At 63.5% G+C, this 44221-nt stretch carries 46 protein-coding genes and 2 pseudogenes (1 of these 48 running past the window's edge); 30 read left to right on the forward strand and 18 right to left on the reverse strand.

Annotated features, from left to right (window positions below; all coding sequences use genetic code 11):
• On the forward strand, positions 1–1297 hold the 3' portion of the coding sequence (locus NKH29_RS25575; RefSeq protein WP_352484032.1) for an aspartate aminotransferase family protein. The gene continues 80 nt to the left of window position 1, outside the view; only the last 1297 of its 1377 coding nucleotides appear in the window; the start codon falls outside the window, past its left edge; its stop codon occupies positions 1295–1297.
• Positions 1298–1302: 5 nt separating this feature from the next.
• Here NKH29_RS25575 and NKH29_RS25580 read toward each other — a convergent pair whose 3' ends face one another.
• From NKH29_RS25580 to NKH29_RS25595, 4 genes are all read right to left on the reverse strand, one after another.
• Positions 1303–2403, reverse strand: a complete 1101-nt coding sequence (locus NKH29_RS25580) for an alcohol dehydrogenase family protein (protein WP_352484031.1) — start codon at positions 2401–2403, stop codon at positions 1303–1305.
• 32 nt (positions 2404–2435) lie between these two features.
• Complete coding sequence (locus NKH29_RS25585) at positions 2436–3815, reverse strand: aspartate aminotransferase family protein (RefSeq protein WP_352484030.1); 1380 nt, start codon at positions 3813–3815, stop codon at positions 2436–2438.
• Between the two features lie 35 nt (positions 3816–3850).
• Positions 3851–5344, reverse strand: a complete 1494-nt coding sequence (locus NKH29_RS25590; RefSeq protein WP_352484029.1) for an NAD-dependent succinate-semialdehyde dehydrogenase — start codon at positions 5342–5344, stop codon at positions 3851–3853.
• Positions 5345–5471: 127 nt separating this feature from the next.
• Entirely contained in the window at positions 5472–5963 is a 492-nt protein-coding gene (locus NKH29_RS25595; RefSeq protein WP_352484028.1) for an Lrp/AsnC family transcriptional regulator, read from the reverse strand.
• Positions 5964–6045: 82 nt separating this feature from the next.
• Between NKH29_RS25595 and ehuR the strand changes: the two genes are divergently transcribed.
• The 10 genes from ehuR to doeB all read left to right on the forward strand — a co-directional run bounded on the left by ehuR (position 6046) and on the right by doeB (position 15768).
• Positions 6046–7431, forward strand: coding sequence for a MocR-like ectoine utilization transcription factor EhuR (gene ehuR, locus NKH29_RS25600; protein WP_352484027.1), 1386 nt, complete (start codon positions 6046–6048; stop codon positions 7429–7431).
• A 122-nt stretch (positions 7432–7553) separates the two neighbouring features.
• Positions 7554–8339, forward strand: a complete 786-nt coding sequence (gene ehuA, locus NKH29_RS25605) for an ectoine/hydroxyectoine ABC transporter ATP-binding protein EhuA (RefSeq protein ID WP_352524912.1) — start codon at positions 7554–7556, stop codon at positions 8337–8339.
• Positions 8340–8404: 65 nt separating this feature from the next.
• Entirely contained in the window at positions 8405–9256 is an 852-nt protein-coding gene (ehuB, locus tag NKH29_RS25610) for an ectoine/hydroxyectoine ABC transporter substrate-binding protein EhuB (protein ID WP_352484026.1), read from the forward strand.
• A 190-nt stretch (positions 9257–9446) separates the two neighbouring features.
• Entirely contained in the window at positions 9447–10106 is a 660-nt protein-coding gene (gene ehuC, locus NKH29_RS25615; protein ID WP_023720654.1) for an ectoine/hydroxyectoine ABC transporter permease subunit EhuC, read from the forward strand.
• A gap of 16 nt (positions 10107–10122) precedes the next feature.
• Positions 10123–10782 carry an ectoine/hydroxyectoine ABC transporter permease subunit EhuD gene (gene ehuD, locus NKH29_RS25620; protein WP_353000826.1) on the forward strand — a complete coding sequence of 220 codons (660 nt, stop codon included), beginning with the start codon at positions 10123–10125 and terminating at the stop codon, positions 10780–10782.
• Entirely contained in the window at positions 10779–11552 is a 774-nt protein-coding gene (gene eutA / locus NKH29_RS25625; protein WP_352484025.1) for an ectoine utilization protein EutA, read from the forward strand. The genes ehuD and eutA overlap by 4 nt, the downstream gene beginning before the upstream one ends.
• A gap of 10 nt (positions 11553–11562) precedes the next feature.
• Positions 11563–12555 carry a hydroxyectoine utilization dehydratase EutB gene (eutB, locus tag NKH29_RS25630; RefSeq protein WP_352484024.1) on the forward strand — a complete coding sequence of 331 codons (993 nt, stop codon included), beginning with the start codon at positions 11563–11565 and terminating at the stop codon, positions 12553–12555.
• On the forward strand, positions 12552–13544 hold the full coding sequence (locus NKH29_RS25635; RefSeq protein WP_031194480.1) for a cyclodeaminase: 993 nt from the start codon (positions 12552–12554) through the stop codon (positions 13542–13544). Before eutB ends, NKH29_RS25635 begins: the two co-directional genes overlap by 4 nt.
• 38 nt (positions 13545–13582) lie before the next feature.
• Positions 13583–14761: an ectoine hydrolase DoeA gene (doeA, locus tag NKH29_RS25640; RefSeq protein ID WP_031194479.1), complete on the forward strand. Its 1179-nt coding sequence runs from the start codon at positions 13583–13585 to the stop codon at positions 14759–14761.
• Between the two features lie 5 nt (positions 14762–14766).
• A complete protein-coding gene (gene doeB / locus NKH29_RS25645) occupies positions 14767–15768 on the forward strand; it encodes a N(2)-acetyl-L-2,4-diaminobutanoate deacetylase DoeB (protein WP_023720648.1) in 1002 nt (333 codons plus the stop codon).
• A 2-nt stretch (positions 15769–15770) separates the two neighbouring features.
• Here doeB and NKH29_RS25650 read toward each other — a convergent pair whose 3' ends face one another.
• Positions 15771–16430 (reverse strand): GntR family transcriptional regulator, encoded by a 660-nt coding sequence (locus tag NKH29_RS25650; protein WP_198030523.1) that lies wholly within the window; start codon positions 16428–16430, stop codon positions 15771–15773.
• A 322-nt stretch (positions 16431–16752) separates the two neighbouring features.
• Between NKH29_RS25650 and NKH29_RS25655 the strand changes: the two genes are divergently transcribed.
• From NKH29_RS25655 to atzF, 8 genes are read left to right on the forward strand one after another with little or no spacing between them, the layout of a single operon-like run.
• Positions 16753–17880: a BMP family ABC transporter substrate-binding protein gene (locus NKH29_RS25655; RefSeq protein ID WP_353000829.1), complete on the forward strand. Its 1128-nt coding sequence runs from the start codon at positions 16753–16755 to the stop codon at positions 17878–17880.
• A 20-nt stretch (positions 17881–17900) separates the two neighbouring features.
• The gene (locus tag NKH29_RS25660) at positions 17901–19025 is read left to right on the forward strand and encodes an ABC transporter permease (RefSeq protein ID WP_023720645.1); all 1125 of its coding nucleotides are present in this window, start codon (positions 17901–17903) and stop codon (positions 19023–19025) included.
• Positions 19025–19951, forward strand: coding sequence for an ABC transporter permease (locus NKH29_RS25665; RefSeq protein ID WP_023720644.1), 927 nt, complete (start codon positions 19025–19027; stop codon positions 19949–19951). Before NKH29_RS25660 ends, NKH29_RS25665 begins: the two co-directional genes overlap by 1 nt.
• 14 nt (positions 19952–19965) lie before the next feature.
• Positions 19966–20667 (forward strand): biuret amidohydrolase, encoded by a 702-nt coding sequence (gene biuH, locus NKH29_RS25670; RefSeq protein ID WP_352639441.1) that lies wholly within the window; start codon positions 19966–19968, stop codon positions 20665–20667.
• 10 nt (positions 20668–20677) lie between these two features.
• Positions 20678–22210, forward strand: a complete 1533-nt coding sequence (locus NKH29_RS25675) for an ABC transporter ATP-binding protein (RefSeq protein WP_023720642.1) — start codon at positions 20678–20680, stop codon at positions 22208–22210.
• Positions 22210–22878, forward strand: coding sequence for a cysteine hydrolase family protein (locus tag NKH29_RS25680; RefSeq protein WP_023720641.1), 669 nt, complete (start codon positions 22210–22212; stop codon positions 22876–22878). Before NKH29_RS25675 ends, NKH29_RS25680 begins: the two co-directional genes overlap by 1 nt.
• Positions 22871–23221 (forward strand): cupin domain-containing protein, encoded by a 351-nt coding sequence (locus NKH29_RS25685; RefSeq protein WP_023720640.1) that lies wholly within the window; start codon positions 22871–22873, stop codon positions 23219–23221. Before NKH29_RS25680 ends, NKH29_RS25685 begins: the two co-directional genes overlap by 8 nt.
• Positions 23218–25026 (forward strand): allophanate hydrolase, encoded by a 1809-nt coding sequence (gene atzF / locus NKH29_RS25690; RefSeq protein WP_023720639.1) that lies wholly within the window; start codon positions 23218–23220, stop codon positions 25024–25026. Before NKH29_RS25685 ends, atzF begins: the two co-directional genes overlap by 4 nt.
• A gap of 5 nt (positions 25027–25031) precedes the next feature.
• Here the strand turns inward: atzF and NKH29_RS25695 are convergent, their stop codons facing one another.
• Entirely contained in the window at positions 25032–25589 is a 558-nt protein-coding gene (locus NKH29_RS25695; protein WP_352855734.1) for a cytochrome c, read from the reverse strand.
• Positions 25586–25984: a Cu(I)-responsive transcriptional regulator gene (gene cueR / locus NKH29_RS25700; RefSeq protein ID WP_031194477.1), complete on the reverse strand. Its 399-nt coding sequence runs from the start codon at positions 25982–25984 to the stop codon at positions 25586–25588. The genes NKH29_RS25695 and cueR overlap by 4 nt, the downstream gene beginning before the upstream one ends.
• 263 nt (positions 25985–26247) lie before the next feature.
• On the opposite strand from cueR, the gene NKH29_RS25705 reads away from it, so the two are divergent.
• From NKH29_RS25705 to NKH29_RS25715, 3 genes are read left to right on the forward strand one after another with little or no spacing between them, the layout of a single operon-like run.
• Positions 26248–27315 (forward strand): type III polyketide synthase, encoded by a 1068-nt coding sequence (locus NKH29_RS25705; RefSeq protein WP_023720636.1) that lies wholly within the window; start codon positions 26248–26250, stop codon positions 27313–27315.
• Positions 27312–28025 carry a methyltransferase domain-containing protein gene (locus NKH29_RS25710; protein ID WP_023720635.1) on the forward strand — a complete coding sequence of 238 codons (714 nt, stop codon included), beginning with the start codon at positions 27312–27314 and terminating at the stop codon, positions 28023–28025. The genes NKH29_RS25705 and NKH29_RS25710 overlap by 4 nt, the downstream gene beginning before the upstream one ends.
• Complete coding sequence (locus tag NKH29_RS25715) at positions 28022–29242, forward strand: NAD(P)/FAD-dependent oxidoreductase (RefSeq protein WP_353000831.1); 1221 nt, start codon at positions 28022–28024, stop codon at positions 29240–29242. Before NKH29_RS25710 ends, NKH29_RS25715 begins: the two co-directional genes overlap by 4 nt.
• Before the next feature lie 123 nt (positions 29243–29365).
• Here the strand turns inward: NKH29_RS25715 and NKH29_RS25720 are convergent, their stop codons facing one another.
• From NKH29_RS25720 to NKH29_RS25755, 8 genes are all read right to left on the reverse strand, one after another.
• Positions 29366–29530, reverse strand: coding sequence for a hypothetical protein (locus NKH29_RS25720; RefSeq protein WP_352589569.1), 165 nt, complete (start codon positions 29528–29530; stop codon positions 29366–29368).
• 113 nt (positions 29531–29643) lie between these two features.
• A complete protein-coding gene (locus NKH29_RS25725) occupies positions 29644–30210 on the reverse strand; it encodes a hypothetical protein (RefSeq protein WP_023720632.1) in 567 nt (188 codons plus the stop codon).
• Positions 30207–30986: a DsbA family protein gene (locus NKH29_RS25730; protein WP_352964363.1), complete on the reverse strand. Its 780-nt coding sequence runs from the start codon at positions 30984–30986 to the stop codon at positions 30207–30209. The genes NKH29_RS25725 and NKH29_RS25730 overlap by 4 nt, the downstream gene beginning before the upstream one ends.
• A gap of 51 nt (positions 30987–31037) precedes the next feature.
• On the reverse strand, positions 31038–31775 hold the full coding sequence (locus tag NKH29_RS25735) for an SCO family protein (protein ID WP_353000832.1): 738 nt from the start codon (positions 31773–31775) through the stop codon (positions 31038–31040).
• Positions 31776–31788: 13 nt separating this feature from the next.
• Positions 31789–32316 (reverse strand): TlpA family protein disulfide reductase, encoded by a 528-nt coding sequence (locus NKH29_RS25740; protein WP_352856420.1) that lies wholly within the window; start codon positions 32314–32316, stop codon positions 31789–31791.
• Between the two features lie 7 nt (positions 32317–32323).
• On the reverse strand, positions 32324–32764 hold the full coding sequence (locus tag NKH29_RS25745) for a DUF411 domain-containing protein (protein WP_353000834.1): 441 nt from the start codon (positions 32762–32764) through the stop codon (positions 32324–32326).
• A gap of 28 nt (positions 32765–32792) precedes the next feature.
• Positions 32793–34229 (reverse strand): multicopper oxidase family protein, encoded by a 1437-nt coding sequence (locus NKH29_RS25750; RefSeq protein WP_353000836.1) that lies wholly within the window; start codon positions 34227–34229, stop codon positions 32793–32795.
• Positions 34230–34359: 130 nt separating this feature from the next.
• Entirely contained in the window at positions 34360–34767 is a 408-nt protein-coding gene (locus tag NKH29_RS25755) for a hypothetical protein (protein WP_353000839.1), read from the reverse strand.
• Positions 34768–34880: 113 nt separating this feature from the next.
• Here NKH29_RS25755 and NKH29_RS25760 point away from each other — a divergent pair, with 113 nt between their 5' ends.
• On the forward strand, positions 34881–35477 hold the full coding sequence (locus NKH29_RS25760; RefSeq protein WP_023720625.1) for a cation efflux transmembrane domain-containing protein: 597 nt from the start codon (positions 34881–34883) through the stop codon (positions 35475–35477).
• 198 nt (positions 35478–35675) lie between these two features.
• On the opposite strand, the gene NKH29_RS25765 is transcribed toward NKH29_RS25760, so the two are convergent.
• Positions 35676–35957, reverse strand: a complete 282-nt coding sequence (locus NKH29_RS25765; RefSeq protein ID WP_353000840.1) for a hypothetical protein — start codon at positions 35955–35957, stop codon at positions 35676–35678.
• Positions 35958–36285: 328 nt separating this feature from the next.
• Here NKH29_RS25765 and NKH29_RS25770 point away from each other — a divergent pair, with 328 nt between their 5' ends.
• From NKH29_RS25770 to NKH29_RS25785, 4 genes are all read left to right on the forward strand, one after another.
• Positions 36286–37098, forward strand: a complete 813-nt coding sequence (locus NKH29_RS25770; protein ID WP_352484008.1) for a class I SAM-dependent methyltransferase — start codon at positions 36286–36288, stop codon at positions 37096–37098.
• A gap of 611 nt (positions 37099–37709) precedes the next feature.
• Positions 37710–39239, forward strand: a complete 1530-nt coding sequence (locus tag NKH29_RS25775) for a DUF2778 domain-containing protein (RefSeq protein WP_353000842.1) — start codon at positions 37710–37712, stop codon at positions 39237–39239.
• A gap of 196 nt (positions 39240–39435) precedes the next feature.
• Positions 39436–40221 carry a ThuA domain-containing protein gene (locus tag NKH29_RS25780; RefSeq protein ID WP_023720619.1) on the forward strand — a complete coding sequence of 262 codons (786 nt, stop codon included), beginning with the start codon at positions 39436–39438 and terminating at the stop codon, positions 40219–40221.
• Positions 40222–40276: 55 nt separating this feature from the next.
• Positions 40277–41335: a Gfo/Idh/MocA family protein gene (locus NKH29_RS25785; protein ID WP_352484006.1), complete on the forward strand. Its 1059-nt coding sequence runs from the start codon at positions 40277–40279 to the stop codon at positions 41333–41335.
• A 103-nt stretch (positions 41336–41438) separates the two neighbouring features.
• Here the strand turns inward: NKH29_RS25785 and NKH29_RS25790 are convergent, their stop codons facing one another.
• Positions 41439–42137, reverse strand: a complete 699-nt coding sequence (locus NKH29_RS25790; protein ID WP_352639466.1) for a TetR/AcrR family transcriptional regulator — start codon at positions 42135–42137, stop codon at positions 41439–41441.
• A 182-nt stretch (positions 42138–42319) separates the two neighbouring features.
• On the opposite strand from NKH29_RS25790, the gene NKH29_RS25795 reads away from it, so the two are divergent.
• Together NKH29_RS25795 and NKH29_RS25800 are read left to right on the forward strand one after the other, a co-directional pair.
• Positions 42320–42796, forward strand: coding sequence for a RidA family protein (locus tag NKH29_RS25795; RefSeq protein ID WP_352494445.1), 477 nt, complete (start codon positions 42320–42322; stop codon positions 42794–42796).
• 306 nt (positions 42797–43102) lie between these two features.
• A complete protein-coding gene (locus NKH29_RS25800) occupies positions 43103–43534 on the forward strand; it encodes a DUF6841 family protein (protein WP_353000847.1) in 432 nt (143 codons plus the stop codon).
• 24 nt (positions 43535–43558) lie between these two features.
• Here the strand turns inward: NKH29_RS25800 and NKH29_RS25805 are convergent.
• A pseudogene (locus NKH29_RS25805) lies at positions 43559–43756 on the reverse strand (polar amino acid ABC transporter ATP-binding protein); the annotation flags it as partial.
• Between NKH29_RS25805 and NKH29_RS25810 the strand changes: the two are divergent.
• A pseudogene (locus NKH29_RS25810) lies at positions 43736–43945 on the forward strand (Gfo/Idh/MocA family protein); the annotation flags it as partial. The pseudogenes NKH29_RS25805 and NKH29_RS25810 sit on opposite strands and share 21 nt — an antisense overlap.
• Positions 43946–44221: the final 276 nt, after the last annotated feature.

The following is a 44221-nucleotide window of genomic DNA, read 5'->3' on the forward strand; positions in this document are numbered from 1 at the left end:
GGAGGCAGGGCCGCTCGTCATCGAGAAGGGCGACGGCATCTATGTCGAGGACCTCGCCGGCAACCGCTATATCGAGGCGATGGCCGGGCTTTGGAGCGTCGCGGTCGGTTTTTCGGAGAGGCGGCTGGTCGATGCGGCGGTACGGCAAATGTCGAAGCTGCCTTACTATCACGACTTCGGCTCCAAATCGCATTCGCCGCTGATCGATCTCGCCGAGAGACTGGTGCAGATGGCGCCGGTGCCGATGAGCAAGGCGTATTTCACCAATTCCGGCTCCGAGGCCAACGATACGGCCATGAAGATGATCTGGTACCGGTCGAATGCGCTCGGCCAGCCGGCGCGCAAGAAGATCGTCAGCCGCAAGAAGGGCTATCACGGCGTCACCATTGCCTCGGCGAGCCTGACCGGACTGCCCAACAACCACATCTCGTTCGATCTGCCGATCGCCAATGTGCTGCATACCTCGACACCGCACCATTGGCGCGAGGCGCTGCCGGGTGAAAACGAAGAGCAGTTTTCGAGCCGGCTCGCCGACGAGCTGGAAAAGCTGATCCTGGCCGAAGGACCGGAAACCATCGCCGCCTTCTTCGGCGAACCGATCATGGGTGCTGGCGGCGTCATTGTTCCGCCTTCCGGCTACTGGGAAAAGATCCAGGCGGTGCTGTCGAGATACGACATCCTGCTGGTCGCCGACGAGGTGATCTGCGGCTTCGGCAGGACAGGTGAGATGTTCGGCTCGCAGACCTTCGGCATCAGGCCCGACATCATGGTGCTGTCGAAACAGATCTCTTCGTCCTATCTGCCGATCTCGGCCTTGCTGATCAACGACAAGGTGTTCCAGCCGATTGCCGACGAAAGCAATCGTATCGGCACCTTCGGCCACGGCTTCACCGGCGGCGGCCATCCTGTTGCGGCAGCGGTCGCGCTCGAGAACCTGAAGCTGATCGAGGAGCGCGACCTTGTCGGCAATGCGCGTGCGGTCGGCGCGCATATGCAGAAGCGGCTGCGCACGCTCGCTTCGCACCCGCTTGTCGGCGAGGTGCGCGGCATCGGCCTGATCGCGGCGGTCGAACTGGTCGGCGACAAGGCGAACAAGGCGCCGTGGGGGAAGACCGGTGAACTGGGCGGGCTCGTCAACGGCTTCATGCAGCAGAACGGCGTCATCTCGCGCAATATGGGCGATGCGCTGGCTTTCTGCCCGCCGCTGATCATCACCGAGCCGCAGGTCGACCAGGTGATCGACGCGTTTGAAAGATCGCTCGAGGCTGCCGTCAAGCAGGTCCGATCGCCAAGCTGATCGCGCTATTTAGCGATGCCGACCGCATCCGGCACGACGACCAGCTTGCCAACGAAATCCTTGGCGATGAAATCGGCTTGGGCGCGATGGAAATCGGACAGCTTGTAGACGCCGCCGACCAGCGGCCGGATCTTCTTCTCCTCGATGTAGCGCACGATGCGGCGGAAATCCGCCCGTGTGCCCTGGCTCGAGCCATGCAGTTGCAGCTGTTTCAGATACATGGTGCGCAGATCTAGCTGCACGACGGGGCCGGCAATTGCACCAGCCGTGGTGTAGCGGCCTTCCGGCCTCAAGATGCGCAGGAGGTCGTTGAAGATCGCGCCGCCGACCAGATCGGCGACGACGTCGATCGGCTGGCCCCCGGTCGCCGCGCGAACGGCGGCCGGCAGATCGGCAACGCCACGGGTGATCACCGCCTCGGCGCCGATATCACGCACCGCCTTTTCCTTGCCCTTGCCGGCAATGGCATAGGGAATGGCGCCGCGTGCCCGCGCCAGCTGCACGATGCCTGAGCCGACGCCGCCCGAGGCGCCGGTGACCAGCACCCGCTCGCCGGCTTTCAACGCGGCGCGTTCCAGCATCTGCTCGCCGGTGAGATAGGCGCAGCAGAAAGTGGCAAGCTCGACATCGGTCAGATCGGTATCGACGACATGGGCGTTTTCGGACGGTACTGCCTGGTATTCGGCATAGCCGCCGTCGCGGCCATGGCCCATATAGTCGATGTCGGCGAGTGAATCGTCGTCGCGATTGTAGATGGAGAAATCGACCATCACCCGCTCGCCGATGCGAGCCGGCGACACGCCGTCGCCGACGGCAACGATGTTGCCGACCGTGTCGGTGCCCTGGATGCGCGGGAAGGTCAGCGTATTGCCCTGTCGACGCCAGGTCGACACAGCGGCGGCATCCTCCTCAGTGCCATACGCGCCCTGTCGCACCCAGACATCGGTGTTGTTCATACCGCAAGCGGTGACCTTGACCAGCACCTCACCCGGGGCGGGCGAGGGTACTTTGACGTCGGTGCGGTAGACGAGCTTTTCCGGTCCGCCGTGCCCGATCAACTGCACGGCGGCCATGGTGGCGGGGATGGTCTTGGTCATGGCATTCATGTCGGTTCTTCAGATGTTGGCATGTCGGTTCTTCAGATGTTGGCAAACACGCTCTTCACCGCATCGGCCGTCTTGGAGACGACGATGTCTGCCTCTTCCCGCGTCAGGCAGAGCGGCGGCGCAAAACCGAGAATGTCGCCCTGCGGCATGGCGCGGCCGATGACGCCGCTTGCCGCAAGCGCGGTCGCGATCTGCGGACCGATCTTCTGCGAGGCATCGAAGAACACGCGATCGTTCTTGTCGGCGACGAACTCGATTGCCGCCAGCATGCCGTCGCCGCGCACCTCGCCGACGTTTTTGTGGCCACCGACGGCTTTCGTCAGCTCGGCGCGGAAATAGGCGCCGGTCTCGCCGGCGTTCCGTACCAGGTCCATCTCGTCGATCAGTTCCAGGTTGGCGACGCCGGCGGCGACGCAGATCGGATGCGCCGAATAGGTCCAGCCATGGCCGAGCGAGCCGAGCTTGTCGGAACCCTGCACCAGCACCTGCCAGACCTTGTCGGAGACGATGACTCCGGAGAGCGGCGCATAGGCCGAGGTCAGGCCTTTGGCGATGGTAATCAGGTCGGGCTTGATGCCGTAATGGTCGGAGCCGAACATGGTGCCCAGCCGGCCGAAGCCGGTGACGACCTCGTCGGCAACCAGCAGCACGTCGTACTTCTTCAGCACCGCCTGGATCTTCTCCCAGTAGCCGGCCGGCGGCGGCACGATGCCGCCGGTGCCGAGGATCGGCTCGCCGATGAAGGCGGCGACCGTTTCCGGCCCTTCGGCCAGGATCATCTCCTCGAGCTTGTCGGCGCAGTATTGCGAAAACTGCTCCTCGCTCAGCGAGCGGTCGGCGCGGCGGAAATAGTAGGGCGCCTCGGTGTGCAGGACCGGCGCACGCGGCAGGTCGAAGGCGTTGTGGAAAAGGTCGAGGCCGGTCAGCGATCCGGTCATGATGCCGGAGCCGTGATAACCGCGCCAGCGCGAGATGATCTTCTTCTTCTCGGGCCGGCCGAGCACGTTGTTGTAGTACCAGATCAGCTTGATGTTGGTTTCGTTGGCGTCGGAACCGGAGAGGCCGAAATAGACCCTCGACATGCCTTGCGGCGCGCGGTCGATGATCATCTTGGAAAGCGTGATCGATGCCTCGGTGCCGTGGCCGACATAGGCATGGTAATAGGCGAGGTTCTTGGCCTGTGCGGCGATGGCGTCGGCGATCTTCTGGCGGCCATAGCCGACATTGACGCAGTAGAGCCCGGCGAAGGCGTCGATGCTCTTCTTACCGGTATTGTCCCAGATGGTGACGCCTTCGCCACCGGCAATCACACGCGTCGGGCTCTCGCCACGCGCATGGGTGCCCATATTGGTCGAGGGATGGAAGAAGTGATCGCGATCCCAGGCGGCGAGTTCGTTTGACTGGTCGAGCATTTTTTTACTCCTGAGAAAAATGTGTCGGGCGCGGCTCACGCAACGTCGAGGCAGAGATATTTGAGATCGGTAAAGGCTTCGAGCCCGTGACGCGAGCCCTCGCGGCCGATGCCGGACTGCTTGACGCCGCCGAAGGGGATCGGCGCGCCGGTGATCTTGACGCGGTTGATGGCGACCATGCCATAGTCGAGCGCGCGACCCATGCGCAATTGCCTGCCGCCATTCTCAGTCACGACATAGGCAACCAGGCCGTATTCGGTGGCGTTGGCGCGGGCGATGACCTCGTCCTCGCTGTCGAAAGGCGTCACTGCCGCAACCGGACCGAAGGTCTCCTCGCGCATGATCAAAGCGTCGTCTCCAACGTCGGCAAGCACGGTCGGCTGGTAAAACAGCGGCCCGGCCGGATGGCGCTTGCCGCCGGTCAGGCAGCGCGCGCCTTTGGCGAGCGCATCGGCCACCTGCTCCTCGACCTTCTTGGCGGCGCGTTCATGCATCAAGGGTCCGATTTCGGTGTCGTCAGCCAGGCCATTGCCGGCCCGCAATGCCTGGACGCGTTTGGCGAAAGCAGCGCAGAACCGATCGTATAGCGGACGCTGGACATAGATGCGGTTGGCGGCGAGGCAGTCCTGGCCGGAGGTGGCGAATTTGGCGTCGACCGCGATGGCCACAGCCTTGTCGAAATCGGCGTCGGCGAAGACGATCAGCGGCGCATGACCGCCGAGCTCCATCACCAGACGCTTCATCGTCGGCGCACTCTGCGCGGCGATCAACCTGCCGACCTCGGTCGAGCCGGTGAAGCTCATGGCGCGAACGCGCGGGTCTTCGCACATCCGCCCAACGATGGTCGAAGCCTTGCCGGTGAGGACGTTGAACACGCCAGCCGGCAGGCCGGCACGTTCGCCAAGCTCGGCCAGCGCCAGTGCGGACAGCGGCGTTTCCGAGGAAGGGTGCGCGGCGATGGTACAGCCGGCGGCAAGAGCGGCAGCCGCCTTGCGGGTCAGCATGGCCGCTGGAAAATTCCACGGCGTGACCACGCCGACGACGCCGAGCGGCTCGCGCCGCACCATCATCTCCGCGCCCGGCAGATGACTGGTGACGCTTTCGGCGTTGAGGCGTTTGGTCTCCTCGGCATACCATTCGACAAAAGAGGCGGCGTAGTCTATCTCGCCGAGCGATTCCTTCAGCGGCTTGCCTTGTTCTAGCGTCATCAGCAGCGCCAGGTCATTTTTGGCGGCGATGATCAGATCGAACCATTTGCGCAAGATTTTCGAACGTTCCTGCGGCAGCAATGCGCGCCAGGCGGGAAAGGCGCGCGATGCCGCATCGATCGCCGACGTCGTCTGCCGGGCATCGAGCGCGGCAACGAAAGCGACGGTGGATCCGGTGGCCGGATCGGTCACCTCGAAACTCTCCGCGGTCTCGCTTGCCGTCCAGTGGCCATCGACATAGGCGAGTTCACGCAGCAGCCGTCGGTCGGCGAGGCGATCAAGCGCTTCATGGCGCTGCGAGCGGGCAAAATGTGCGGACATCATCGGGCTCCCGGTTCGGGTGACGCCGCAAGACTATCTCTGCCGCGCAAACAGAGAGGCTGTTTCGGTGCCTGCACGTAGAGAGATTGTCTCTATTGCATCGCCCGGGCAGACGATCTCTCCTGTATCAGGAAGATGCGGGCAGCAGATCGGCCACTGGCAGCACACTCTCCTCCTTCACCGTCTTGGTGACGATGTAGGTGAAATAGCGGTCTATGCCGATCTCGCGTTCGAGCAGAGTGTCAACCAGCCGCTGATAGGCGTCGATGTCGCGCGCCATCACCTTCAGCAGGTAATCGACGCCGCCACCGACAGACCAGCAGGCGACGATCTCGGGGATGTCGCGGATGACGCGCTCGAAACGGTCGAAATCGGCCTGGCGGTGGCTGGCCAGCGTCACCTCCATCAGCACGGTGGCGACCGGCGCGATGGCACGCATGGCGATCCTGGCGTGATAGCCGGAGACGATGCCGGCCTTTTCCAGCTTGCGCAGCCGCATCCAACACGGCGTCGGCGACAGGCCGACCTTCTCGGCCAGCGCCAGCTTGGTGATGCGCCCGTCGCGCTGGATGGCGTCGAGGATTTTCAGGTCGATCGGATCGAGTTTCGCTGCAGCCATGATCGTCCACTTCCAGTGCCGGACACCATGATGGCGCATTATTTCGATTGTCAATTGCACTGATTTCGATCTCTAATAAGTCATGACATTATGGCGACCAGATCCCGCTCTTATCCGGCGGCCGGCCTACCAATCGCTCGCCGACCAGTTCGCGCGGGCCATCCATGACGGGCGCCTGGCCAATGGCGCCCGGTTGCCGACGCACCGGCAGCTGGCCGACGATCTCAAACTTTCCGTGCAGACGGTCAGCCGCGCCTATGAGGAACTGATCCGCCGCGGGCTGGTGTCCGGCGAGGTCGGCCGCGGCAGCTTCGTGCAGACGCAGCGCCGCGAGCCGGAGCCGCCCTATTTGCCGGAGCGGCTGGGTGAGGTCATCGACCTCTCTATCCTGAAGCCGGTCTGCGAACCGATGCATCTGGAGCGGCTGAAGCAGGCGCTGGGCTGGCTCGCCGAAAACCTGCCGTCGAGCTCGGCGCTGTCGTTCAGGCCGAACATGGTGTTCCCGCGCCACCGCGCGGTGGGTGTCGAGTGGCTACGCTTCTGCGGCCTCGACGCGTCGCCGCAGAACATCAGCCTGACCAACGGCGCCACCGCAGGGATGACAGTGGCGCTGATGAGCGTGGCGCCGCCCGGTTCGACCGTCGCCACCGAGGCGATCGGCCATCACACACTGATCCCGCTGGCGCGTTATCTCGGTTTCAACCTCGAGGGTTTGCCGATCGACGACAATGGGCTGATCCCGGAAGCGCTGGACGAGGCCTGCCGGCTGTCGGACATCCGCGCGGTGTTCGTGCAGCCCTCGGTGATCAACCCTACGGCGACGCTGATGGACGCCGCCCGGCGCGAACAGATTGCCGCCGTTGCGCGCAGGCATGACATCGCCATTATCGAAAACGACGTCCTCGGCCCGCTGGTCGAGGACCGGCCGCCGCCGGTCGCGGCGTTTGCACCCGAGCGCACGCTCTACGTCACCTCCTTCACCAAGATCGTGGTGCCGGGCCTGCGCATCGGCTATCTCGCGGCACCCGATCGTTATGTCGCCGCGGTTGCCAACCGCCACCTCGTCTCGAACTGGATGGCGACGCCGCTGGTGGCCGAGATCGCCACCAAATGGGTGACCGACGGCACCGCGATGGAACTCGTTCGATGGCAGCGGATGGCTTTGCGGCGGCGTCTGGACATCGCCGCCGAGGCGCTCGCCGGAGTGGACTATCGGGCTCATCGCGACGGGCTGCATGTCTGGCTGCAACTGCCCGATGATCGCGGCGAGGAAGGCTTTGTTTCCCAGGCCCGCCTGCAGGGCGTGGCGATCGCGCCCGGCACGTCGTTTCGCATTTCGCAGATGCCTTGGCATCCAGCCGTGCGGATTTCGCTGGGCTCGACCACGGAGGGGGAACTGCGTGCCGGTCTCGGCGTTGTCACCAAGCTTCTGCTCGGCGATCCCGAGCATCTCCTGCTTGCGATCTAGGCAACAATTGGCGGGGAATTGTGCGGAGTCCGAAATATTGTCATGATATTATTTTCTTGATTGACATGATTTGCCGCGATCCGCATCGTTAAAGGTACAGCTTCTCCAGCACGGGAAATTCATTGTCGGCGCCCATCATCAAGATCGACGGCATTTCGAAAAGCTTCGGCACCTTCAAGGTGCTGGATGGCCTCTCGATGCAGGTCATGCCCGGCGAGAAGCTGGCGCTGATCGGCCCGTCGGGTTCGGGCAAGACGACGATCCTGCGCATCCTGATGACGCTAGAGCGTATCGACAGCGGCCATATTCAGGTCGACGGCGAGCAGCTGTACCACATGGAGCGTAACGGCCGGCTGCTGACGGCGGATGAACGGCATTTGGCAAAGATGCGCCAGAAGATCGGCATGGTCTTCCAACTGTTCAATCTGTTTCCGCACAAATGCGTCATCGACAATGTGACGCTGGCACCGATGCTGACCAAAGGCATGCCGCGGGCCGCCGCCGAAAAGCGGGCGATGGAGCTGCTCGACATGGTCGGCATGGTCGACAAGGCCAAAGCGATGCCGGCGCAGCTTTCCGGCGGACAGAAGCAGCGCGTCGCGATTGCCCGGGCGCTGGCGCTGTCGCCGAAGATCATGCTGTTCGACGAGGTCACCTCGGCGCTCGACCCGGAACTCGTCGACGAGGTGCTCAACGTCATGCGCAAGCTCGCCGCCGAGACCGACATGACCATGCTGCTGGTCACCCACGAGATGGGTTTCGCCCATGACTTCGCCGACCGGGTGCTGTTCTTCGATCGCGGCAGAATAGTCGAGGAAGGCAAGCCCGACGAGATTTTCCGCCATCCCAAACAGGAGCGTACGCAAGGTTTCCTGAAGAAGATCATTGCGGCCGGACATCGGGTCTGACTGCCATGCGAGGCGGCGACGCCTCAAGCAAGCCAAGAAGACAGACAAACAAGGAGTTGGGAACAATGAAGAAATTTGCCATTTTGGCCGGCGTCGCCGGTATTGCGCTGACGGCGGTGCTGGCCGCCTCGACGACCGGCTCGGCCGATGACAGCAAGCTCGAAGAGCTCAAGGCGCAAGGCTTTGCCCGCGTCGCCATCGCCAACGAGCCGCCCTATACGGCGGTCGCCGCCGACGGCAAGGTCTCGGGTGCGGCGCCTGACGTTGCCCGTGAAATCTTCAAACGCCTTGGCGTCAACGACATCGTCGCCTCTATCTCGGAATATGGTGCCATGATCCCCGGCTTGCAGGCCGGCCGTTTCGACGTCGTCACCGCCGGCCTGTTCATGAAGCCGGAACGTTGTGCTGCGGTCGCCTATTCGGAACCGGTGCTGTGCGACGCCGAGGCGATGCTGGTGAAGAAGGGCAACCCGAAGGGCTTCAAGAGCTACGAGGACGTCGCCAAGGACACCAGCGCGACGATCGGCGCACCCGGTGGCGGCACAGAGGAAAAGCTGGCGCTCACCGCAGGTGTGCCGCGCGAGCGCGTCATCGTCGTGCCGGACGGCCAGAGCGGCCTGAAGATGCTGCAGGACGGCCGCATCGATGCCTATTCACTGCCAGTGCTGTCGATCAACGACCTGGTCAAGAAAGCCAATGATCCGAACCTCGAAGTCATCGCGCCGGTGGTCGGTGCGCCGGTCTATTGCGATGGCGCGGCCTTCAAAAAGGGCGACGAAGCGCTACGTGATGCCTATGATGTCGAGCTGGCGAAACTGAAGAAGTCCGGCGAGTTCGCCAAGATCATCGAACCCTACGGCTTCTCGGCGGCGGCGGCGATGTCGACGAGCCGCGACAAGCTCTGCTCGGCGAAGTAGGCGCGTTCTTCCTTCTCCCCGTTGACGGGGAGAAGGTGGCCCGAAGGGCGCCGGATGAGGGGCGACGCCCAGCTTTTGACAGATTGGCTCTGCCCCTCATCTGCCTGCCGGCATCTTCTCCCCGTGAATGGGGAGAAGGACGCTGAAGTGATCGCCTCGCCAAATATTCAATGCGGAGCCCTTTCGACCAATGACCCAATGGTCCGGCTATTTCGGCCTGATTTTGCAAGGAGCGCTTGTCACCATCGAGCTGACGCTGATGGGGTCGGTGCTGGCCTTGATCATGGCCTTTCTTGCCGGGCTGGGGCGGCTGTCGCGGTTTTTTGTGCTACGCGCGCTGGCCACCGCCTATATCGAGTTCTTCCGCGGCACCTCGATCTTCGTGCAGCTGTTCTGGGCCTATTTCGTGCTGCCTTTCGCCGGCATCTCGCTGACGCCGCTGCAGGCCGGCGTGCTGGCGCTGGGCCTGAATGTCGGGGCCTATGCGGCGGAAGTGGTGCGCGGCGCCATCAAGTCGATCGGCCGCGAACAATACGAGGCCTGCACCGCGCTCAATCTCGGCCGCTGGCAAGCCATGCGCCATATCATCCTGCCACAGGCACTGCTGGTGATGCTGCCGACCTTCGGCAACAACGCCATTGAATTGCTCAAGGCCACCGCCGTCGTCTCGCTGATCTCGCTTGCCGACCTGACCTTCCAGGCGCAGGTGGTGCGCTCGCAGACCGGCAACACGCTGGTGCCGTTCAGCACCATTCTCGTCATCTATTTCGTGCTGGCGCTACTCATCTCATGGGGCGTGCGGTCGCTGGAACGCCGCATGGCGCGCGGCCTCGACGGGGTGCGCGTCTGATGGATCGGGCTCTGTAATGGAATGGGATTGGGATTTTGTCCGGCAGATCCTGCCGACGCTGATCCAGGGGGTGAAGATCACCATCCTGGCGACGCTGCTCGGCTCGGTGCTGGCGGCCATCGTTGGGCTGGGCATCGCGTTGGCGCGCCGTTCGCCGAACAGGGCTCTGTCGAGCACGATCGGCTTCCTTGCCGAGTTCATCCGCGGCACGCCGCTATTGGTGCAGCTCTATTTCATCTTCTACGTGCTGCCGGATTTCGGCGTCCTGTTGCCGCCGCTGGTGGCGGGCGTCATCGGTCTCGGGCTGCATTACGGCACCTACACAGCCGAGGTCTACCGCGCCGGCATCGATAATGTGCCGCGCGGCCAATGGGAAGCGGCCAAGGCCTGCAATCTGAACGCCACGCAGACCTGGACGCACATCATCATGCCGCAGGCGATCCCGCCGATGATCCCGGCGCTTGCCAATTATTTCATCGCCATGTTCAAAGAGACGCCGCTGCTGTCGGCGATCACCGTGCTGGAACTGATGAACCAGGCCAAGAGCGTCGCCAATACCTATTATCGGTATATCGAACCGATCACCTTGGTCGGCGCCTTCTTCCTCGCCATCAGCCTGTTCTCGGTGGTGCTGCTGCGCTGGCTGGAACACCGTTATGGGCGGATCGAACGATGAGCGCTGCACCCGATATCCGCCTGCGCTCGGCCCGTCCAGCGCTCGATGCACGTCCGCTGGAAAAGCGGGTCGGCCTGATTATCCTTGCCACCGACCATACGAGCGAACCGGATTTTCACCGCATGGTGGCAAGCGATCGTATCGGCGTCTATGTCGCGCGTATTCCCTACGCCAACCCGACGACGCCGGAGAATTTGCGCAAGATGCAGCCGTCACTGACGGCGGGCGCGGCCCTGATCCTTCCTGACGAACCGCTCGATGCGATCTGCTATTCCTGCACCTCGGCCTCCGTCGTGATCGGCGATGCCGAAATCGAGGCGGCGGTGAAGGCCGCGAAACCCGGCGCGCCGGTGGTGACGCCGCCGATGGCCGGAGTGCGCGGCCTGAAGGCGCTGGGCGCCAGGACAATCAGCATCCTCACCCCCTATACGGTCGAGACGAGCCGGCCAATGGCGGCCTATTTCGCGGCACACGGTTTCGAGATCGCCAGCTTCACTTGCCTCGGCTTCGAGGATGACCGCGAGATGGCGCGGATTGCGCCGAAATCCTTGGTCGATCTGGCCCGCGAGGCGACGGCCCCGCAGGCCGACGCGCTGTTCGTGTCCTGCACGGCGCTGCGGTCGGCGCTGGCAGTTGTCGGTATGGAAGAAGCCATCGGCCGTCCCGTCGTCACCAGCAACCAGGCGACAGCCTGGAATTGCCTGCGGCTTTGCGGCGACGACGAGCCACGCCCCGAATTCGGCCGCCTGATGACGCTGCCGTTGAACTGATTGCAGAGCCATGACCACGTCCAGGATAAGCCTCTCCGACATCCGCGCCGCACGCGAGCGCATCGCAGGCAAGGTCGAGCGCACGCCGACCGTCACTTCCCCGAGTCTTTCCCAACACTTGGACGCTCCTGTTTATCTCAAGCTCGAACATCGGCAGACCACCGGCGCCTTCAAGTTGCGCGGTGCCTCAAACGCTATCGCCTCGTTGACAGAAGAGGAGAGCGCGCGCGGCGTCGTCGCGGCCTCGACCGGCAACCATGGCCGGGCGCTTGCCTATGCCGCTCGACTGCAAGGCATCCACGCGACGATCTGCATGTCGCGGCTGGTGCCTGAGAACAAGCTCGAGGAAATCCGTCGGCTCGGCGCCGAGATCCGCATCGTCGGCAACAGCCAGGACGATGCGCAGCGGGAGGTCGAACGGCTGGTCGCGGAAGAGGGGCTGATCATGCTGCCGCCTTTCGATCATCCTGCGGTCGTTGCCGGGCAAGGAACACTTGGGCTGGAGATCATGGAACAAGTTGCGGACGCCGCGCTGGTGTTGGTGCCGCTTTCCGGCGGTGGGCTGGCGGCTGGCGTTGCCGCTGCCGTCAAGGGCGTCAGCCCGGCAACGAGGGTCATCGGCGTTTCGATGGCGCGCGGTGCGGCGATGAAGGCAAGCCTCGACGCCGGGCATCCGGTGTCGGTCGAGGAACTGCCGACGCTGGCCGACTCGCTCGGCGGCGGCATTGGGCTCGACAACCGGCTGACCTTCGCCATGTGCCGTGATCTGCTCGATGATGTGATCCTGCTCAGCGAGGACGAGATCGCCGCCGGCATCCGCCATGCTTATGAGCAGGAGCGCGAGATCGTCGAAGGCGCCGGCGCGGTCGGCATTGCGGCTGTGCTTGCCGGCAAGGTCGGGGCGAACGGCCCGACGGTGCTCGTGCTGTCCGGCCGCAACATCGACATGACACTGCACCGCAAGATCATTTGCGGCGAAGCAATTGCGGAGAGCGCAGCATGAGCCGAATGACGATCCTCACCGAAGCTGAATTGCGCAAGATCGTGAAGCTTGATCTCGATGCCGTTGCCTGTGTCGAGAACGCGTTTCGCGCGCTCGCTACCTTGCCGGTGGCGATGCCGCCGATCCTGCGGCTCGACATTCCCGAGCATCGCGGCGAGGTCGATGTCAAGACCGCCTATGTGCCGGGCATCGACGGTTTTGCGATCAAGATCAGCCCCGGCTTTTTCGATAATCCGAAGCTCGGCCTGCCTAGCGTCAACGGCATGATGGTGCTGCTGTCGGCGAAGACCGGGCTGGTCGAGGCGCTGCTGCTCGACAATGGCTATCTCACCGACATCCGCACGGCGGCGGCCGGCGCGGTCGCCGCCAAACATCTGTCGCGTCCGGACTCCTCCGTTGCCGCAATCTTCGGCGCCGGTGTTCAGGCCGGACTGCAGCTCGAGGCGCTGATGCTGGTGCGGTCGATCACCGAGGCTCGGATCTGGGCAAGGGATGCCGCCAAGGCCGAAGCCGCGGCGGACGCATTGTCCGAAAGACTGGGCATCGCCGTTCACGCCGAGCCGGACGCGGCAAAGGCTGCGGCCGATGCCGACATCATCGTCACCACGACGCCGTCGACCGAGCCGCTGATCAAGGCCGGCTTCGTCTCCGCCGGCCAGCACATCACCGCGATGGGCTCGGACGCGGAGCACAAGAACGAGATCGCGCCGGCGATCCTGCGCATGGCCGACCTCTACATCGCCGACAGTGCGAAACAGACGCGGCGCCTGGGCGAACTGCACCATGCCATCGTGGCGGGCGTGATGGCGGCCGATGCCGAGATCACCGAGCTTGGCCACATCATCGCCGGCGAAAGGCATGGCCGGCGTTCGGACAGCGACATCACCATTGCCGATCTGACCGGCACCGGCGTGCAGGACACGGCGATCGCCACGCTCGCCCGCGACCGTGCGCGTGCAGCCAAGACCGGTACGATTTTCGAAAGCTGATACCGGCCGCAAGGCCCAACAAACGAGGACCAAGAACAATGCAGCCTAATTTGAAATTCTCGCGCGGCGAATATGCGGAGCGCCTCGCCAAGACGCGGAAGGCGATGGAGGCCAAGGGCGTCGATCTGCTTGTTGTCAGCGATCCGTCCAACATGGCCTGGCTGACCGGCTATGACGGCTGGTCGTTCTACGTACACCAGGCGGTCGTCGTGCCACCGTCGGGCGAGCCGGTGTGGTACGGGCGCGGCCAGGACGCCAACGGCGCCAAGCGCACCGCCTATCTCGCGCACGACAACATCGTCGGCTATGCCGACAACTATGTGCAGTCGACCGAGCGCCATCCGATGGATTTTCTGTCCAGCGTGCTCGCCGATCGTGGCTGGGGCAAGCTCAGCATCGGTGTCGAGATGGACAATTACTGGTTCTCTGCCGCTGCCTTCGCATCGCTGCAGAAGCACTTGCCCAATGCCCGCTTCGTCGATGCCACGGCACTGGTCAACTGGCAGCGCGCGGTGAAGAGCCCGACCGAAATCGACTACATGCGCAAAGCCGCCCGCATCGTCGAAGCGATGCACCAGCGCATCGTCGACAAGATCGAAGTCGGCATGCGCAAATGCGACTTGGTCGCCGAGATCTATGATGCCGGCACGCGCGGCGTCGACGGCATTGGCGGCGACTATCCGGCGATCGTGCCGCTGCTGCCGTCAGGCGCCGACGCATCGGCACCGCATCTAACTTGGGACGACAGGCCGATGAAATCGGGCGAGGGCACTTTCTTCGAGATCGCCGGCTGCTACAACCGCTACCATTGTCCGCTGTCGCGCACCGTTTTCCTCGGCAAACCGACGCAGGAATTCCTCGATGCCGAAAAGGCGACGCTGGAAGGCATGGAGGCCGGGCTTGCCGCCGCCAAGCCCGGCAACACCTGCGAGGACATCGCCAACGCCTTCTTCGCGGTTCTGAAGAAATACGGCATCGTTAAGGACAACCGCACCGGCTATCCGATCGGGCTTTCCTATCCGCCGGACTGGGGCGAACGCACGATGAGCCTGCGCCCAGGCGACCGCACCGAGCTCAAGCCCGGCATGACCTTCCATTTCATGACCGGCCTGTGGCTGGAGACGATGGGCTTGGAAATCACCGAATCCATCCTGATTACCGAAACCGGGGTCGCGTGCCTGGCCAATGTGCCGCGCAAGCTGGTGGTGAAGAATTGAGCCCGATGTCCAGCCTTCGCCCATCACCGATCACGCCGAGCGTCGATTTCGAGCGCGACGGCGTGCAGCACGGTTTCTTGCGCCTGCCTTACAGCCGTGACGATTCCGCCTGGGGATCGGTGATGATCCCGATCTGCGTCATCCGCAACGGCAACGGGCCGAGTGCATTGCTCACCGGCGGTAATCATGGCGACGAATATGAGGGGCCGCTGGCGCTTTACGATCTCGCCCGCACGCTCGATCCGAGGCAGGTCAGCGGCACGGTCATCATCGTGCCGGCGATGAATTATCCGGCGTTCCGCGCCGGCACGCGCACCTCGCCGATCGACAAGGGCAATCTCAACCGCAGCTTTCCCGGCCGGCCCGACGGTACGGTGACCGAGAAGATCGCCGATTATTTCCAGCGCGAACTTCTGCCGCGCACCGACATCGCGCTCGATTTCCATTCCGGCGGCAAGACGCTCGACTTCGTGCCGTTCTGCGCCGCCCATATCCGGCCCGACAAGGTGCTGGAAGAGAAGGGGTTCGCTGCGGTTGAAGCTTTCTCGGCACCCTGGTCGATGAAGATGCTGGAGATCGACGCGGTCGGCATGTTCGACACTGCCGCCGAAGAGATGGGCAAGCTGTTCATCACCACCGAGCTCGGCGGCGGCGGAACTTCGCGCGCGGAAACGGTGCGGATCGCGCGTCGCGGCATGCTCAATGTGCTGCGCCATGCCGGCATCGTCGCCGGCGCGGTCGAGATGCAGCCGACCCGCTGGCTCGACATGCCATCGGGAGATTGCTTCTCGTTCGCCGAGGACGACGGGATGATCGAAACCATGATCGATCTCGGCGAGCCGGTGGCAGAAAACCAGGTGCTGGCGCGCATCCATTCGATCGGCCGCACCGGGGGCGCTCCGCAGGAGATCCGGGCCAAAATGTCCGGTCTGTTGGCGGCGCGTCATTTCCCCGGATTGGTCAAGGCTGGCGACTGTGCCGCCGTGGTGGCCGTGCTGGTCGATTGAGGCTAGGAAGCCGATGTCGGAAACGGCTCGGCCTTGCCTTTGGCGCGGTCGCCGATGGCAAAGACGGCGCTCGCCTCGCTGACGATCGAGACATGATCCTTGGCGGCTGTTCCGGCGGCCGTACTGTCGCCGCGCATGATTGCGGTAACGATGGCGTCATGCTCCTGCCACGACTGGGCCAGCCGGCCGGGCAGCATGAATTGCGCGCGCCGGAACGGCGCCAGACGGCTGCGGGTCATGACGGTCAGTTCATAAATGTGCTTGCTGTGGGCGCCGCGATAGAGCCGGGTGTGGAACCCGGTGTTGAAAAGCTCATACTCTTCTTCGGCCCCGAGCTGCACAAAGCGCGCGGAGGCTTGATGCTCAGCCTCCAGCGTGCGGCGCTCGCCGGCGGTCATGCGCTCGGCCGAGAACCGCGCGCAGATCGCTTCGAGCTCGGCCATGCTCTCGAACATCGAGGCGAGGTGCTCCTGCGTCATCACCGCGACGGTGGCGCCGCGGTTGGGCCGCCTTTCGACCAGTCCCATGGCACTGAGCCGGCTGAGCGCTTCCCGGATCGGCGTACGTGAGACGTCGAAGCGGGCGGCGAGCGAGGCTTCGTCGAGTTTTTCGCCGGGACGCAGGAAACCGGTGACGATCCGGTCGCTGATCGCCCTCACCATCTGATCGACGGTCGTGCCCGACCTGATCAAATTGCGCTTTGCCGACACGTCTCCTCCGTCCAGTCTCTTCGCGCAGCCATAAGCCACGCACCGGCTTCGATTCCTCCGCAGCTCTGTATGCCTATGTTTTAGCCTTCATGTCAAATTGGCCGTTTTAGAGGCAAAAAGTGTATGCAATTGCTCCGGCTTTGTGCAGGCCACATCGGCACACTCGTTGATATTGCTGAATAAATCCCATTTCTGAAACTGGCACGCTGATTGCATACACTTCTTTCATTGAGGTGTTAACCGGCCCCAAAGGCCCCATAGAGGGAGCATTCACATGACCGAGCGATTCATGCTTAGCCGCCGCGACCTGCTCAAGACTTCCGCCGCCGGAGCGGCGCTCGGTCTTGCGTCCGCATCGTTTCCGATCAGCAGGGCCTTCGCCGCGACCGCAACCGTCGGCTTCATCTATGTCGGGCCAAAGGACGATTACGGCTACAACCAGGCGCATGCCGAAGGCGCCGCCACGCTGAAGGGGATCGAAGGCATTTCCGTCGTCGAAGAGGAGAACGTGCCGGAGACGGTCGACGTGCAGAAGACGATGGAATCGATGATCAATCTCGACGGTGCGTCGCTGATCTTCCCGACCTCGTTCGGCTATTTCGATCCGCATATGCTGGCCATGTGCGCGAAATTCCCCGACGTGCAGTTCCGTCATTGCGGCGGCATGTGGAACAAGGACAAGCATCCGATGAATGCCGGTTCCTATTTCGGCTATATCGGCATGGGCCAGTATCTGAACGGCGTCGTCGCCGGCCACACCAGCAAAACCAAGAAGCTCGGCTTCGTCGCGGCAAAGCCGATCCCGCAGGTGCTGCTCAACATCAATTCCTTCCTGCTCGGCGCGCGCTCGGTCGACCCGACCATCACCTGCCAGGTGATCTTCACCGGCGAGTGGTCGCTGGCGGTCAAGGAGGCGGAGGCCACCAATGCGCTGGTCGACCAGGGCGCCGACGTCATCACCTGTCATGTCGACAGCCCCAAGGTGGTGGTCGAGACGGCGGCCGGACGTGGCGCCTTCGTCTGCGGCTATCATGCCAACCAGAGCCCGCTGGCGCCGGAGAAATACCTGACCGGCGCGGAATGGAACTGGGCCAAGGTCTACAAGATGTTCGTCGACGATCTGGTGGCCGGCACGCCGCTCCCCAATTTCACACGCGGTGGCCTGGCAGACGGCTTCGTCAAGATGAGCCCGCTCGGCCCCGCCGTCGGCGATGCCGCCCGCAAGCAGTTCGACGGCACGCTGGCCGAAATGATGAAAGGCGGATTTTCCGTCATCAAGGGTCCGCTGAAGAGCAACAAGGGCGTCGTCGTCGCGACCGAGAGCCAGGCCTTCGTCGAGACCGCGCTCGAGCTCGAAAGCATGGACTACCTCGTCGAGGGCGTGGTCGGTTCGACCGCCTGAACCGGATCGGAGACGGGGCCATGGCAGACACGGTCAGTACCGCGAGCGCACCAGCGCTGTTTGGCGCCAGGAATTATCCGGCGGCACTCGAATGGGTGGCACGGCGGGCGGAAGCCTTCGTCATACCGCTCGCGGCGCTGATCGTCGGCATGGCGCTGTTCAGCCTGTTCATCGCGCTGGTCGGCAAATCACCGGTGCAACTCTACGTGACGATGTGGCGCGGCGGCTTCGGCTCCTGGTTCTCGATCCAGAACTCGCTGTCGCGGGCCGCACCGCTTTTGCTGGCAGCGCTCTGCGTGGCGCTGCCGGCTCGGCTCGGCCTCGTCGTCATCGGCGGCGAAGGCGCGATTGTGCTGGGCGGCGTTGCCGCCGCCGCCATCGGCGTCGCGGCGAATGGCGCGCCGGCTTTCGTGGTCATCCTGTTGATGGGCGTGGCGGGCGTGGTCGCCGGCGGCATCTGGATAGGTGCCGTCGGCGCACTCCGCCACTACCGCGCCGTCAACGAAACCATATCCAGCCTGCTGATGGCCTATATCGCCATCGCGCTGATGAACCATCTGGTCGAAGGGCCGCTGCGCGATCCGGCCTCGCTCAACAAACCCTCGACCGAGCCGCTGGCGGATGCCTACCGCATCGGCAACATTCCAGGCATGGACGTGCACTGGGGCCTTGTCGTCGGCATCGTCGCCTGCGTCCTGTCCTGGCTGTTGATCGAAAAGACGCGCTGGGGGTTTGCCGCCCGCATTGCCGGCGGCAATGTCAGGGCGGCCCAGGTGCAAGGGCTTGCCGTCGGCCCGCTGATCGTCGGCTTTACCGGGCTCGCCGGCGGCTTTGCCGGACTGGCCGGCATGCTGGAAGTCGGCGCCGTGCAAGGCAGCGCCAACGCCTCGCTCGCCGCCGGCTACGGCTATACCGGCATCCTCGTCGCCTTCCTCGCCCGCCACAATCCGCTCGCCATCATCCCGGTCGCTTTCCTGCTCGGCGGCATCGGCGCTTCCGGCGGGCTGATCCAGCGCCGCATGGACCTGCCCGACGCCACCGTGCTGGTGCTGCAAGGCATGCTCTTCGTGGTCATCCTGTTCAGCGAAACCTTTTACGGCCGCTTCAAGGTTTTCAATCCCGATCTGTGGAAGAGGGGCTCCTGATGGACGCGACCGAGATCGGCCTGTGGGGCGTGCCGCTCGCCATTCTCGGCGGCGCCATCCGCGTCTCGACGCCGTTCATCTTCGTGTCGCTCGGCGAAGCCATCACCGAGCGCTCCGGCCGCATCAATCTCGGCCTCGAAGGCACGCTGGTCTTCGGCGCAATGACCGCCTATGCGGTAGCAGTGGTGACCGGCTCGCCATGGCTCGGCGTGCTGGCTGCCGCCGGTGCCGGTCTTTGCTTCGGGCTGTTCCATGGCTGGATCTGCAAATTCCGCGGGGTTAACGACATCGCCATCGGCATCGCGCTGATGCTGTTCGGCTCGGGTCTCGCCTTCTTCTTCGGCAAGCCGTTCATCCAGCCCTCGGCGCCAGACCTGCCGGCCATCGCCTTCGGTGGCTGGTCGAATATTCCGCAGGTGCAGGCGGCGCTCAACGTCAACGTGCTGTTCCTGATCGGGGCCGCACTTGCGCTGTTCCTGTGGTGGGCCTTCCGTAACACCCGCGCCGGCCTGATCGTACGCGTCGTCGGCGACAGCTCCGATGCGGCGCGCGCCATGGGCCTCAATCCCAACACCGTGCGCCTGCTTGCGACAGGCGTCGGCGGCGCGCTCGCCGGCATCGGCGGCGCCTATCTGTCGCTCTATTACCCCGGCAGCTGGACCGAACGCATCTCGTCGGGGCAGGGGCTGATGGCGGTGGCGCTGGTCATCTTCGCACGCTGGAACCCGCTCGGCTGCTTTGCCGCGGCACTGTTGTTCGGCGGCGCCGGGGCGCTAGGCCCGGCGTTGCAATCGGTCGGGGTAACGCAGGGCTACTATCTCTTCTACGCCGCACCTTACATCCTCACGCTCATCATCATGATCGCCACCTCGTCGCCGAGCCGCTCGCTTGCCGGCGCGCCGGGCGAGTTGTCGATCACCAAATGACTGGAGTTTTCCCGATGAACGCCAGAGCCGAGATCACCCAGCGCTACATCGACGCCGACCCTTATCCATGGCCCTACAATGGCGAGCTGCGGTCGGACAATACGGCTCTGATCATCATCGATATGCAGACCGATTTCTGCGGGCCGGGCGGCTATGTCGATCATATGGGCTACGATCTTTCGCTGGTGCGGGCGCCGATCGAGCCGATCAAGTCGGTGCTTGCAGCCATGCGGGCCAAGGGCTACACCATCATCCACACGCGCGAGGGCCACCGGCCCGATCTCGCCGACCTGCCGGCCAACAAGCGCTGGCGCTCACGCCGCATCAATGCCGGCATTGGCGACCCCGGACCTTGCGGGCGCATCCTGGTGCGCGGCGAACCAGGCTGGGATATCATCCCCGACCTCTATCCGGCGGCGGGCGAACCGATCATCGACAAGCCGGGCAAGGGCTCGTTCTGCGCCACCGATCTGGAGCTGATCCTGCACCAGCGCGGCATCGAAAACATCGTGCTGACCGGCATCACCACCGATGTCTGCGTCCACACGACCATGCGCGAGGCCAATGATCGCGGCTTCGAATGCGTGATGCTTGAGGACTGCTGCGGCGCGACCGACTACGGCAACCATCTCGCCGCGATCAAGATGATCAAGATGCAGGGCGGCGTGTTCGGCGCGGTGTCGAGCTCGGCGTCCTTCGTCGCGCAGCTGCCGTGAGGGGGCGATCTTGAGCGGAACCATCGTCAAGAAAGCCGTCGGCGTCGAGACTATCGGCATGACCATGCGCTTCGGCGCCTTCACCGCGCTGGACGATGTCTCGATCAAGGTGCCAGCGGGATCATTCCATGCGCTGCTCGGCGAAAACGGTGCCGGCAAGTCGACGCTGGTCAAATGCATGATGGGTTTTTACCGCCCGACCGCCGGCGACATGCTGGTCGATGCCCGCGAGGTCGCGATAGCCAGCCCGAAGGATGCCTCGGCGCTCGGGCTAGGCATGGTCTATCAGCATTTTACCCTCGTCCCGTCGCTGACCGGTGCGGAAAACCTGGTCATTTCCCGCGAGAAAGTGCCGGGCGTCATCGACTGGCGCAAGGAGCGCGCCGCACTTGCGCAATTCATGCAGCGGATGCCGTTCAAGCTGCCGCTCGACGTCAAGGTGGCGGAACTTGCGGCCGGCGAGAAGCAGAAGCTCGAAATCGTCAAGCAGCTCTATCTCGGCCGCAGTTTCCTGGTGCTCGACGAGCCGACTTCGGTGCTCACCCCTGGCGAGGCACAGGAAGTGCTTGGCCTGGTGCGCGACATGACCAGGACAGGCGACCTCACCGTGCTGATGATCTCGCACAAATTCCACGAGGTGACGGCCTTTGCCGACGACATCACCGTGTTGCGCAAGGGCAGGCTGACCGGAACCGGAAAGGTCTCCGAACTTTCGCACAAGCAGATGGCGGCGATGATGATCGGCGACCAACCGATTGCAGCACTCGACAGTCGCGCTCCGGTGCCGGCCGGCGCCAGGCAGGTGCTGACGGTAAAGTCGCTGAAGGCGCCTGACCGCACCGGCTTGAAAAGCATCGACATCGGCGAGCTCGACGTGAAGTCCGGCGAGATCGTCGGCATCGCCGGCATCTCCGGCAACGGCCAGAAGGAGTTTCTCGAAGTCCTTGCCGGACAGCGGGCACGCAATGCGGGCGACGTTCTGGTGAAAGGCTCGCCCTATGGTGCCAGCCGCAGCGAGGCGCGCACGCTCAATGTCCGCTTCATTCCGGAGGAGCCATTGCGCAATGCCTGCGCACCGCGGATGACGGTGGCCGAAAACATGGCCTTCCGGACCTTCGACCTCAACGAGGCCGGCAAGCCGGTCAACTGGATCAGGATGAGCGCGATCAGGGACTACGCGGCCCGTCTTGTCGAACAGTTCAAGGTCAAGACGGCCTCGCTCGCTTCGCCGATTTCATCATTGTCGGGCGGCAATGTGCAGCGCGCGGTGCTGGCGCGGGAACTGACCGGCGAGGTCGATTTGCTCATCGTGTCGAACCCCTGCTTCGGCCTCGACTTCTCCGCCGTCGCCGAAATACGCGCCCGCATCATGAAGGCGCGCAATGCCGGTGCTGCAGTGCTTTTGATGTCGGAGGACCTCGACGAGCTGCTTGAGCTCTCGGACCGCATCTTCGTCATGTCGGATGGCGCGCTGGTCTACGAGACGCCGATCGCGCAGGCGAGCGTGCAGACGATCGGCGAGCACATGGCGGGACATCATTGATGGCGGAGATCGAGGCGCTGCCGTTCCCGTTTGCCTTCAAGCCTGAGGCGATGGCGCTGGTCGTCATCGACATGCAGCGCGATTTCGCCGAGCCCGGCGGCTTCGGCGCCAGCCTCGGCAACGACGTCAGCCGGATCACGGCGATCGTGCCGACGGTGAAAAGGCTGCTCGAAGGGTTTCGCGCCGCTGGCCTGCCGGTGATCCACACGATGGAGTGCCACAAGGCAGATTTTTCGGATCTGCCGCCGGCCAAGCGCAATCGCGGCAATCCGTCGATCCGCATCGGCGATATCGGTCCCATGGGTCGCGTGCTGATCGTCGGCGAACCGGGAACGGCGATCCTCGATGAACTTGCACCATTGCCTGGCGAGATCGTCATCGAAAAACCCGGCAAGGGCGCGTTCTATGCCACCAGCTTCGGCGATGACCTCAAGCGGCTCGGCGCACAGCAACTGGTCTTTGCCGGGGTGACGACGGAGGTCTGCGTGCAGACGACGATGCGCGAGGCCAACGACCGCGGCTATGAATGCCTGCTGGCGGAGGATGCGACGGAGAGCTATTTTCCGGAGTTCAAGACGGCAGCCCTTGCCATGATCAGGGCGCAGGGCGCGATCGTCGGCTGGACGGCGACAACGGACCAGGTGCTCGAGGGAATTTCCAATGCCTAACATTGCATACCAGGCCCTCATCCAAGGGGGCTGGCGTGATCTGCCATTCGAGCCTTTTCGCGAAGGCATCACGGTGCATTGGCTGCTCAAGGGGGGATCGACGGAACCGTCGGTCGCGATTCTCAACTACCGGGCGGGCGCCGGCGTGCCGCGTCACCGCCACGCCGGGCTGGAAACGATCATCGTGCTGGAAGGCTCGCAGAGCGACGAGAACGGCGATTATGCAGCGGGCAGTGTGATCCTGAACCCGGTTGGAACCGAGCATTCGGTGTGGACAAAAGACGGCTGCGTCGTACTCATCCAGTGGAACCTGCCGGTCGTCATTCAGGGCGAGGCCGAATGAGCGACATCCGCTTCGACATAGCGAGCCTGCACGCCGCCTATCAGGCCGGCCTCAGTATTGGCGATATGATCGATACGGTCCATGCGCGGCTCGCGGCGGCCGATGACCCGGGCATCTTCATCCATCTGGCGAGCAGGGCGGAGATGCTTGCCGAGGCGGAAAAGCTCGGCCCGTTCGATCCGTTGGCAAAGCCACTGTGGGGCGTTCCGTTCGCGGTCAAGGACAACATCGATGTTGCCGGCATGCCGACCACGGCGGCCTGCGCGGAATATGCCTACTTGCCGGCGAACGACGCCACCGTCGTCGCGCGGCTCAAGGCCGCCGGCGCGCTGGTCGTCGGCAAGACCAATCTCGACCAGTTCGCTACCGGCCTGGTCGGCGTGCGCACGCCCTATCCAATCCCGAGGAATGCGATCGACCCGACACTGGTGCCGGGCGGCTCCTCATGCGGCTCGGCCGTGGCGACGGCGCGTGGCATCGTCTCGTTCGCGCTCGGCACCGACACCGCCGGTTCGGGCCGCATACCCGCCGGCCTCAACAACATCGTCGGGCTGAAGCCGAGCGTCGGCGCGCTGTCGGCCGCCGGCGTCGTGCCGGCCTGCCGCACGCTCGACTGCGTCTCCGTCTTCGCACTCAACGTCGACGACGCCTACAGCGTGTTCGAGGTCGCGGCGGCGAAGGACGACGCCGATCCCTATTCACGTGACCTCGGCATCCAACCGCTTGCCGCGCGCCCACCGGTGCTGACGGTTGGCGTGCCGGCCAAGGCCGATCGGACGTTCTTCGGCGACCAGGCGATGCAGGCGGGCTTCGAGGCCGCTCTTGCCTCGCTGGAGACGCTGGGCTGCAGGCTGGTCGAAATCCCGTTCGGCGATTTCTACGCCACCGCCAATCTGCTTTACGAGGGCGCCTGGGTGGCCGAGCGTTACACCGCGATCAGGGACTTCATGGATGCCAACGAGGCGGCCATGCATCCGGTGACGCGGCAGATCATCGGCGGTGCGCGAAAACTTTCCGCAGCGGACGCCTTCAACGGGCTCTATGCCTTGCAGGCCTACAAGGCCAAGCTTGCGCCGGTTATCGCCTCGGTCGATCTTTTCTGTGTGCCGACCGCGCCGACGCATTACACAGTCGAAGCGGTGTTGGCTGACCCTATCGTCACCAACAGCCGGCTCGGCACCTACACCAACTTCGTCAATCTGCTCGACATGTGCGGCATCGCCGTGCCGACCGGAACCCGCAGCGACGGTTTGCCGATGAGCGTCACCTTGCTTGCCGCGGCGGGCAAGGACCATCTGACGGCGTCGCTTGCGCGCGATGTCCATGCGGCAAGCGGCCTTGCGCTGGGCGCTACCGGCTGGCCGCTGCCGCCGCGTGGCGATATCCGCGTGGACGTGGATGAAGGCACGATCGAGCTGGCCGTGGTCGGCGCGCATCTATCGGGGATGGCGCTGAACGGCCAGTTGCAGCAGCTCGGCGCGATTTTCGCCCGGGCTGCGAGAACGGCGCCGCTCTACCGGCTTTACGCACTCGCCGGCCAGTCGGTGTCGAGACCGGGGCTCGAGCGCACCTGCAATGGCAAGGGCACAGCCATCGAGGTCGAAGTCTGGCGGCTGTCGCCGCAAGCCTTCGGTCGCTTCGTCGCGGCGATCCCGCCGCCGCTCGGCATCGGGACGCTTCTGCTCGACGACGGAACTTCGCCGAAAGGCTTCCTCGTTGAAAGTGCCGGCCTTACCGATGCAGAAGAGATTTCGCATTTCGGCGGCTGGCGCAATTTCATGGCGGATCAGCAGCTGCGGAGCTGACGCCATCACTCGACCTTTTGCCGGAACTTCGAGTGGCAGCTCGAGCAATCCTGCAAGATGAGATGCAGGAGGTGCTCCGCCGGCAATTTGGCGGGATCGGCTTCCGCCGTCCCCGGTCGCTTGCCAAGCAGGCTGCCACCGCCCATCGCCGGGCCGGAACCCATTCTCATGTCGTCGGTAATGCGCGGCGGCACCCGCTCGGCGTCGGAGGCCAGGGCGCTGGCCAGCGTCCCGATGTGGCGAGCCAGCCCTTCGAACTCCGCGCGGGCAGGGTCGATATCCAGCTTGGCGCCTGAAGGCGCACCCAATGTCGCGCTGGGGAATTCGGCAATGAGGGAAGGGCCGGTGCGGGCGCGGATGGCCTCGGCCGCCGCTTTGAAAGCCGCGGCGTCATACGCCCGCTTGCCGTCGAACATCCCGGCGATCGCCTTTGCCGCCGCAGCCATTTCCTTCATCGAGGCCTGGCGAGCCTCGATGACCGCATCACGGCTCGAATGGGCGGCAGCGAGCACGACAGAGACGCAGGCAAGCGACAGCACTGTTAGAGCGGCTGCGAGCCTCACTGGGCCACGCCTTGTCCCGCCAACTCGTCGATGATCGGGCACTCCGGCCGCTCGTCGCCGTGGCAGTGACTGACCAGATGGTGAAGCAAGCCGCGCAATCCGACCAGTTCGGCGATCTTCCTGTCGATCTCCACCAACTTGGCTTTCGCGATCGCCTTCACGTCAGCGCTGTCACGTTCCCTGTCTTGGTACAGCGAGAGCAACTGGCGGCATTCGTCGACCGAAAACCCCAGGCTTCGCGAGCGCTGCAGGAAGCGCAGCCGGTGAATATCGGCCGTCGAGTAATCGCGATAGCCATTGTCTGTCCGGGCCGGGTGCAAGAGCCCGATGTCCTCGTAGTAGCGGATCGTCTTGGCCGGTAGGCCGGATTTTTCGGATGCGACGCCGATGTTCATATCGGAAATCTCCTTTATCGGAGGAAATAGACCTTCCAGTAGATGGAAGGTCAACATGATGTGGCGATTTTGGATGCCCGACGCAACCGCCCGCCGGCTCCAACCGTTTGCCTGCCAACAGCGCATACTGAACCTTCGGGAAGAAATCAGTTTTCGGAAACGTTTATCGAACAGCGCTCAAACTCGGCGCCCGGCACCAGGTACCGATCAGCAAGGACCCTCCGGCGGCACGTTACGCCGTGCAGACGCCGAGGAGATAGAACATGCCCGTCAAGGCCTATATCAACCGGATCGCGACAGCGGTGCCGGAGCACGAGGTTCATCAATTCTACCTGCGTTTCGCGGCCTCGATGCTCGCGGCCGATCGCCGGAGGATCTTCGAACGCATGGCCGATCTTGCCGGCATCGAGCACCGCTATTCCTGCTTTGCGCCGGCGTCCGATCCCGAAGGACCATCCGCCGACCTGGCCGGGACCTTCATTCGGGGCGCGTTTCCCGGAACGGCCATGAGAATGGCGATGTTCGACGATGCCGCACCTGTTCTGGCGCAAAAGGGCATCGACGGATTGCAACTTGGCGGCGACGCTTCCCGCATCACCCATCTTATCGTCACTACCTGCACCGGTTTTTCGGCGCCGGGCATCGATCTCGAGCTGGTTGCGCGTTGCGGGCTGCCGAACGGGGTCGAACGCACGATGATCGGTTTCATGGGTTGCTACGCGGCGATCAACGGCCTCAAGCTGGCGCGTCACATCGTCCGCTCCGACCCGCAGGCCAAGGTCCTGCTGGTCAATATCGAGCTCTGCACGATGCACCTGCGTCAAACCACCGAACTGGAAAAACTGCTGTCGTTCTGCCTCTGGGGAGACGGCTGTGCGGCTGCGCTCATCACTTCCGAGCCGCTCGGCATCGAGCTCGATAGCTTTCACTGTCTGGTGGCGAGGGAGCGGCGGGATCTGATGCGCTGGAATATTCGCGACCACGGATTCGAAATGGTTCTTTCCGGCCAAGTGCCGGCAGCGATTCATGAAGCGTTGCGGAGCAACCAGGCCGCCATCCTCGGTGGCCGGCCGACCGAGGCGATCGACCTTTGGGCCGTGCACCCGGGTGGGCGTTCGGTGCTCGATGCCGTCGAAAGGGCTCTGGAACTGGAGCCCACCGCGCTGGAACCATCGCGCGCGGTGTTGCGCCAATACGGGAACATGTCGTCGGCGACCGTCATGTTCGTGATGAAAGAGATGCTGAAGGCGCCTGCCGGCCTGCTCGGCTGCGGCATGTCGTTCGGACCCGGGCTGACGGCCGAAACCATGCTCTTTCGAACGGTGTCATGAGCGGCCTGGAGCATCGGCAGCTTGCGCCGGAAATCCTTGACGGCCTTGCGGCCGACGATCCGCGAGCGCTGACCGCGCGCCGCGACCTTCGGCGCATCAATATGCTGATGTTTCAGGTGCCGATCATGACGTCGTTGCTCAGGAGGTTTGTGCCAAAGCCGCCACGCCGCATTCTGGAGATCGGCGCCGGCGATGGCTCCTTCATGCTGGCGGTGGCGCGGCGCATGGCCAGGCATTGGCCTGGGGTCGAACTGATGATGCTCGACCGCGTCAGCCTCGTCACCGCGCAATTGCGCGGCGATTTTGACAGGCTGGGATGGAAGGCTGAAGGGATCACCGCCGATGTCTTCGACTGGGCAGGAAAGATCGAGGGCGCACGGTTCGACGCCGTCACGGTCAATCTGTTCCTGCATCATCTCGACGATGCGCAGCTCGTGCGTCTGTTTTCGCTGATCAGGCCGAAAGCCCCGTTGCTGCTGGCGACTGAGCCGTTGCGGGCGAAACTGGCGCTGGCCGCGACCCGTCTTCTCCCGGCAATCGGCGCCAATGACGTCACACGAAACGATGCGGCGCAAAGCGTGCGTGCCGGCTTTCGCGGCAGCGAGCTTTCCGGTCTCTGGCTTGCGGCCAACGGCAAACCGGTCGAGGAGCGGCGCGCCGGCCTCTTCTCCCACATCTTCGTCGGCGCCAGTGCCGGCAGCGACTCATGACGCGATTGTCGACTCATGACGCGATCGTCATCGGTGCCGGCCCGGCGGGGACGTCCGTCGCGCTCACGCTGGCCCGGCGCGGATGGGCCGTGGCAATTGTGGAAAAGACCGCATTTCCGCGCCGCAAGGTCTGCGGCGAATACATCTCGGCAAGCAATCTTGCGCTTCTCGACCAGCTGGAGATCGGCGATGCCTGGCGTACCGATGCCGGCCCCGAAATCCGCCGCGTCGGTTTGTTTTCCGGCGAAACCTGCGTCGAGGCGGCAATGCCACGTGCAGGAGCTGGGCCTCCTGCAAAAGACGGCTTCGGCCGGGCACTCGGCCGGGACATTCTCGACTCTCTGCTTTTGCAGACGGCGCGATCGGCGGGTGTCGAAATCTTCCAGCCCTGCCGCGCCGTCGCCATCGACCGGGACGGCGAGATGCAAAGGGTACGAATTCAAGCCGGGGACGAAACGGCGATGTTGCGCGCCCCGGTGATTGTCGCCGCACACGGCTCGTGGGAACCCGGCCCATTGCCCAGCCAGCTCGCAAAGGCCAACCGGCCGTCGGACCTGCTCGGCTTCAAGGCGCATTTCACCGGGTCGTCGCTGGCGCCGGATTTGATGCCGCTGCTGGCCTTCCCCGGCGGCTATGGCGGCATGGTCTCGGCCGATCATGGCCGGTTGTCGATCTCGTGCTGCATTCGGCGCGATATGCTGGCGCGGTTGCGTAAACAACATGACCCGAAACACCGGAGCCATGTGCCGGCCGCCGATGCGGTCTCCCGCCACCTCATGGACTCATGCCGGGGCGTGAGGGACGCTCTGGAGCCGGCTCTCCTCGACGGTCCGTGGCTTGCCGCGGGTCCGATCCGGCCGGGAATTCGCTCGTGCTACGAAGGGGACATCTTCCGCGTCGGCAATGCAGCCGGAGAGTCTCATCCTGTTATCGCCGAGGGTATCTCGATGGCGCTGCAGTCCGGCTGGCTGCTGGCTTGCGAACTCGCATGCGCGCCAGGTGGCCGAGCAGGGCGCGAGGCTGCCGCCAAGCGCTATGAGGCGGCCTGGAAAAGACTGTTTTCGACACGGGTCTACGCTGCCGCGGCCCTTGCCGGAATTGCCCTTCGCCCCGGCAGCGCCACCTTGATGGCGGCGATCGTCCGGAATTTCCCGCAGACACTGACACTGGGCGCGCAACTGAGCGGCAAGACCAAGCGGGTTCCCGGCTTTGCCTGACGAGTGACGCGGCGTCGTGCTGCCCTGGTCGCCTTACATGCCACCGCCACAGTTGGCAGCAGCTGGCTCCTTCTCCCCGGAATTTGTCATCGCATAGTCGTATACCTGACTGCGTCCGCGGCTTCAGGTTCGCAGGTATTTGACCAAGGCTGCAATCGCGAGCAAGAGGGCGACGAACACCAGGACCCAGACGAGTGCCATGCCGCCCATCATCCACGTATCCATTGGACCATTCATCATTGCAATCACCTTTACGGTCAGTGAAGGCCCGCCTTCGTCGGTAAGCATCGGCGACTGCGAAGGCAATTAGCTCGCCGGGGACTTCGGTCAAGACGACCAGGAAACCGATCGGCCGCCTGTCGCCTTGTCCCGCCAACCGGAAGTGTCCTGTCCTTTCCGTCTCACATACCTCCGCCGCAGCCGTCCGAGAGATCCCAGACGTCGACGACCTGCTTGCCGGTGAAACCTTGCTCGCGGATCAGGAACTTCGCCAATCCGCCATACACTTTCCAGCGCCAGCATTGGCAGCAGCAAGGGCCTTTCTCGTTGGAATTGGCCATCGCATAGTCATAGGCCTGCTGCTCGTCGCCGGAGAGTTTCACATCGTAGTAGGGCATCATCTTCTGTGCGATGCCGGCCGGAATATCGTACGGATCGTTCGGGATCATCGCGATCTCGCGGTACCTGGCCAAACCGTTCACCTGCTCGGCATAGCGCTTTGTCTCCATTGGGCTGCAGCACGAGCCCGTGATCCGCGACATCGCCGGCATGGTCGCAATCGACTCCGTGAACTTGGCCGAACACGTGCTGTTGCCGTTCTGGCTGAGATATTTGAAGCGGCGCACCAGATCGGAATCCTCCGCGGCGATCGTCAAATCCGGCCCCTTGAGCAAGCCGACGACCGCAGCGACGCCAAAGGCGCTGCCCAGAACAACCGTCCGTCGGGTTGGATGGCATATCCGGCTCATTTGCTGTTCCTCGCTTGCTCGATCAGTTTCTTCATCGTTGCGAGGTCGGTCGCGCCGGGGAAAATCTGCTCGCCAACGACGAAGCTTGGCGTTCCACTGATCTTCAGCGCCTGTGCCAGTTGCGTATTCCGGTCGATCGACGCCTGGATATCGGGCCGCTGCATGTCGGTCTTCAGCTTAGCCACATCGAGACCGACGTCGGCAGCAACCTTCAGCACGACCGCTTCGGTCACCCGCGTCTTCACCGCATACAAGGCCTTGTGGAATGCCATGTACTTGCCCTGGCGCATTGCGGCGAGAGCCGCCTTGGAAGCAAATACGGAATCCGTGCTGAGGATCGGGAATTCCTTGTAGACGATTTTGAGCTGCGGATCGTCGGCCACGGCTTGCGCCAGGATCGGCGCAACCTGGCGGCAATAGGGGCAGTTGTAGTCAAAGAACTCGACCATGATGACGTCGCCTTCGGCGTTGCCGCCGACCGGGCTCGCCGGGTCCCGGAAGATATCGTCGGCCTTGGCCGCCAGGGCAGCCTTCGCCTCTTTTGCCGCGGCCTCGCGCTGGCGGGCATCGAGGCTCTGCAGCGCCTCCATGACGACCTCGGGATGCGCGAGGATATAATCGTGGATGCGCTGGTCGAACTGGTCCTGGGACATCTCGCCCGCGGCGATCGTCTGACCGTGGAGACCGAGCGCGAGCCAGGCCGTCGCACCGGCCAGGACGAAGGCACGGGCCATTTTGCCGATGGCTCCGCGCCATGAATTGGACTTGTGGATCACAGGGTTCTCCTTCCCTCTGTTTCGCCGGACCGCCGGCATGTGAATGGTGCCTCAGAACATGCCCTTGATCTTCGCCCACCATCCCGTTTCCGGCTCATGGTGCGGGCGCTCGACATTGTTGGTGAGCGCATTGACGAAGGTGACGAGATTGACCGCAGCGAAATTCGGGCCATGGAAATTCGCCCGCCAGCGGCCCTCCTTGTCGATCACATGGGTGACGGTGCCGTGCATCTGATAACCATCGTCCGTCAGTGTGAACTTGTGGCCGAAGGCCTCCGCCAGTCTGCGGGTCGCATCTTCCGGCTGATCCGCCGTCGTGGTCAGGAACAGCCAATTGACGGGGTCGAGCCCGTGCGTCTGCCCGTAGCTGCGCAGCACGTCCGGCGTGTCCCTGGCAGGGTCGGTGGTGATGGTCACAAAGCTGACCTGGCCTCTCATCGGCGTGCCGTTCACCATTTTCTGGACCTCGGCGATCTTCTCGGCATGCAGGGGGCATACATCCGGGCACGATGTGTAGATGAAGTGGAGGACGACCACCTTGCCGCGCAGATCTGCCGTTCGCACGACACGCCCATTGGCGGTGCGCAGCGTGAATTCAGGCGCCGGCTTGTCGATCGTTTGGAAATATTTCTCGTCGCCCTCAAGCATGGTGTCGATTTCGTCGAGCGAGTGGGCTTGCGCCCGATACGAAAAGCCCACGGTCAGCGCCGCAATGGCAATGGCGCCCAGCAGCAAACACCTCCACTCGTTCAAAGCCGACGCAAGGCAGCGAGCCTTCAACCCGGACATATCTGTTCCTTTCTCACTCGGCAGCGATGCGGCTGCCGATGAAGTCGACCATGTCGGGCGCGTCCCATTCGGCCGGCCCAATCAGCCGGCCGATCTCCTTGCCGTCGCGATTGATCAGCAGGGTTGCCGGAAGGCCGACGGAGCCGATGGCGAACATGGCCTTGCCCGAGGCATCGATGTTGAGGGCGAGGTGCTTGATGCCGATCTCGGCAAAGAACTTCTTCACAATCTCAGGACCGGCACGGTCCATGGACAGCGCGACGACCTCGAAATCCGGACCGCCCAGTTTGGCTTGCAGACGATCGAGCGTCGGCATCTCCTTGCGGCAGGGCGCGCACCATGTCGCCCAGATGTTGAGCAGCACGACCTTGCCGTGGAAATCCGCAAGCGTTTTCGGCTTGCCATTGCCATCCTCGAAGCTGATTTCCGGTACGGGGGCGGGCGCCTCGTGAACGACAAAGTTCTGCGGCGGCTCGGCGGCTGCTACCGGCAGCGAAAATGCCAGCAGCATGCCAATCAGGACCATGGCCAGTTTGCTCACAATAGCCTCACTCGGTCGCGTAGACGGTGGGTGCCTTGCCGTCCTTGGTGAAGGCGTAGACGACGAAGGGGCCTTGCTTCTCACCACCCATGCCTGGAGCGCCCGTCGGCATGCCGGCCAGCGTTATGCCGGTGATGGCCGGGCGTTCGGTCAAAAGCTTCTTGACGATCTCGACCGGCACCAGGCCATCGACGACATAGCCGTCGACCATCAGCGTGTGGCAGCCTTCGAGGTCGGCCGGCACGCCGGCATCGCTGCTGATCTGAGAGAGATTGTTGACCGGCTTGATGTCGACCTTGAAGCCGTTGTGCTCGAGATAGTTGGCGTAGGATTCGCAGCAGCTGCATTGCGGGTTCTTGTACATGACCGCGGTGATCGTTGCGGCGAAGGCAGGCAGCGGCGTTGCGATCAACAGGGACAGTGCGGCTAGGCGGTAGGTCAGTTTCATTGCAGTTCTCCTTGGTTGGATAAAACTTTCAGGTCACGCGGAACACTGTCATCAGGCCGGCCATCTGGTGATCGGCGACATGGCAGTGCAGCATCCAGTCACCGGGATTGTCGGCAACGAAGGCGCATTCGATCATGTCCTTGGGGGCGAGCAGCACCGTGTCCTGCCATTGCCGGTGCGGTACCGGCGAGCCGTTGCGCGAAAGCACCGACAGGCTGAAGCCGTGAACGTGCATGGGGTGCCACCAGGCGGTTTCGTTGCGCATGGTGAGACGGCAGGTGGCGCCGCGTTCCAGCGTGAACTGCGGCGCCATGCCCGCATGGCCATCGCCGGTCATCGACATGCCGTTGATTGCCCAGGCGGCGGCGCCGTTCATGCCGGGCATCGCCATGCCCATCATGCCGCCGACGCCGGCCAGCTTGCCTCCGCCCATCATGCCGCCCTGCAGGACGATTTCATGCCGTTCGGCCTTGGCCAGGTCGGGGGCCGGCAACGGATTGGCCGGCAAGCGAAGCGGCGCATCGAGAGGATGATCGCGCAGCGGTGCTCCGGCGTCATAGGCGAGCGCGGTCAGTGAGTAGGCAAGGCCGTCGTAGAACTCATCGATCACCGCGTAGCGCTTGCCCGGGTCGCCCTGCATGTCGAGCACGACATCGATGCGCATGGCGGGCGCAAGCACCAAGCGTCCGCCCTCCGGCTCATGCGGGTCGCAGGGCTGGCCGTCGATGGCGACGATGACCGGACGGTGGTCTTCGAAACGCAAAGCCATGATGCGAGCGAGTGACGCATTGGCCAGCCGCAACCTGACGCGCTCGCCGGCCTTCACGGTCAGGTCGGCCGGCGGTGCACCGTTGACGGTGACGACATTGCCGACGCGGCCCGACATCGCCGCATCCATCATGTTGCCGAAGCCGGCAGCGATTTGCCCATCCTTGGTGAGCCGCCAGTCCTGCAGCAGCCATAGAAGCTCGCGGTCGACGGCGACCGGTTCGGCTTCCTCGACGATGAGTGCGCCGGCCAGCCCGCGGCCGAGCTGCACGAGGCTGTCGGCATGCGGATGGTACCAGAAGGTGCCGGCATCGGGCGGGGTGAACTCGTACACGAAATTTTCGCCCGGCCTGATCGGCGGTTGGGTCAATCCCGGCACGCCATCCATGGCGTTCGGCAGCCGGATGCCATGCCAGTGAACCGTGGTGTCCTCGTCCAGTCCGTTCTCGACTATGATGCGAGCGGGCTGCCCCTGGCGCAAGCGCAGTATCGGGCCGGGGACCGTGCCATCATAGGCCCATACCGGAGTGCGCGGACCATCGGGGCCGGTGAGCCGTGCCTGGCCCGGCGCCACCCTGATCCGGTGTTCGCCGATAGCCAGCGCCAGTGCGGGGCGGATCGGCGCGGAGGCGGCAATGCTTGCCGCCGCAAGCAGGAATTTGCGGCGCGTTATGAACGGACTTGAAACGGAATTCACCCTTGTGACCCCTGCGGTAACCGACGGCGAACATCGCGACGTCGATTGGATTGCTGCCGCGTCCGCCGCGCAGTACGCGCAACCGGACGATCAAACGCCGCCAATCAGCCGCGGAACGGCAGAAACGGCGTCAGACGAGAGCGCTGGGTCTTGGAGGGAATGGCTCGGGCAACAGACTTCGCCCGTGCAGGAACGCGGCGGGAAGCGCCGGCGGCAGCTCGGCCCGCAGCAGTCCCGTCACGGGGAGAGCTTCCGGCAGCACCGCCAGAACCGGTGCGACGCAGGTCGCCGCACATTGCATCGGTTTGTCGTTGTCGGCCGAGCTCTTGAGGCAAGCGCTGCAGTCGCCGCCCTTGGCATCGGCCATCTTGGCCATGTCGGCGTCGGTGGTGCCGGCATCTGCGGCAATGGTCATGCGGCTGTCGATCGCCATCCTGGCCGACATGACGGCAGCCTGAGCGGCGGACAGGCTGAACCCGGCGGTCACGAGGACCGCGAGCAGCATAGTCAGGAGGTGTTTTGGTGACAGACGTGCCATGTTCGGCCTAGGCTGGCCTCAAATAGCGGTTTTTGCAAGCCCCTGCGAGATCGAGACCATCGAGAGCCGGGGCGGCCAGCAATAACATCAACACCATCACATCGGGACAGACCATGCAGCAAGCCATTACGTCGGACGGCCTTCGCCGGGTGGTGCTTGTCGTCGCGCTGCTGAACCTCGGTTATTTCGGCATTGAATTCGCGGTGGCGCTGGCGATCGGCTCGGTGTCGCTGTTCGCCGACAGCGTCGATTTCCTGGAAGATGCCTCGGTCAACCTCCTGATACTGCTCGCCATGGGATGGTCGCTGCGTGCCCGCTCGCGGGTCGGCATGGCGCTGGCGCTTATCCTGCTGGTGCCGGGCCTGGCGACGCTGTGGACCGCGTGGGAAAAGTTCAACATGCCGGTGCCGCCGCAGCCGACGGCCCTGACGCTGGCGGGGTTGGGCGCCTTGGCGGTCAACCTGTCATGCGCCTACATGCTGGCGCGCTACCGCCACCACAGCGGCAGTCTTACCAGGGCGGCATTCCTCTCGGCCCGCAACGACGCCGTCGCCAACATCGCGATCATACTGGCCGGACTGGTGACCGCCTTCCTATGGCGCTCGGCATGGCCGGATCTGATCGTCGGGCTGGGAATTGCGGCACTGAATGCAGACGCGGCGCGCGAGGTCTGGGAGGCTGCCCGGGAAGAGCACCGAGCCGTTTCGTGAAGCCAAACGCCCAGCGCGCTGCCGGATTGCCAATCCGCCAATGCAGGCCGCATACCGGCCGGCAGTCATCCAGAAACTTGCGTAATCTCTAATATAAAGCACACTTGCAAAGCGGACCGAGAGAGGAAACCGCCACGAACATCATCAAAAAGGCCTGCGTCCCGGACGAGGACGCGGGCCGGTTTTCGTTGGCATGCGCTAGGCAGGTATCAAGACGGCGATGCGGTGGATGCCGACCACCTTGCTGGTGTTGGCTGCCGCGTCGGTCTTACCCTTGGAGCAGGTATACATGTCACCTTCCTTGAGCTTGAATTCCTTGTCGGCTTTCTTGATCGTGAATTCACCGGCGGCAATGGTGCATACCATGTCGTTGTCCATTACCATTGCGGGAGCGGCTGCTCCCGGCTGAAAGACCACATCGACAATTGAGATGCTCTTGTAGGCGGGGATATCGGAATTGCCGGTGCCGACCTCGACCACCCTGACGCCGGGGCTATTTCCTTGCCTTCCTTCGGGCCGTATTTCTTGACCTTTGCAGCTGCCGCCAGCGTGAACAAAGGCGTTACCGCGGCCGCCGTCACGCCGAGCGCAATTGCAGACCTGCGATTTATGGTTTTCATCGCGTCCTCCCATTATGTTGGCGACGCACCAATGTGCATGGCCACTCTATGTTAGCCCATTTGCAGATAACTGCAGAACGCCGTTTCGGAGGGTCCATGAGCGAACCGCCTCCCGGTCGAATGCGACCGAATAACAAACAATTCCATGCTATGCTGGCGAGCCATCAAACGGACGGCGGGGGATAGCAATGTTGGAAACGGACAAGGTGTTCGCTGGCTCGATTCCGGAAAACTACGACCGCTATATGGTGCCGTTGATTTTCGAGCCGTTCGCCGCAGATCTTGCACGACGGGCCGCGTCCTTGTCGCCCAAGGCCGTTCTGGAAACCGCCGCGGGCACCGGGGTTGTCACCCGCGCATTGGCGCCAAAACTGGCCCCCAGTGCAAGCTATGTCGTAACCGACCTCAACCAGCCGATGCTCGACTACGCCGCTTCGCGGCAAGCTCCCGATGATCGCATCGAATGGCGTCAGGCCGATGCTCTGGCGCTGCCGTTTGAAAATGCGACCTTCGATCTCGTTTGTTGTCAGTTCGGTGCGATGTTCTTTCCCAACCGCTCATCTGCCTACCGCGAAGCCCGGCGAGTTCTGAAGCCTGGCGGACATTTCCTATTCAGCGTATGGGATCGCATCGAGGAGAATGTATTTGCCGACGATGTGACGAATGCTCTCGCAAGGATTTTTCCGAACGATCCGCCGCGCTTTCTGGCCCGCACGCCGCATGGCTACCACGATACGGCACTGATCCGTCGCGAACTGGAGGACGCAGGTTTTTCCGGTGTGGTGATCGAGACGAGGGCCGAACAAAGCCGTGCCTCCTCGCCGCGCCTTCCGGCCGTTGCTTATTGCCAGGGCACTCTCCTTCGCAACGAAATCGAGGCCAGGGAGGCGGGAAAACTGGATGCTGCAACCGACTACGCCGCAGCCGCGATTGCAGACAGGCATGGCAGCGGCGAGGTTGCTGCCAAAATCCAGGCTCACATAATCATGGCTGTGGTCTGAACGGTTCATCGTTTTCCGGGCGGAAAACCGTTTCACACTTTTCCTGGAATTTGCTTGAGGTGCTGGATATTCCGTTCCAGCGCTGAGCAGTAAACGTCTTGCCGCTATCCTGAATTCCCAGACGTTAATCGTTCATTCGCCCAAGTGGCAGGTCGACAAGTGGCAGGTCGATAATCGCCAGTTCGACCGACCGCCGGGGCTTGATGGCGGCGGCTGCCGGCGGCGCGATTCCGGTCGGCCTGGCTTCACTTTGGCAGCCGTCGCCGACTCCGCCCAGCAAGGTCTAGTCATTTCGCTTTCTTGACTCGGCCGACAAAAACGGGCAGCAAACTCATCATTGGAGGGCAGTTTTGCCAACTATGCAGGTTTTGGAGGGCGTTTTTCGGTGTGACCGTCGCCCAATCGGCGGTCGGTAGAGGGATTGGTTAACCAACTTTGTCCATCTTTTGAATCAATCGGCAACAGACGCGAAGTGTGCTGGGGGCACCAGGCGAACTGTGAATGTCACGGCTGCGAAATCCGCTAGCCGGCAACGGCCGATTGAGAGTGGTTGAATGGCGTTTGTAAGTGCGAAAACCCGGGGTGACAGTCCTGCAACTGGATTGACTTCGATGAGGCCCGGCCTGCGCTGGGTCGCGGTTCCGGCCGTCGGCGCAGCCATTGCTTTATGGTCGGTGGCGACCTTGGCCGGCCTTTATTCGATGGGAACCTCGCTCACCGCCGCTTCCAACGGTCTCCCGCAAAGCCTGCTCGCGCCGCGCACCATCGCGCTCGCCGATCCTCGCCGCAGCCTTGCAAAGGCGCAGGCCCCGACATGGGCCGCGGCAAACGCAGCGCTGTCGGCCCAGTTGCTGCAGCACGGATGCGATGCCAACTGCCTGCGGTCGGCGTCGAACTTCGTTCACCAGGGAAAATCGGCGCGTCTCAAGCGCAATACCGTGCCGCTTGTCGCCGATGCATCGCGGCAATCCAGCTTCGACGACGTGGTGGCCAAAGCCGCGCTGTCGCCGCAAAAGCTTGCCGCTGCCTTTGCCCGTGCCTCCTCCGGCTCACCCGTCATGCTCGCCAGCCTGCCGGCCGAAGCCCGGTTCGCCGAGCCGGTACGCATACCCGACCCGAACGGCCCGCCATCGGTGCGCTTCGGGCCGGCGGTGGCGGAGATCGAACGCTCGTCGCGCCTGGCGCTGGCGCTGGCGAATACGTTGCCGGAGCAGATGATCGACGTGCTCCCGGCAGCCGTCATGGCAAGCGAGCCCGCGGCTTCACAAGAGCCGCAAGAACCTGAGGTCCAGTTGGCCTCGCTGCCGCCGCAGGACGACATGCCCGACAGCATTCCGCTGCCGACGCTGCGTCCGCGGGCGGTCATCGATCAGCCGGCGCCCCAGACTCAAGCCTCGAAAGACCGGGCGCCGAAAGACCGGACGCCAAAGGATCAGGCAGCAAAAACGGAGCCGCCCCAGGCATCCAAGGCCCAGGCATCGAAGACCCAGGCATCCAGGGCGAGCAAGGTCCAGACGGCCGATGCCCCGCCGGTCGAGACGCAACCCGGCAGCCTGTCGCCTCGCAATTCGTCACAAGCGGCAGTGCCGGCGGTGTCGGGCAAGCCGGGCAAACGGTCGAAGACGCAGGGCGGCGACATGCTGGCCTATGCCAAGCCCGACATGCCTTCCGGCGGACTCGGCGGGGCCTTCAGGAACCTGTTCACCACGCCTGGCATGGGCAGCGGCGTGGCCGTCTACGACATCTCGGCCAAGACCGTCTATATGCCCGACGGCTCGCGGCTGGAGGCACATTCGGGATACGGTTCGATGGTCGACCAGCCGCGCTACGTTCACAAGAAGAATGTCGGTCCGACGCCGCCCGACACCTACAATCTGACGCTGCGGGAATCGCGCTTCCACGGCGTCGAGGCACTGCGTCTCACCCCTGCCAGCGGCAGCAACAAATATGGCCGCGACGGCCTGCTCGCCCACACCTACATGCTGCGCGGCGGCCGCGCCGAATCCAATGGCTGCGTCGTCTTCAAGGACTATGCCCGCTTCCTCGCCGCCTACAAGAAAGGCAAGATCAAGCGCCTTGTCGTGGTGCCGCGGCTGTCGAAGCCGCTGACACGCGTCGCCCAAGAGGGCCGCGGCGCTTAGGTTATTCGCAGGCAGCGCAAACATGTGAGATGTCGGCGGGAACAGCGCCGGCATCGCTGGTTTTGCCGCGTGGACTTTCCCGCCCGATTTCCAACAGATTGTCAGCAGCCGGCCGCGAAACGGTTTTCATTCCCGGCCGGGGATATTATGACTGACCGGTCGGGCGGCTCCAGCTTCAAACAATCAAGAGGACATCATGACAATACGCGCTGTCGTTTGGGGCGAGAATATCCATGAGCGAACCAATGAGGTGGTCGCCGGCATCTATCCCGAGGGCATGCACGCGACGATTGCCAATGCGCTGAAGCTCGACCCCGAGATTTCGGTGTCGTGGGCAACCCTGGAGCAGCCGGAGCATGGGCTGCCGGCCGACCGTCTGGCCGAGACCGATGTCTTGCTGTGGTGGGGGCACAAGGACCATGGCGCCGTCGCCGACGAAGTGGTCGAGCGCGTGGCGCGCCGTGTCTGGGAGGGCATGGGGCTGATCGTTCTCCATTCCGGCCATTTCTCGAAGATTTTCAAGAAGCTGATGGGCACGCCCTGTACGCTGAAATGGCGCGAGGCGGGCGAGCGCGAGCGGCTTTGGGTGACCAGCCCCAACCACCCGATCGCAGCCGGGATCGGCGAGTATTTCGAGCTCGAGAACGAGGAGATGTATGGCGAGCAGTTCGCCGTGCCGGAGCCGCTCGAGACCGTGTTCATCTCGTGGTTCCAGGGCGGCGAAGTGTTCCGGTCGGGGCTGACCTATCGCCGCGGCGCCGGCAACATCTTCTATTTCAGGCCCGGCCACGAGACCTATCCGACCTATCACGATGCCAACGTCCACAAGGTGCTGCGCAATGCGGTGAAATGGGCGCACAACCCGCTCGGCTCCAATCCGGCCATCCTCGATGCGCCGAACGTGCCGGCGGAAAAGGCGCTCGAGCCGATCGTCGAGCGCGGCGGAAAACTTCATTCCGCCGGCGAAGCCGGCTTTCGCTAGACCACAAATCCATGGTCGAACAAGAAGATAAAGCCCTGTCCTAAGGATAAGAATCATGCGCCTCTTGATACTCGGCACCGGTTGGATGGCGGAGGAGCACGCCAGGCAGTTCGGCAAGATCGAGGGCGTCGAACTGATCGGCGCCGTCGATCTCGACCGTACGCGTGTCGACAAGTTTTCGGACATCTACGGTATCCCCAACCGGTTCGCGTCGTTGGACGAGGCGCTGGCATGGGGCAAGTTCGACGCGGTGGCGAACGTGACGCCGGATCGCATCCACCATCCGACCACCATGATGCTGATCGCGGCAGGCAAGCCGGTGCTGTGCGAGAAACCGCTGGCCGAAAATTTCGAGAAGGCCAGTGAGATGGCCAATGCCGCCGAGCGGGCCGGCATCATCAACATGGTCAACCTGACCTATCGCAACGTCGCGCCGCTGCAGAGAGCGCGCGCCATGGTGCTGGCCGGCGAGATCGGCACGGTCAGGCATGTCGAGGCGTCCTATCTGCAGAGCTGGCTGGTGTCCAAGTTCTGGGGCGACTGGCGCACCGATCCGAAATGGTTGTGGCGGCTGTCGCGCGGCCACGGCTCCAATGGCGTGCTGGGCGACGTCGGCATCCATATCCTCGATTTCGCCAGCTATGGCGCGGCGCTCGACATCGACCATGTGTTCTGCCGGCTGAGATCCTTCGACAAGGCGCCCGGCAACCGGATCGGCGAGTACGGGCTCGACGCCAATGACAGTTTCACCATGTCGCTGGATTTCAGCAATGGCGCTTTCGGCGTCGTCCATGCCAGCCGCTGGGCAACCGGCCATTTGAACGAACTCCGCCTGCGCATCTACGGCGACAAGGGCGGCATCGAAGTCGTGCACAATCTGACCGGCTCAGAGCTGAAAGCCTGCATCGGCGAAGATGTCGAGAACGCCAAATGGCAGGTTCTGGACGCCGGAACGGTGCAGACCAACTACCAGCGCTTCGTCGATGCAGTGCGCAACGGCGTCCAGGCCGAACCGTCGTTCCGGCATGCTGCCGAATTGCAGAAGGTCCTCGACCTCGCCGTCGTCTCGGATGAGAAGCGGGCTGAATTGAGCACGCACGCGGATGCGCAATAGGCCTGGGTTCCTCGCGGCGGGGCGGGGGCGGTCAGGGTCAAAACAAAACCGAGTTTGCATCTCGGCCATTCACGGCAGGAAGTCACGACTCTGAAAGCAGAGTTCATTGTCTTGGAGAGAGGCCATCGAGCAGGAAGCCGAGGCCTTTCCGGAAAGCACCATCCCAATCGTTATCCAACAGCAGACGAGAGCGTTCGATCGTCGGATAGCGTTGGCTGAGCCCTGTAAGGCGCTGCTGCGTGTCGGCTCTGCCGTCGTACGAGAGGTCGAAGTTCGCCCGGCTGATGGTGGCGCCCATCACATAGTTCCACAGCGACCATATCGCGACGTTCAAATCTGCGTCCGCCACACCGGCCCTGGACAAGGTCTTGCTCAGCAGTTCAAGGCGACTGAGGATGTTCGCGCCGAGCGCCCGGCGCGGCAACAGCGATGCCGACCAAGGATGGCGCAGCATGCTGGCGCGCCAGTCTTCGAGCATATGGACGACTTCTCCGCGCCAGTCTCGAGGCTCAACCAGTTGCGGCGGTCCGCCATATTCGAGCACCGAATCGAGCGCCAGATCAAAGACATCCTCTTTGTTGTCGACGTGCCAATATAGGCTCATCACGCCCGAGCCGAGGCGATCGGCCAGCCGACGCATCGTCAATCCGTCGACCCCTTGAGCGTCCAGCAGTTCTACCGCGGTCGCCACGATACGTTCCCGCGAGAGAGGCGGTTCACTGCGCGGCTCCTGCACGGGCTGGAGCGACCCGCTTGTCCGCTGAGATCGCGTGCTCCGGGCGCCGCTACGTTTGGCTGCCATCCGTCTTCCTCGCTGTTCGGGCCGTCGATTTTGACCGGCAACGCGACGAATGTCGATCCTGAACGATTGACTCGTACGACGTACTATGCGACTGGCTCGTGCGGCGTACGAGTCGATCGCCGATATCAATCATGCCGGCCGCGAGGGTGTCTTGCTCGCAGTCGGCAGAGCCAAGAAAAATCATGCCACGCGCCAAGCGCCTGCTTATCGGAGGGTTAATCGTGATGACCATGGGCGTTTCCACTGCCACAGCGAATGATCTCAAGCTGACCATCGTCAATCCACAAAACCTCTATGACCCATCGCCGAATGGCTACAGCACGGCGGTGATCACGCCCCGCGGAGCCCGGCTGGCCTACATCTCCGGACAGGGCGGCCAGGACAGCACGGGAGCCTTGTCGCCCGACTTCGCTGTCCAGGTTGCGCAGGCCTACGCAAATTTGCGCACCGCCCTCGATGCGCTCGGTGCCAGGCCGGATCAGGTCGCCAAGCTCACGGTCTTTGTGGTCGATCACGATATGTCCAAGCTTGGGGTCTTGACCAGGAACGTCAAGGAGATGTTCGGCGAGGCGCTGCCGGCGCAGACTCTAATTCCCGTTCCCAAGCTTGCAATCGACCCGATGCTCTTCGAGGTGGAGGCCGTGGTCGTGCTTGACTAGGGGCGCGGCTATAGCTCCGATCGCCCAAATCGAATGGGTCGAGCGCGCCGCTAGCCGCGCGCTCGCCATCACGAAGGCCGAGCAACAGGGCTTCGCTTGTTGCGTCTGCGGCGACAAGGGTGGCATCGAAGTCGTGCACAATCGGGTCGCACCACGCATTCGTCATCCCAGGGTCTGCGCCGCGTCGCTTCGCTCCTTGCTCCACCCCCGGGACGAAGTCATCATGGCTGAGGCCATTGCGGATGTCGGAGATCGGCGGAGCGTTTCCTGCTCCCACCCAACATAGCCTCACCTGGAGATGAAATGATGGAAACCAGCGTAAGGAAGCTATTCGAGAGATATGAGCGCTTTTTCAACCAGTCCCTCGGCGGCGACATGGACATGGATGAAGTCGCATCGCTGTATGCTTCGGACTTCATAGCGGCTTCGCCCGCCGGGGTCATGACTGGAAAGAACGATGGGCAACTCAAGCAGGTCATGGCGCAAGGCTATGCGCACTATCGCACGATAGGTACGAAGGAAATGCGGATACGCAACCTCAGGCTCTCGCCGATAGACGAACATCATTGCGTGGCCCATGTCGCCTGGACGGCAACCTATGCCCGCAGGGATCAATCGAAGGTGGCGATAGATTTTGACGTCCACTACCTCGTGCAGAAATTGGACGCGGAGCCGAAGGTTTTCGGCTGGATATCAGACGACGAGCAGGCGCTGTTGAGAAAGCACGGCATCGTCTGAGGTCCGCTTTGTCCTAATGCCCTCCTAATGCCGCAGGATCTTGCTCAGGAAAGCGCGGCTGCGGTCGGTCTTCGGGTTGGAGAAGAACTCGTCCGGGGTGCCGCTCTCGACGATGGCGCCGGCGTCCATGAACACGACGCGCTGGGCGACCTTGCGGGCAAAGCCCATCCCGTGCGTCACCACCATCATGGTCATGCCTTCCTCGGCGAAGACGTCGAGAACGCTAAATGGCAAGTTCTGGACGCCGGAACGGTGCCCACCAACTACCAGCGCTTCATCGATGCAGTCCGCAACGGCGTCCAGGCCGAACCGTCGTTCCGGCATGCTGCCGAATTGCAGAAGGTCCTCGACCTCGCCGTCGTCTCGGATGAGAAGAGGGCCGAATTGAGCACCCACGCCGATATGCAATAGGTTTGGCTTCCTCGCCCCCGCCAAGCGGGGGGAGATGTGGCCGCAAAGCGGCCGGAGAGGGGTCTTTGGCAGCGAGGGCCTTCGCAAGAATGAAATGTCTTTAATGTCGGGACAAGGTCGCACGCAATGACATGGTCAGCGCAATTCCCCCTCTCCGTCTCGGCGACCCGGGTGGTTTGTGAAACCTCGCTAGTTGTGTGCGTCAAGTTCTGCAAAAATGGCGTGGCAGTAGCTGTGACGTCGGCGTGTCCGCCGCGCAGCCCCCGTGTTTAGCGG

Origin of the sequence: Mesorhizobium sp. M1295 (assembly GCF_040318135.1) — a bacterium.
Classification (GTDB): domain Bacteria; phylum Pseudomonadota; class Alphaproteobacteria; order Rhizobiales; family Rhizobiaceae; genus Mesorhizobium.

Bases quoted from the DNA above. Each gene is read 5' to 3' on its own strand.
- NKH29_RS25580 (WP_352484031.1), bottom strand. From the start codon at position 2,403: ATGAATGCCATGACCAAGACCATCCCCGCCACCATGGCCGCCGTGCAG.
- NKH29_RS25585 (WP_352484030.1), bottom strand. From the start codon at position 3,815: ATGCTCGACCAGTCAAACGAACTCGCCGCCTGGGATCGCGATCACTTC.
- NKH29_RS25590 (WP_352484029.1), bottom strand. From the start codon at position 5,344: ATGTCCGCACATTTTGCCCGCTCGCAGCGCCATGAAGCGCTTGATCGC.
- NKH29_RS25595 (WP_352484028.1), bottom strand. From the start codon at position 5,963: ATGGCTGCAGCGAAACTCGATCCGATCGACCTGAAAATCCTCGACGCC.
- ehuR (WP_352484027.1), top strand. From the start codon at position 6,046: ATGACATTATGGCGACCAGATCCCGCTCTTATCCGGCGGCCGGCCTAC.
- ehuB (WP_352484026.1), top strand. From the start codon at position 8,405: ATGAAGAAATTTGCCATTTTGGCCGGCGTCGCCGGTATTGCGCTGACG.
- ehuC (WP_023720654.1), top strand. From the start codon at position 9,447: ATGACCCAATGGTCCGGCTATTTCGGCCTGATTTTGCAAGGAGCGCTT.
- ehuD (WP_353000826.1), top strand. From the start codon at position 10,123: ATGGAATGGGATTGGGATTTTGTCCGGCAGATCCTGCCGACGCTGATC.
- eutA (WP_352484025.1), top strand. From the start codon at position 10,779: ATGAGCGCTGCACCCGATATCCGCCTGCGCTCGGCCCGTCCAGCGCTC.
- eutB (WP_352484024.1), top strand. From the start codon at position 11,563: ATGACCACGTCCAGGATAAGCCTCTCCGACATCCGCGCCGCACGCGAG.
- NKH29_RS25635 (WP_031194480.1), top strand. From the start codon at position 12,552: ATGAGCCGAATGACGATCCTCACCGAAGCTGAATTGCGCAAGATCGTG.
- doeA (WP_031194479.1), top strand. From the start codon at position 13,583: ATGCAGCCTAATTTGAAATTCTCGCGCGGCGAATATGCGGAGCGCCTC.
- doeB (WP_023720648.1), top strand. From the start codon at position 14,767: ATGTCCAGCCTTCGCCCATCACCGATCACGCCGAGCGTCGATTTCGAG.
- NKH29_RS25650 (WP_198030523.1), bottom strand. From the start codon at position 16,430: ATGGTGAGGGCGATCAGCGACCGGATCGTCACCGGTTTCCTGCGTCCC.
- NKH29_RS25655 (WP_353000829.1), top strand. From the start codon at position 16,753: ATGACCGAGCGATTCATGCTTAGCCGCCGCGACCTGCTCAAGACTTCC.
- NKH29_RS25660 (WP_023720645.1), top strand. From the start codon at position 17,901: ATGGCAGACACGGTCAGTACCGCGAGCGCACCAGCGCTGTTTGGCGCC.
- NKH29_RS25665 (WP_023720644.1), top strand. From the start codon at position 19,025: ATGGACGCGACCGAGATCGGCCTGTGGGGCGTGCCGCTCGCCATTCTC.
- biuH (WP_352639441.1), top strand. From the start codon at position 19,966: ATGAACGCCAGAGCCGAGATCACCCAGCGCTACATCGACGCCGACCCT.
- NKH29_RS25680 (WP_023720641.1), top strand. From the start codon at position 22,210: ATGGCGGAGATCGAGGCGCTGCCGTTCCCGTTTGCCTTCAAGCCTGAG.
- NKH29_RS25685 (WP_023720640.1), top strand. From the start codon at position 22,871: ATGCCTAACATTGCATACCAGGCCCTCATCCAAGGGGGCTGGCGTGAT.
- atzF (WP_023720639.1), top strand. From the start codon at position 23,218: ATGAGCGACATCCGCTTCGACATAGCGAGCCTGCACGCCGCCTATCAG.
- cueR (WP_031194477.1), bottom strand. From the start codon at position 25,984: ATGAACATCGGCGTCGCATCCGAAAAATCCGGCCTACCGGCCAAGACG.
- NKH29_RS25705 (WP_023720636.1), top strand. From the start codon at position 26,248: ATGCCCGTCAAGGCCTATATCAACCGGATCGCGACAGCGGTGCCGGAG.
- NKH29_RS25710 (WP_023720635.1), top strand. From the start codon at position 27,312: ATGAGCGGCCTGGAGCATCGGCAGCTTGCGCCGGAAATCCTTGACGGC.
- NKH29_RS25715 (WP_353000831.1), top strand. From the start codon at position 28,022: ATGACGCGATTGTCGACTCATGACGCGATCGTCATCGGTGCCGGCCCG.
- NKH29_RS25720 (WP_352589569.1), bottom strand. From the start codon at position 29,530: ATGCTTACCGACGAAGGCGGGCCTTCACTGACCGTAAAGGTGATTGCA.
- NKH29_RS25725 (WP_023720632.1), bottom strand. From the start codon at position 30,210: ATGAGCCGGATATGCCATCCAACCCGACGGACGGTTGTTCTGGGCAGC.
- NKH29_RS25735 (WP_353000832.1), bottom strand. From the start codon at position 31,775: ATGTCCGGGTTGAAGGCTCGCTGCCTTGCGTCGGCTTTGAACGAGTGG.
- NKH29_RS25745 (WP_353000834.1), bottom strand. From the start codon at position 32,764: ATGAAACTGACCTACCGCCTAGCCGCACTGTCCCTGTTGATCGCAACG.
- NKH29_RS25755 (WP_353000839.1), bottom strand. From the start codon at position 34,767: ATGGCACGTCTGTCACCAAAACACCTCCTGACTATGCTGCTCGCGGTC.
- NKH29_RS25760 (WP_023720625.1), top strand. From the start codon at position 34,881: ATGCAGCAAGCCATTACGTCGGACGGCCTTCGCCGGGTGGTGCTTGTC.
- NKH29_RS25770 (WP_352484008.1), top strand. From the start codon at position 36,286: ATGTTGGAAACGGACAAGGTGTTCGCTGGCTCGATTCCGGAAAACTAC.
- NKH29_RS25775 (WP_353000842.1), top strand. From the start codon at position 37,710: ATGAGGCCCGGCCTGCGCTGGGTCGCGGTTCCGGCCGTCGGCGCAGCC.
- NKH29_RS25780 (WP_023720619.1), top strand. From the start codon at position 39,436: ATGACAATACGCGCTGTCGTTTGGGGCGAGAATATCCATGAGCGAACC.
- NKH29_RS25785 (WP_352484006.1), top strand. From the start codon at position 40,277: ATGCGCCTCTTGATACTCGGCACCGGTTGGATGGCGGAGGAGCACGCC.
- NKH29_RS25790 (WP_352639466.1), bottom strand. From the start codon at position 42,137: ATGGCAGCCAAACGTAGCGGCGCCCGGAGCACGCGATCTCAGCGGACA.
- NKH29_RS25795 (WP_352494445.1), top strand. From the start codon at position 42,320: ATGCCACGCGCCAAGCGCCTGCTTATCGGAGGGTTAATCGTGATGACC.
- NKH29_RS25800 (WP_353000847.1), top strand. From the start codon at position 43,103: ATGGAAACCAGCGTAAGGAAGCTATTCGAGAGATATGAGCGCTTTTTC.